Source organism: Bacillus sp. BC08, assembly GCF_054326875.1.
The window spans coordinates 230,347-288,017 of the sequence record NZ_JBTGPA010000027.1 but is presented as its reverse complement, the minus strand read 5'-3'; the positions used below and the strand labels follow the sequence as shown (position 1 = coordinate 288,017).

The following is a 57,671-nucleotide window of genomic DNA, read 5'->3' as shown; positions in this document are numbered from 1 at the left end:
ATACGGAAAATTAATAGGAAATGCTTCGAGTGATGTGGAAACGATAACAGCAGCTGCAAAGATTTTCAAACAATATAACGATAATTTTTCTACATTAGTAGACAATCTTTCAGCTGGAAATGCGATTTACGATATTATGCAAGGTGTTGATTACGACATTCAATCGTATTTGTACGATACGAGAAAAGCACCGAAAGATACAGTATGGTACAAAAAAATTGATAGCTATATTAATGAATTAAGTCGTTTTGCTTTAATTGGAACGGTGACAGAGAAGAATGGTTGGTTAATTAATAATGGTATTTATTATACAGGTAGACTTGGTACGTTCCATAGTACAGGAACGAAAGGATTGCAAGTTGTAACAGACGCGATGAAAATGTATCCGTATTTAGGGGAGCAATATTTCGTAGCGGCTGAGCAAATCGCGACGAATTATGGCGGGAAAGATGCAAATGGAAATGTTGTTAATTTAGATCAAATACGAGAAGATGGGAAGAAAAAGTATTTGCCGAAAACGTATACGTTTGATGATGGTGCAATTGTATTAAAAGCTGGAGATAAAGTGACAGAAGAAAAAGTAAAACGTCTATATTGGGCAGCAAAAGAAGTGAAGGCGCAATTCCATCGTACGGTTGAAAGTGATCAACCTTTAGAAAAAGGAAATCCTGATGATGTATTAACGATGGTTATTTATAATAGTCCAGCTGAGTATCAATTTAATCGTCAATTATACGGGTATGAAACGAATAACGGTGGTCTTTATATTGAAGGAACAGGTACGTTCTTTACTTATGAGCGTACGCCAGAAGAAAGTATTTATAGTTTAGAAGAATTGTTCCGACACGAGTTCACGCATTACTTGCAAGGTAGATATGAAGTACCAGGACTTTGGGGACAAGGTAAGATGTATGAGAATGAGAGATTATCTTGGTTTGAAGAAGGGAATGCGGAGTTTTTTGCAGGGGCAACGAGAACAGATAATGTTGTACCGAGAAAGAGTATTATAGGAGGGATATCTTCAAATCCAGCAGAACGTTATACGGCAGAGCGAACGTTAAATGCAAAGTATGGAACGTGGGATTTCTATAATTATTCCTTCGCTTTACAATCGTACATGTACAATAAGAGGTATGATATGTTTGACAAAATTCATGATCTTATTAGAAAAAATGATGTAACAGCATATGATGCATACCGCTCTGCCTTAAGTAAAGATGCGAATTTAAATAAAGAGTATCAAGATTATATGCAAATGTTAGTCGATAACCGTGAGAAATATAATGTTCCATTAGTATCGGATGATTATTTAGCAACGCACGCACCGAAACCAGTTTCAGATATTGCAGTAGAAATTACAGCAGAAGCAAAATTAAGTAATTTATCAGTTAAGAAAAATAAATCACAGTTCTTTAATACATTTACATTACAAGGAACGTATACAGGTACGACTGCAAAAGGGGAATATGAAGATTGGAAAACAATTACGCAAAACGTGAATGATACGTTAAAACGTTTAAGTGCGAAAGAATGGACAGGCTATAAAACAGTAACAGCGTACTTTGTGAATTATCGTGTAAATGCAGCAGGACAATTTGAATATGATGTTGTATTCCATGGAATTAATACGGAAGAAGGTGCTGTGAATAAAGCGCCAGTTGCGGTTATAAACGGTCCATATAGCGGAAATGTAAATGAAGCAATATCGTTTAAAAGCGATGGATCAAAAGATGAAGATGGAAAAATTGTTTCTTATAAATGGGAGTTTGGTGATGGTACTGTAAGTAATGAACAAAATCCGACCCATGTATACACAAAAGAAGGAACATATACGGCAAAATTAACAGTAACAGATGACAAAGGATTAACGAATACGACTACAACGAATGTAACGGTTCAAAAGAAAGAAGATAACAGTGTAGAAAAAGAACCAAATAACTCATTCCAGACGGCAAATAAACTGCAATTAAATCAAGTTTTACGTGCTAGTTTAGGAAATGGTGATACGAGTGATTTCTTTGAAATTAATATAGAAACGGCGAAAAACCTTCAAATTAATGTAACGAAGGAAAATAATATCGGAGTAAACTGGGTTCTTTATTCAGAAGCGGATTTAAATAATTATGTTACGTATGCACAGCAAGAAGGGAATAAGTTAGTAGGAAGTTACTACACGTATCCAGGAAAATATTATTTACATGTGTATCAGTATGGCGGGGGAACAGGGAATTATACGGTAGAAGTAAAGTAGAAAAAAGGCAATTGTTTTTTATGACTGGAAATCAATATTAGCTTATATTTAGTAATGCAGGTAATGATATCAGTTATAAAGATAAATACTGGAGTATCGTTATGAATATCAAAAAAACTTATACTTTAAATGAAAAAATAACTGTAAGTAATGTATCTAATGATAGTAAGAAATCAAGTATCACGAGACTTTATCTTGAAGTTAAGTGGACCTAATTAGGAAATGAGATACAATAGTTGATGAATTATGATTTCATAGAGAAGTGAGCAAAGTAATAAGGACTAGAGTTTATCGGCAAAAACGGATATACTCTGGTCCTTGTTACTTTTAATTTATTTAAGAAATGAAGATAATTAATGAATCAAGTAGTGGTATTTTTGAAATTTATTTAATAAGTTAAGTAGAAAGAATTTATCATTCTAATAATCAAGTCATATTAGCAGGGGATACTAATAGAAAAGCGTGTCCCCTTACCTAATTCACTCTCTATCTCTATATCACCATTTAACTCTTTAATAACACTATAAGCAATCATGGTACCAAGGCCAGTCCCTTTCTCTGTTGTTGAATAGAATGGCAAAGCAATCCGCTTTATTTGCTGAGAAGACATTCCAATCCCAGAATCAATAATATCAATTATAATATTCCCTTTTATTTTCTGTATATTTATTTGTAATACTCCACCATTTATCATGGCCTCAATTCCGTTTTGTATGATGTTGTTTAGACAGAGTCTGAATTTTTCAGGGTCTCCATTTATATAAAAGGAATCTGTATTATTTTGTTTTATTTCAACTTTGTATGATAGAGCTAGTGGTGAAATAGTGTCTTTCACTTGATTTAAAATATGATTAATATCTATTTTCTCTTTTAGGATGTTCTGTGGTTTTGTTAAAGACAAATAGTTATTAATAGTAGATTGTATTTGTTGCATTTCAATTAACATGATTTCTAAGTAATGATCCTGAGGTAGCTTAGAGGCATGTTTTTCATTTAACAATTGAGTGAATCCATGTACTGTAGTTAGTGGATTATGGATTTCGTGTGCAATGGACGCCGCTAGTTCGCTAGCTATATAAAATTTTTCAGCCCGTTGTAGCTTTTCTTTCATTTTATATTTCTCAATCATTCCCTCTATTAAATACACTGATAATAATACTGTGAAAATATTAATGATTATATAATTTAATAAAAATTCTATGAGAGTAGAGTCTATTTTACTACCTGTATGTATTTGAGTTACAATACCGCAGATAGAAAGTGAAGTTGTACATACTAAAATAAGAAGCAAGCTCAATAATATCTTCTTTTCTTTAACATATAGAGGTAATAAGTAATGGAAGAGCATTGTTATAACAGAAATAATAGTAAAGATAATAAATGATGGAAGAACGCCATTTCCGCCTAAGTAAAATCGATAAGAAAGATATAAAATTCCTATAAAAATAATATTTTTTGTATTTCCATAGAGAAAAACTAAAATGATAGGAATAAAACGTAAATCATAAATAAATCCAGCATGTAACTGAAAAGGAAAAGTCATGCAAAAAGTAATAGCAATGGAGGCAAGGATAGAAATCAATATATTATTACATGTTTTTTTTTCTTTAAATTCTAGCCAAAATACGTGGTAGCTAAGGATACAAATTATTATTATAAAGGTATTTAATAAAAGAGTAGATATTCCCATAGGTTTGCATCTCCGATAGTTTGTATATTGGATTATGTATGAGTTAAACTTAGATGTTTAGTTATTAATAGACTTTCTATCTAAAAAAGGAAGAGCGCTTGAAAAAGTACTATAATATTACTTTTATTAGAATTGATAAGGAAGTTAGGAAAAATAATAGATAAAAAATCTACTTAGATATTTATACATATGAAACTAGAAATAGACTTTTGTATAAGTAAAATTGGGATTGATTTACTAATAAAATAATAGGATTTTAAGTATGAATATTCTATGAAAAAATATATTTTGTGGATTCTATTTGTAGCCTTCGTTATATTAACATGGAATATACCAAATTATAAAGTGGAAATTTCGAAATTTTTCATTAGTATATTTTATCTAAAATGGAAACGCTATTTATTTGAGTGCATTATTACTTAATTGTATGGATTCTCGTTAAACAAATTTTGGAATTTACATGTTTTTTTATGAATCATAATACTGTAGCTTTATCAATGTAAGTTTTTCAGTAACTATTTTAAGATATAAAGTTAAAATATATAGGTTTAAAGATATGAATTATTACATAAAAACGTGCTTGAAAAAGGATGTATGATGGTAATAGATTACAAACATCAAGGGGGAGCTTAAAATGAAGTTAAATAAACTAGTGCTTAGTTGTGGAGTAATTTCAGCATTAACACTTGGTGTGTTAGGAAATAATACTTATGCTGAAGAAATACACAAAACAAATGATACCATTCATATAGTTGAACATGTTCCTGCAGACTTATTATTAACTCAAACAATGGATTATAGTGGAGAGGCTGTAACTTCTTTTGTATATAATGGGAGTGAAAATTTAAGCTTCTTTATGAAAAATAATGGTCAAAATACAATGGGATATAGTGTGAAAGGTCCAAATATGGAGCTAATTGTTGGTGGTTATATAAAACCTGGAGAACAACAAATTAATGTTACAAATGTACAGAACGCTTTATCTCCATTACCGAGCGGAACATATAAAATTTACGTTTCAAATGATGATGGTTCTAAGGGGCAATTCCAAGTTTCAGTAAGATCTATGAATTAAATTTAAAACGCTTTGTTTTAAGTGGATTTAATCTTTACTTATTGAAAAGAAACTAAATTGAATTAAGAATTACCGATCAAAATGAAAACGAGCACCTTATCTAATTTGAGAGGATGCTCGTTTTTTGCTATTAAACAAAAAACAATTACTTCCGACCGCTTATCAATACATTTTGATATTCCCATAGCTAATCTACTAGTTTGTGTCAACGAGAAAATGTCTACTATAAAATAACTTTTTTAAAATAAAATATAGTTTGGCTAAAAATTAGAGGACATCAATTCATTGGTACAGTAAAAATTGTTCATAGAATTGGTGTCTTTTTTGATTAAGAACGAGAATACATTTTCTCAACAGGATAAATGGTAAATATCTATAAGTACTACTTATAAGGATAATTGGAAAATAGAAATTAATAATAAAAGGGGAATGCGAAATGACAATATTAATATCTAATAGAGATCTAGCTAACATTCGAGAGGAAGACGTAGATGTATTAAAAGTAATGGCACATCCCGTTCGATTGAAAATTGTAAATGAATTAATGCACCATAAACTGTGTAATGTTACACAGTTGAGAGAAATATTAGGACTCCCGCAATCTACTGTTTCACAGCATCTATCAAAATTAAGGGGAACCGTGCTCCGTGCAGAAAGACGAGGGTTAGAGATGCATTATTATATCGATAATGTTAAGGCTCGCCAGATTGTAGGAATTCTAGGTTTGTAGCTAAAAAGAGTGCTTTTCAAAAGTGCTCTTATTAAGATATGCATTAGGACTTGAAGGAGGCAGGAGGCACCAATGCTAATTTAGAAGGAGTGTGCTTTGAATCAATCTTTGCTTAAAATAAGAGATAATTGTTTACATTGTTTAATAATTACTTAATATATTATTAAGTTTGTTACCTTACAAAACTGTAAGGTTATTTCAATTGACACTCGTATATATAAGTAACTATACTAGTTACACAATGTTGGTGAATATATTTAATAGTTTCAGTCTATAAGTGTATGTCTGGAGATTCTTTTCGGAATAATAGTTCGATTTATATTTATTCATTTGTAATATAGTGTTAGTGCCAACTTAATCTATTTTTGTATTCAAAGGAATATTATTTAAAGATTAACTATAAATGATATATTTACTAACTTGTAATAAATTTTTAGAGGTGCTAAATTTTGAAGAACAAATTAATTGCTACAGGAATTCTCGCTGGAAGTCTACTATCTTATTCTTCTAGTATTTTTGCAGATACTCACAAATTCCCAGATGTTCCTGCATGGGCTGACAAATCCATTACTTATTTAGTTGATAAGCAAGTATTGAGTGGTTATCCAGATGGAACTTTTGGTTCAAATGACACATTAGATAGAGCTTCTGCAGCAACCATTATGACAAAGGCTCTTGGTATACACATTGATTTAAATGCAAAACCATCTTTTAAAGATTCACAAAACCACTGGGGAACTCCTTATATTGCCGCAGCTGAAAAAGCAGGAATAATTAAAGGTGAAGGAAATGGAATTTTCAATCCTTCTGGAAAAGTTACTCGTGCTGCTATGGCTACTATGCTAGTGAATGCATATAAATTACAAAATGAAAGCAATAACAATGGGCAAAGTAAATTTGAAGATTTAAAGGGACATTGGGGTGAAAAGTTCGCAAATACCTTAATTGATTTAAAAATTTCAGTTGGTACAGATAATGGTTGGCAACCAAATAGATTCATAACACGCGCTGAAGCTGCACAACTAACCGCAAAAACAGATATGCTTCAATATAGTCAAAGTAATCCTTTAGAAAATAAAGCAATAATTATTGATCCCGGACATGGCGGCGAAGATCCTGGAAAAAACACAAAGGGATTACCTGAAAGTAAGATTGTACTAGACACTTCTTTACGTCTACAACAATTGCTTGAAAAACATACTCCCTTTACAGTTTTACTAACTCGTGAATCTGATACTAGACCTGGATATGATCAAAAAAGTTCTTTACAGGAACGTGTTAAGTTTGCTAAGCGAAATCAGGGTGATATCTTTATAAGCATACATGCAAATGCTTTTAACGGTAATGCAAAAGGGACAGAAACATACTATTATAAATCTTCCAAATCTGAAAAAACAAATTCTCATGTGGAAGAAAGTCGTGTTTTAGCTGAAAAAATTCAAACACGATTAGTAGACGCACTTCAAACACGCGATAGAGGTGTTAAACATGGAGATCTTCATGTTATAAGAGAAAATGACATGCCAGCTGTGTTAACGGAACTTGCTTTTATAGATAATGGTATCGATTACAGTAAATTATCTACAGAAAACGGAAGGCAGATTGCAGCAGAAGCCATTTATGAGGGGATTTTAGATTATTATGAATGGAAAGGGAATAATGTATCTGAATATAGGTTGCAATAAGTAAATGAAAATATAGTAATTCTCTAAATAAAGAATTCTATAATTTTTTTACACTTTCTTAAATAGTTATTTTAAATTTGTATTTAAAATTATTGTTTAAATTATTATTCTGTGTTTTAATGATATTGATAATAGTTATCAGTAAGTGAGAGGTGAAAATTAGCAAAATAAGTGTTGATAGTTATTGTCATAAAGATTAATAAATTTCTACACTGTAACGTTATGAATCTATTTCTAGTATGGAGAGATAAAAATAATACGTTTATATCTTTTAAATGTTTAAGAAGGAGTGGCTGTCTGTATGAAAAAAACAAATGGAATAGCTAAAAGTGTTGCGGTAGCGTCCGTTATTATGTCGGGATCACTTGGTTTACAAGCAACATCTGTATTTGCAGATTCTAAAGGAACTGTAGAAAATCTTCAAAATGGTGGAAAAGTCTATAATAGTTTTAAAACTACTTATGACATGAAGCAGAATATTAAAAATTCAATAAAGGTTTCTTTTATTGAGGATCCTTACGCAGATAAAAAGATTGCAATTGTTACTACTGATGGTAGTAATATAGATGCTAAATATACAATTAATGGCGGATACTATAACGCAGGTTTAAAGTGGCCATCGGCTTATCATACTGAAGCAGAAATAACAAGTGGTGATAGCGCTCAATTCCATAAAGCTGCCCCAGTTAATACAATGACTTCAGCAAAGGTTACTTCTGAAGTAGGGTATACACTTGGCGGAAGTGTTAAAGTTGGGGTAAATGATAAAGGTCCAAATGCTGATGCAAGTATTACAGGTAGCTTTGCTTGGAAAGAAAGTGTATCTTATGATCAAGTAGACTATAAAACGGTATTAGAGACTCACACAGATAAAAAATTAAATTGGAAAGTAGGATTCCAATCATTTAATTACCCAGAGTGGGGAATTTATAATCGTGATTCATTTAATACTTTCTACGGTAATCAACTATTTATGAAATCACGTAGTTATAATGAAGGAACGAATAATTTTGTTTCAAAAGATACATTACCAGCTTTAACAGGATATGGTTTTTCTCCTAATGTAGTAGCAGTTATTACTGCAGATAAAACAGAATCTACATCTGATTTAAAAATAACAAATCGTAGAATATCAGATCAGTACAATATCGAATGGGTAAGTTCGAAATGGTGGGGAACAAATAATAAAGATACATATAATGAGTTCTTTACAAACAACTATAAGTTAGACTGGAAAAACCATCAAGTTACTCTTGATAACCAAAAAGCCTTTGAAGAACAAATGAGTAGTATCAACGATGTGAATAACCAACTTAACAAAGGCAAAGGGAAATTATCTTTTTCAATGAATGGAAATCAGCTCAAAGCGACATCTAGCAATGCTGGTTATGGTATTAGTTACGAGGATAAAAATTGGGGTATCTTTGTGAATGGTGAAAAGATCTATACGTTTAATGAAAAAACAACTGTAGGTAATATTTCGAATGACATTAACAAATTAAACATCAAAGGACCTTATATTGAGATTAAACAAATCTAATTAGTAAATGAATTGTAATTGATAGATAATTATTTCATCAAGATATGAGTATAAAGATTTATGTTAAATCTGTATAAAGTAATGAGAGGGCCAGGGTTTATCTGTAAAGATAGATAAACTCTGGTCCTTATTATTTTTTTCATTCTTATACGCAATTAGAAAAGAGCGTGAGGTATTTGAAAGCTATTCATGCCATGTAGGGGGATATTATTTTAAGTATGGTGTTTATTTTTATTTCATTTTTAAATGAAGTCTTTGTATGATGACATAGGGTAGGAGATGTTCAGGAGATGTGTCTTTTTGAGGAGTATTTTGTGTGGCGAATAGTTTAAAGTAATCAAGTCTTCATCGGTTGTTAAGTTACTACTTTAAATATATAATTAAACTTCATCAAAAAAATACTCTATTCAAAGTCCTTATTGGATTTTTGAAGTGAAATATATATTATTTGAGGTGTGTGAAATGGGGAAATCTCGAGAGCAGACGATGGAAAATATTTTGAAGGCTGCTAAGAAGAAATTTGGAGAGCGTGGTTATGAAGGTACGAGCATACAAGAAATTGCAAAAGAAGCGAAAGTGAATGTTGCTATGGTTTCTTACTATTTTAACGGGAAAGAAAACCTATATTATGAGGTGTTTAAGAAATATGGTCTTGCTAATGAGTTACCTAATTTTCTTGAGAAGAATCAATTTAATTCTATTAATGCTCTAACAGAATATTTAACAGTCTTTATTACACATATAAAAGAAAATCCTGAAATTGGAACATTGGCATATGAGGAGATTATTAAGGAAAGTGCAAGATTAGAAAAGATTAAACCGTATTTTGTAGGTAGTTTTGAACAGTTAAAAGAAATATTGCAGGAGGGGGAGAAACAAGGAGTATTTCATTTCTTCTCTATAAATCATACAATACATTGGATCACTTCTATTGTTTTATTTCCAAAGTTTAAAAAGTTCATTGATTCTTTAGGACCAAATGAATCGAATGATACAAATTATGAATGGATGCCAGAAGATTTGGTGAGCAGAATTATTTCTGCTTTAACAGATAAGCCTAATATGTAAATTACTCATTGTTTATGAATCCTAATTTTCCTATTAAAAAGCCTAATTTCTCAATGGATTGTAGAGAAATTAGGCTTTTTTTGATACTTCATTCAAATACTTTATAGACTAATGGCTTGATTTATTAATGATTCGATTGAAGTTACATAGATATAGTTTTCGTTGCAATGGTTTGTTGAAATGCCTTATCATGCTCAACAATAATCATTGTGGGATTAAATTGTTGAATCAGCTCTTCAATTTGCATGCGTGAATAAATATCTATAAAGTTTAATGGTTCATCCCATATATACATATGGGCTTTTTCACATAAACTTTTAGCGATAAGCAGTTTTTTCTTTTGTCCACCAGAATAATGAAATATATCTTTCTCAAATTGAATTCGGTCAAAATCCATCTTTCGTAGGATGGATTTAAATAATGTCTCATCAATCTTGTGCTCTTCAATAAAATTTGATAACGACCCCTTCAAATGAGAAGTATCTTGTTGGACATAGGAAATGGTGAGTCCTGTACCTAATGTAACTAAACCTGTATGCTGTATCGGATACCCTAGAATTAGTTTTAGGATACTGCTTTTCCCACTCCCATTCTTGCCATCAAGCACAATTCGGTCACCTTGTTCAACTACGAAGTTAATTGGCTCATTCACGACTTGGTTATCGTACGTAACAGACACGTCAGCCAAAGTAACGAATTCATTTGACTTGAACTTCAACGCTTCTAATTTTAATGACTCAGTTTTCTCCACATTTTTTAGTAATTTTGACTTTTCTTCAATAGCTTTTTGTTGCCTTGATTCTAGGTTTTTTGCTCTTTTCATCATCTTGGCTGCTTTATGTCCTACAAATCCCTTATCCAACTTAGAACCTGAATTCCTTGTTCCATTTTTAGAAGCTTCTACATCATGAGACCAACTTGCTGAACGCTTGGAAGACTGTTTTAATCTTCCTATGTCTTTTTGTAGACGATCATTTGTAGCCTCTTCGTGCTCTTGCTGTCTATCGAAATTTAATTTCCAAGAAGAATAGTTCCCGCTTTGAACTTCAATATTTGCTCTATTTATAGATAAGATATGGTCAACGCATCCATCCAAAAAGATTCTGTCATGTGAAATTAAAATAAAACCTTTTTTCTTCCTTAGATAATCAGAGACTATTTTTCGTGCATCCGTGTCTAGGTGGTTTGTTGGTTCATCAATTAATAGGAATTGGCCCTCATTTAAAAACAGTGCAGCAAGCAACACCTTTGTTTGTTCTCCATTTGATAAAGTTTTAAACGGTCTGTACATGACCTCGGCATCAACATTTAAATAGGATATTTCACGTAGAAATTCCCAATCTTCTGCTTGGGGACAAATTTCCTCAAGGATTTCATGAGTAAATTTCTTCTTATCTGCAACAGTGTAGGGGAAGTAATTGAATTCTACAGAAGCAAGGATTTTTCCACTATACTCGTAATTTCCTAATAATAAATTAAAGAATGTCGTTTTACCTCGTCCGTTTCTACCGATAAATCCTAGTTTCCAATCCGTATCTATTTGAAAGTTTACACCTTCAAAAATATTATCAAAGCTACCTGGGTATGAAAAAGTTAAGTCTTGAACTTTTATCATTGACATAATAATTCCTCCTTTATATATCGAAACGTTTCATATAAAGTCGGAACATCCATCTGTTTTTTAATTTCTCTATATAAGTTTGATGGATATTAACGACTTATATAGAGCATTACATGTGTAACAATAGTATCTGAATTAGCCATTTTTTTCGCTCCTTTATTTGTTAGGTAAATTTAGCGATTAATAAATTTTAACTTACATAAAAGAGAATAAAAAAATCCCCCGATTTTTAATCGGAAGGATTAGTCTGTCGCTTAAGTAAGTACTTATTAATCATTTGAATCATGACAAATAAAGTATGAAATGAATTATAAAAATGGATAGACTAACCCTATATTTTGTAGTTTGAAGTTATAAAATTCAACTTAAAATATAAATTAGTTAATCATTATTCATCCATCATTCCTTTCAACATTCTATTTTTAGAGTAACATTCTTTTTGGGGAGATGCAATATCATCTTCATTTAATGCTAGATCATTTATATTTCTTTGGTTAGGTCGATATAACATTACATCTTTTTTATAAACATCGTATTTTTGTTCAAGATGTCACGTCTTTTGTCCATTAAAAGGGGAGGTATTTGAAATTGACATCATCTCTAGTTGTAACTATAATGATTACAGTTAGTTTGGTAATTTAATTCGAATTTCTAAGTTAATGATAGTATATTTTCCTTCTTTCTAAGTGTGACAATAAGCGACTAACTATGTTGTAATGGAAGGTTAGATTCTATCTCATATTTAAAGAACAGTTAAGTTGTATCATTCAAATTTATGATGAGTAAATAAGAATGCGGTATGTAGAAAGAAATCTTTTAAAAAAGGTCATAATATGGAATGGTAGGTAACACTCATTTTAATGAATACGAGCTGTGCCTTATCAAGTCATTTTTAATAAAAGTCTAGAAAAATCAAGAAGGTGGTCCATTGCGTAAACATTCACATGTACAATTTTATGTATTGATATTAGCTCTAATAGCTTATTTAAGCTTTTGCTTTATATTTTTATTTGTTTTTCCGAATCACTATTTTGTATCAGATTTTAATATACGACTATCATCCTTAGTTGTTGAAATTACAGTATTTATCTCATTACTTTACTCTATAGCATCAAGAAAAATTAAACTAGGAGTCTTTTGGGTTTGTATTACAATTGCAATAGGGTGTTTCTTGATAGGGAATTTTATATCTGCTTTTCAAGTACTTAATGTAGAATTACCAATAGAAAATTTTAATATCTCTGATGTATTTTTGTTGTTTTTCTTATTCTTCTTTCTCTTTGCTTTCTTTTATAAAATCATGATGGAATGTAATAAATGGGAAAAAGCATATTTGATTTGTGATTTATGTATTGTTGTTACTGCTATTTTTACCTTAGAGTGGTACCTATTTAATAAACCTTCTGCAAATATCTTATTCTTATCAATTGGAGATGTTTTTCTTTCATTTATTTTCCCAATTATAGATCTATTGCTTCTTTTACTAGGAGTTAGCCTTATCTTCCGACCAGCAATTTTTAATGCGAAAAGTAAATTATTTATTTTTATTTTAGTATTAACAGGATTGTCCATTACAGACTACTTATATTTCTATTTACAAGATGGTTTATCATATCGTTCACTCATATTATTAAGGTGTTTGTATAGAGTTTTTCTGTTATTTATTGCTATTTCAGCTACTATCCCAAGGAGTGCAACTTCTAGAAGAAATTATTTTATTATTAATCCGACATCTGGAAAGAAACTTCTTGTCATATTCCCTTATCTTGCAGTTGCAATCTTAATTGGTTTTACTTTGAAAGAGCAAACTTCTTCATCTACACTGATTACGGGAAATTGTATTGCCTTTGTATTTGTACTGATTCGTCATACAATTGTACGCATGCAAAACAAAGATTTAACCGAAATATTAAAAGTGTTTAATAATCAATTAGAGCAAAAAGTATCTCAAAGAACAGCAGATTTAATAAAAAAATCTAATGATTTGGTAAAAAATCAAGAGAGGTTTAAGTCCTTATATGAGTATCATCCAGATCCTATATTAACAATTGATCCAAATGGTATCGTATTAAATATAAACAAGTCTGGAAGTATATTATTAGGAAAAGATAGTGGTGCATTAATAGGAAAAGAGTGCTTCTCTATTTTTTTAGATGAAGATAAACTTGAATTGGAAGCAGCTCTAAAGAAGGGGAAACGATGTAGTTCGTCTTCATTACAGTTACGTGTGAAAAATAATAATGAGAAGGATGTACATTTTTGGTATGTCACCATTGTTCCTATTATGATAGAAGGACAAACTTTTGGGAGTTATGTAATGGTAAAAGACATAACAAGGATGAAGCAACAACAGGATGAGATAAACTATCTAGCATTTCATGATACGGTGACGGAGATTAGGAATCGAATATTCTTCCAACAAGAATTAGACAGATCCATTGAACGTGTACAAAAAACACAGGATAAGTTTGGACTCCTGTACATAGATTTAAACCGCTTTAAGACCATTAATGATACACTGGGTCATGCAATTGGTGACAGTGTTTTAAAAGAAGTTGCCAAACGTTTTAGGACATGTCTGTCACCAACTATTCCTTTAGCAAGAATAGGGGGAGATGAGTTTGCAATCATTGTCCATAACAAAACAGAGCAACAGCTATTAGATTTGAGCGGAATACTATTTCGTATAACTGAAAAACCATTTGTAGTAAATCAACATAGCTTTTACTTATCTCTTAGTATAGGAATAGCGTTGTATCCATTTGGAGGAACAAATGCCAAAACACTTTTACAACATGCTGATATCGCCATGTATAGTGCAAAGGAAAAAGGTAGCAATGCTGTTTGTGTGTACGACGAGACATTATCTCAAAAAATAACAAGACGATTACGATTAGAGCAGGATTTACCAAATGCAATTGAGAATAATGAATTGTTTTTATTGTATCAACCTCAAATTGATAGTAGGGCAGGTAAGGTTATTGGCGCAGAGGCATTAATACGTTGGCAACATCCAGAGCTGGGGCTAATTTCACCTTTTGAGTTTATACCTATCGCGGAAGAAACATCGCAAATTATTTCAATTGGAAAATGGACGCTACAGCAAGCGTGTCTACAACTGAAAGAATGGCATTCTGCAGGTTATACAAATCTAAAAATGGGGATAAATTTATCAGCTATAGAGTTTGAACAGAAAGATTTTGTTCAAACGATTATATCTATCATAGAAGAAATAGGAGTACCAGCTAATTTGATTGATTTGGAATTAACAGAGCGAATTGCCATGGTAGATGAAAAAGAAACTTTATCGAAGTTAAAAGCATTAAAATCATATGGTGTACATTTATCAATTGATGACTTTGGTACAGGATATTCTTCATTAGCGTATCTACCTTTATATCCAATTGATACTTTGAAAATTCCAAGAGAATTTGTGAATAGGATTGGAACTTCAAATGATGGAGATGAAATTATACAAACTATTATTTCGCTAGCCCATACTTTAAATATGAAAGTGATTGCGGAAGGAGTAGAAACGAAGAAACAATTAACAGTGTTACAACAAAATGCATGCTATTTAATTCAAGGCTATTATTACAGTAAACCTGTAAATGAAGATGAGTTTCTCGAGTTTTTAAGCAAGGAATAAGTGAGAACTATGTACATGTGAAGTAAAGGGAAAAGAAGTTCTACCTATATTAAGTAGAACTTCTTTTTGAGTTAACTAGCAGTTAGGTTTCCAAAATATTTTGCATTAAGATGTATCATTACTCAAGCTGTTATCTTGTTCTTTAGTGATTCCTTTTTCATGACTTGTCTTCTCGTCAAGAAATTTGGAGGAATCGTATTACAGTTGTAGGTCATACTATCTAAAGTTATTTTATTATTTATCGTTTATTACATTTGAAATGACTTTTAATGTGTATATAAGCAAGTGATAAGTAAATTAAATAAACAAAAGGCCCTGTAAAAATACAGGGCCGGATACAGGGTTAAGGGAACGCATAGTTTCTTAGTAACATATTAGCATAAAATTTTCATGTAGCTACATAAGAGTTTTGACAAATTTAAGAATAAAATAGAGTGTTTTTAAGAATAAATACAGTACTGAAAATCAGAATTGTGATTTAAATTAGTCTGGTTATAATGTTAAAAAACAGATGAGTATTTTAATCATAATAACTTTTAGGAATGTATATGTAAGAAATATTTTTTGATTAGATTAAAAGTGAACTCTGACAATTTATTATGTGTTATACCCAAATAACTTTAAGTTTTCTCCAGAGTCTGAAATTATCTTTTCGAACTGCAATCCTACTTTTTCTAAAAGTTTTCCTGAATTGATGTTATCAAGAGTAGTAATTGCTACAATTCGTTTCATACCTAGGTTCTGTACACCGTAGTCTATTACAGCAGAAGCGGATTCAAAGCCATACCCCTTTGAACGGAATTTCTCTAAAAAGGCAAAGCCGATATCGACATCTTCTAATGAATCTCTTTTAATAAGACCGCACATACCAAGCGGAGTGAGATCTTCTTTTCGCTCTACTAAGTAAAGACCAAATCCCATTTTATTATACATATCAACTGGTCCGTTTAAGATGTATTTTTTTGCATCGTCTAAGTTTTTAATCCTTTTATCACCAATAAACTGGATCCATGCAGGATCGTTTACTAATTCTAGAATAAATGGAGCGTCTTTTATATCAAACCAGCGAAGAACGAGTCGTTCAGTTTCAAGAACTATCAATCTATTGCACCACCTTTAATAGTTATAACAATTAGTATGGGTTGCGAAATACAAAAGTGCAACATATTTTCATTATGATCTACTTGTTCACATAAAGTTCGTTTGTTTTGTATAGAGGGATATTTTATAATTAGGATTGATTGTAAAGAGTGAGATACTTATACAATGACTCCTAGGTAACTAGGAGTTTTTACTATATAACTATCATTATTACTAAATATGACACACTACTCATTCTACTTAAGGAGGTACATAATGAAGAAATTATATAATGCATCGTTTACGTATTTGATTATCGGCTTATTATCAGGGATTTTCGCTAGGGAGTATGGAAAGTATAAGGGGATTGTAGGATCTACTTTGTTAAATCTTTTGCATACACATACACTTGTACTCGGCTTTTTCTTCTTTTTAATTGCTTTAGGATTAGCAAAAGTATTCGCGTTTCATGAAGCGAAAAGTTTTAATAAGTGGTTTGTTGTACATAATATAGCATTAACTTTAATGTTAGGTTCGCTAGCGGCGAGAGGGTTTCTTCAGCTAAATGGAGCGGATTTTAAAGGGTTAACTTATATTGTAGGGTTTTCCCATTCGTTAATGGCAGTTACTTTAATTTGGTTTATGTTGTTAATAAAGAAGTCGTTTAAAATGTAGTTTTATCCCGCTATTCGCCGGGCAGTAAGACCCTCACCTCAAAATTCAACGAAAGCAAAGAAGTTAGGTAGGGGATCAACTGCCTGTAAAAGCCCGATTGGTTCAACTAATAATCAGTGGGGGGGATGAATCCCCCCCCACTGATTAAAGTTTCACTTTATAGAAAAGAACTTGCAGCAGTTGTTGCAAGTTCTTTTTGTTTCTTCGATAGTATGAAACGAATTTCATATGTATAAAACTTGAATTATTTAATTTTTCGGATTATTATGTATAAAATAGTTAACATATTTTGTAATTCGAATTTATAGTAGGTAGGAGAGTGTATGATGGAAATAACGGTAGAGCGTTTAGTAAATGAATTAAAGGGTGTACTTCCCGAGGATCGAGTAGTTGTAAATACGACAGTAAGAGAGTTACATAGTAAAGATGAATCTTATCATACTAGTAGTTTACCTGATGTAGTAGTTTTTCCGAAAACGACTGAAGAGGTTAGTAGAATAATGAAAGTAGCGGGTGAGCATAAAAAACCTGTCGTCCCTTTCGGCGTAGGTTCTAGTTTAGAAGGGCATGTAATTCCATATGAAAAAGGAATTACAATGGACTTTTCGCTCATGAATAAAATACTCGAAATAAGAGAGAAAGATTTTCTAGTGAAAGTACAGCCGGGAGTGACTCGCTCTCAGCTTAATAAAGAATTGAAAAAGTATGGATTATTTTTTAGTGTAGACCCAGGAGCAGATGCAACGTTAGGTGGAATGGCTGCCACAAATGCGAGCGGAACGACAGCAGTTAAATACGGGGTAATGCGTGATCAAGTTCGTGATTTAGAAGTCGTTCTTGCTGATGGGGAAGTAATACATACTGGAAATTTAGCAGCGAAGTCATCATCAGGTTACCATTTAAATGGTGTTTTCGTAGGGTCAGAAGGTACTCTTGGGTGCTTTACAGAGTTAACGTTAAAAGTATACGGCATACCAGAACATGTTATGGCTGCGAGAGCATCGTTTCCAACTATCAATGATGCAGTAGAAGCTGTTATTAATATACTACAGGCCGGTATTCCAATTGCAAGAATTGAACTTGTAGATGAATTATCTATGAAACAAGTAAATCATTATAATGAAACAAGTTACAGAGAAGAGCCTACGCTATTTTTAGAGTTTCACGGTAATGAAGCAGGACTTAAGCAAGATATTGAATTTACGAAGGAAATTGTTTTTGATCATAAATGTAAAGAAGTTGCTTTTGAAACGGAAACTGCAGCGAGAAATAAATTATGGGATGCACGGCATAATCTAGCGTACTCTTACGTTCATAGCTATCCTGGTAAAAAGCTTATGAGTACAGACGTATGTGTACCAATTTCAGAATTAGCTGGCGCAATCCAACATGCGAAAGAGACGTTAGATAAAGTAGGTCTTGTTGGTGGTATTCTTGGCCATGTAGGAGACGGGAATTTCCATGTACTCTTAATGGTTGATCCAAACGATAAAGAAGAAGTGGAAAAGGCGGACGAAATAAATGAAAGTATCGTTTTATATGCTCTTAAACGAGGTGGAACGTGTACGGGAGAACATGGCGTTGGAATCGGAAAGCGGAAGTATCAAGAAGAAGAACATGGAGCGGCATTATTCGTAATGGAAAAAATAAAGAAAGCTCTTGACCCACAAAATATTTTGAATCCGAATAAAGTTTTTCAGCTGAAGGATAGGGGATGATTGGGTGAAAGTACTAGAAGCGATAAGTAATATAGCTGGAAAATATTTTGCATTTTGGGTTATTTGTATTGCAGCAATTGCATATTTCATTCCTGGACCATTTCTCGGGTTAACTAGTTACATAACAATTTTACTCGGGGTTGTTATGTTTGGGATGGGATTAACATTAAAGGCTGTTGATTTTAAAATCATTGCTACAAAACCATTGCCAGTTATTATTGGTGTATGTGCTCAGTTTATTATTATGCCACTTGTCGCATACGTACTAGCCTACGTTATGAATCTGCCAGCTGAGTTAGCAGCTGGATTAGTGCTACTCGGTTCAGTACCGGGTGGCACTGCATCAAATGTTATGGTTTATTTAGCAAAAGGGAACTTGGCGTTGTCTATTGCAATGACATCATTATCAACGTTACTAGCACCAATTGCTACACCTCTTATATTATTATTACTTGCAGGACAATGGATGCCAGTGAATCCTATGTCTATGTTTCTTTCTATCGTACAAGTCATTATCATACCTATTATTTTAGGATTAGTAGTGAAGAAGTTTTTCCCTAAAACTGTTACGAAAGGAATGACTGTTATTCCTTTCATATCAGTTGTAGCAATTATCATTATAGTTTCAGCGGTGGTTTCAGCAAATGTAAGTAGCATTACTTCTTCAGGCCTGCTTATCTTTATTGCAGTTATGCTCCATAATGCATTTGGTTTTTTACTCGGATATATAACAGCGTTCGTACTTGGACTAGACGAAGGGACAAGAAGAGCTATTTCAATAGAAGTAGGAATGCAAAACTCAGGCTTAGGAGTTGCGTTGGCAACAGCACATTTTGGACCAGCGGCTGCACTTCCAAGTGTATTAGCGGCAGTATGGCATAACATTGCAGGACCGATTTTAGCAACCATTTGGTCAAAAAATGCAAAGAATACTTTTAGTGATGAAAATTTATCGGTAAATATAGAAAACTAGGAATGGTAAAGAATGCAAAAACGTATTGTACATTTTGAAGGTCTAGTTGTTTTCGTAGCCACGATTTATGCGTATTCAATATATGAATTTAGTTGGATTATATTTTTGGTATTCCTTTTAGCTCCGGATTTATCAATGTTAGCGTACGGTATAAATAATCAAATTGGTGCTAAAATTTATAATGTTTTTCACACGTATATTATATCAATAGTAATAGCTATCATAGGTGTCTATTTTAAAATAGACACAATTATAATGATTGGCTTAATATGGACAGCACATATTGGAATGGATCGAATGTTTGGATATGGATTGAAATATGAGACGGATTTTAAAGATAATCATATTCAAAGGTTATAATTGCTTTTGAGGAGAGGGACACATTGAAACAGAGAATTACTATCGAAGAATATAACATCAAATGGGAAAGTGAATTCTATAGACTACAATCGCTCATTAATAATGTAATAAAAGAATTTGTTTTGTCCATTGAGCATGTGGGGAGTACATCTGTTAAAGGGCTTGTAGCAAAACCAATATTAGATATTGATATAGTAATAGAAGAGTACGGAATTTTTCCTGAAGTAGTAAAAAGGCTTGAAACGATAGGGTATTACCATCAAGCAGACTGGAGCTTCAAAGGAAGAGAGACGTTTGGTAGAAAGGATGCTTTCGTTCCGTGGAGTGAAGAAAATACAGTTTGGATGGAACATCATTTATATGTGTGTGACAAAAATAGTGAAGAGTTAAGAAGACATATAGTGTTTCGGGATTACCTTCGGGAACATGAAGATGTTGCTGTTGAATATGGACGTTTAAAGGAAGAGTTAGCAAAAGAATCGAAAAATCGATCCAGTTATAGTGAAGGTAAGACGGCATTTATTACAAATATACTGGAGGAAATAAACTAAGGTCGCATTGAGTACATGCGGCCTATTCTTTTTAAATTGGAAGCTGCCATTATAAAATAATGACAAACTGTCCCTGTTGATTGATACGACTACTAAATATAATAGGAAATAAAAAAGAAAAGACCGGAAAAGAGGGAGCTTATGTACATACCAAAATATTTCACAATACAAGATGAAGAGATGAAGTACGAAATAATAGAACAAAATAGCTTTGCGACATTATTTTCTCAACATAACGGGGAACCATATGCAACGCACTTACCGTTGTTATTAAATAGGAAGACTCTAACTTTACATGGGCATTTCGCACGTCCGAATGAACAGTGGAAAGATAGTGGGAATCAACACGTACTTGCTATATTCCAAGGGCCACACAGTTACATATCGCCGTCATGGTATGAAACAAAAGATGCAGTACCAACATGGAATTATGTAGCAGTGCATGTATACGGTGAATTAGAAATTATTGAAGATGAACAGGAATTAAGAGGTTCTCTTCAAGAGTTAGTACATAAATATGAAAATCCACAGAGTACGTACTCACTTAATGATGTAGACCCCAATTATATGGCAGGATTAAGTAAAGGGATAGTTGGTTTTAAAATTAGGATTAGTAAAATAGAAGGAAAAGCAAAGTTAAGCCAGAATCATTCTGTGGAAAGAAGAAAATTAGTTGTGGAGGAACTTGAGAAAGTTGGTAGTGAGGGGAGTAGGGGGATTGCGGAGTTGATGAGAAAATAAAGTTTACTTGAAAGGGAAATATTCTAAATAAGCATATTTAAAAAAGACCTTCTAAATTGAAGGTCTTTCGTTTTTTAAAGTGCTTTTTCAGCTGTTGTTGAGCTGTAGTCTTTACTTATGTCAACAGATTGAACAAAGTCAGGTCTTTGTGGTGCGGGAAGATCGGCGTGACTTGCTTTGTATGTAAATGAACTATTTATCCCAATAGACACAATTCCAATAACAGATAATCCTAATAAGATAGAACTAAATTTTTTTATCATTTTAATGCCCCTTTCTCAAAAGTTTTTTCTTTTGCTTGTAATGCTTTATGAAAATACTCACTTGCTTTTATGTGATTATTTTCATCGTAAAGTTTAATCGCTAATTTTTCTGAATATTCTTGAGTGTAGTTATATAAAGATTCTTTGTCGAAATACGTAATTCCTTCAAGAATAATATTTTCTAGATCTTCAGTTGTATCATTATTGTTAAGAGAATTTAAAATTTTAAAATGAAGTATATATTCATCATTATTTAGTTCTGTACAAACTTCCAAACCTCTTTTGATAAGTTTTTCAGCAATGTTTATTTCACCAAGTTTAGAATGCTCTCTGGCTTGTAAAAAGAGCGCCTTAAAGTGTGTAGGTATTTTGGTTGACACCTCTGATAAATGTCGAATCGCTAGAGAAGACAGGTTTTGACTTGCATAGAGCCAACCTAGATTATTACGAACGCTTAAAACTAAATCATTTTCGTTTAGTTTTTGTAAAATGGAAAGAGCAGAATTGAACTTTTCTTCTGCTTGTTCATATTGCTTTAAAAATACACATGAGGAACCAATTATATTGTCGCAAAGTGCTAATTTTATCTCGAACCCGTTTTCAGTCATGAAAATATTTCTGGCTTTTGTTGCTCGCTGAATTGCTTCAATAGGTTTATAAAAATGTTGATTAAAGATAGCGAATCGGTAATTAAATTCTGCTTCCTCTAGTTTATCTGAAACATTTCCTAGTAGCTTTTCAGCATTTTCGTAATGTTCGCTAGCTAAGTTGTAATTTGTTGTTAAAGTAGCATGAATTGCTTTAAAAAAATGATAGTAGTAAGAAAGTTGGTGATTAGCTGGAATCGAGTAAGAATCTATCTTATTGAAACTGTCTTTTGTAATACTTAAACCATCAGTTAAAACTTTGAAACGAAAATTTAATAGAGAATAGTATAATGCTAAGTTCTCATCTTCCTCAAAGTTTAGTTCCTTTTCCTCAATTTCATGCTTTAAGTTTGTCGCCTGAGACACATCTTGTTTAATCATAGCTAAATACCAATCATTAAATAATTTCGTAATTTGTTCATTACCTTGTAGTTGAACGTTCATGAAATCCCCTCGCTTTTTGAATATTCTTATAAAATATAGTATCAAAAATAACAATATTTAGAAATGGTGTTTTATATTTCTCAACATTTGTATAGTAGAGTTGTGATTAAGCTCATTGAAATAGAGTGGATTATGTTTTTGGTTAAAGAAATAGCAGAGGCGAGGGTATAAAAAAGGTGTGTTCACACAATTTGTATGAACACACCTTTTTATATATTAAACAATCAAGTCCCACAAAAAGTACGATAAGGACGATTCGTCGGCGCAGGTGGAACACAGTATTCTTCTTGATCTGCAGCATACGCATAAGGATTAGATAGCGCTTCAAGAAGTTTCTCCATTACGCTATAGTCGTCATTTTTGACAGCTGCTTCTAGTGCTTCTTCTACGCGGTGGTTTCTTGGGATGATGGATGGGTTATTATTTTTCATCATTTCGTAGGCGTTTTCTTTCGATTCTTCTTGTCTTTCTAATCGAGATTGCCATAGTTTGTACCATTCTTTAAATTCAGGACTTTCAAATAGAGCTGTATTTTCGATCGTATTAAGAGTTAATGAACGGAATGCATTTGTGTAATCTGCTTTAAATTTCTCCATCATTTTTAAAAGTTGCTCAATAAGCGAGTGATCTTGTTCCTCGTTGCTAAATAGTCCTAATTTCTTTTTCATTCCAAGGAACCACTGGTTTTCATACTGTACGCTAAATTTTGAAATTTCATCTTGAGCAATCTTTAATGCTTCCTCTTCATCTTCATGTAGGATCGGTATTAAAGATTCTGCTAATCGCGCCAGGTCCCATGCGGCCATATATGGCTGATTCCCATATGCGTAGCGACCTTGTGTATCAATAGAGCTAAATACAGTTCCTTGGTCGTAATTGTCCATAAATGCACAAGGGCCGTAATCAATCGTTTCTCCACTAATTGTTATATTGTCAGTGTTCATTACGCCATGGATAAATCCAACAAGTTGCCATTTAGCGATGAGACTTGCTTGTTTCTTTATGACTTCTTGTAGTAATGCAGTATATCGGTTTTCATGAGCCTCAATTTCTGGATAATGCCTTTTTATCGTATAGTCAGCTAGTGATTGAAGATCCTCGATAGAACCGCGAGCTGCAGCATATTGAAATGTGCCAACACGTATATGACTGCTAGCGACTCTAGTTAAAATTGCTCCAGGTAACTTTGTCTCACGGTATGTTGGCTCGCCAGTTGTGACAACTGCTAAACTGCGGGTAGTTGGAATATCAAGAGCGTACATTGCTTCACTAATAATATACTCGCGTAGCATCGGACCGAGTGCAGCGCGACCATCACCACGTCGTGAATACGGAGTAGGGCCAGAACCTTTTAGCTGAATGTCAAAACGTTTACCTGAAGGAGTAATTTGTTCACCTATTAAAAGCGCACGACCGTCGCCTAACATATTAAAATGTCCGAATTGATGACCGGCATATGCTTGTGCTAATGGGTGAGCTCCTTCTGGGAGTGCATTGCCAGCAAAAACAGCAATTTCAATTTCTTTTTTCAATTCTTCAGGATTAAAGCCAAGAGATATTGCGAGTGAATGATTTAGTTTAACTAGCTCCGGTGAACTTACGGGAGTAGGGGGGATTTCTGTATAAAATGATTGTGGTAAAGTCGTATAACTATTATTTAAATTCCAACCAGCTTCATTATTTTTAGTCATTTTATCTCCTCCTTGTTTATTTTTTATTATGTATTTGTACGTATATATTCTTTGTAAAATTAGCTAAAAGTATAATATGATATTTCCCCTTGCAATCTATTGTAAGGACTTCACTGCACTATGTCTATTTAACAGTAAATATAAAGACCCCATTTTAAGAAAATGGAGTCTTTGTTATTATTTTATTTTTACAATTATTTTTCCTTTTGCTCTTCCAGCCTCCGAATATTCCATTGCTTTTTGAGCATCTTCAAAAAGGAAAACTCGATCGATTACCGGTTTGATTTCACCAGCTTCAATATATTTTGCGATAGTACGTAATTGATCGCCGCTTGGCTTCATAAATAAAAATGAATATTGCGCATTATAATTCTTTTCAAGTGCAGTAAGTTTTCTACTTGCTAATGAAAATAAGAATGTTTTAAAAAATCCGGAACCAAATTCTTTACCGAAACGAGCATTTGGCATTCCTGAAACGGAAACGATGTTGCCGCCGCTTTTTATAATATTGAATGATTTTTCGAGTGTTGTCCCGCCGATTGTATCAAATACTGCATCATAATCTTTTAGTATTTCTTCAAATTTTTCTGTTTTGTAATTAATAATTTCATCTGCGCCAAGAGACTTTACTAAATCGGCACCAGCTTCACTAGCAGTTGTTGTAACGGTAGCACCCATTATTTTTGCTAACTGAATTGCGAAAGTACCAACACCACCAGATCCAGCGTGAATTAATATCTTTTGTCCTTTTTGTAAGTGCATGATGTCATGTAGTGCTTGATAGGATGTTAAGCCAACGAGAGGAATTGCCGCCGCTTCCTCAAAACTTAAATTCACTGGTTTTAAAGCTATATCATCCTCATGAATGGCTATATATTCCGCGAAAGTACCAATCTTATTCTTTCTTGGACGTGCATATATTTCATCGCCGACTTTAAAACGAGTCACTTTTGATCCAACCTTTACGATGACACCGGAAAAGTCATTCCCAAGGATTAGGGGCATTTCATATTTAAGTAACATCTTCACTTTTCCATCGCGTATTTTAAAATCAATCGGGTTAATACTAGCTGCATGAATTTCTGCGAGCACTTCATACTCATTTATTTCAGGAGTAGGTACCTCTGCCATACGCATTGGAATTTTTCCGTATTTATCAATTATCATTGCTTTCATTTCTTATACCTCCAAACTTCAATAAAAGTTGTGCAATAGCTTTTCAATATCTAATACAAGTTTTTTTAATAAGCCTAATTTTGTACGTATATCAATATAATAAAAGTTTTTTGTACCTTCTTTTCGCATTAAAATAATACCGGCTTCTCGTAAAATCCTTAGGTGATGTGATACCGCTGGTCGAGAAAGGTGTGTTTTTTTCGTAATTTCTCCTACACGTAATCCGGTTTGACATTCCGTTTCCATGAGAACGAACAAAATAGCTTGACGTGTTTCATCGCCAATCGCCAATAATACTTTTTGAGAATCAATAAAATCTTTTTTTATAACATTTAATTGTTCTTGTTTATTCATTTCAATCACTTTACCTCCAAAAAATTAGTCGAAAGGTTTAAGATGATGGACCATTACATCGATACGGTAATGCTACATGATTGTTGTATGAGCTGCAATATTGGGAAAGAAAATCGAGACGAATGAAATTTTATGTGTTGAAAATGAGAGGGAATAGAAAAGGATTTCATAATATGTTGTTTACAGAGGATAAAGGATAAGGTTTTTTTAAAAAAATAAGCGGTCGTAACCCTATAAGTTATACAGGGTTACGACCGCTTATCATGTTTTTATTCTTTTAGTGTCTAATAAAGTGAGTTCTTTCGTTTTACTCTTTCATACATGCATAATTCAATCAGATTATAGATGTATGAAAAAGTAAAAGTAATTTGGGGCGTAATCTATCTATATGATAATTTAAAATGAAATATAAGTCTATATCTTTGTTGTTTTTTTGATTATATTTATATCACTGAGCTCAGAACAATGATGTGGAGGGTAAATTTATGAAATCGAATTACGTACCAGTTTTAATTGTTGGAGGAGGATTATCAGGATTAGCATCTGCGCTATTCCTTGCAAAACATAACATTAATTATTTACTGCTTGAAAGGCATCAGTCTACTGCAATTCACCCGAAAGCAGGTGGAATCACTTTTCGTACGATGGAGTTATTTCGAGAATTGGGTTTAGAACAAAGAATTAAATTGGCGGGTAAAGCGTTAGAAAATTGCCGAGGAAGAATAGCAGTTCATACAATAGCAGAGGCCGATAAGGAAGAATTGGCACAAATGAGGGCGACTCAGTATGGAAACGATGAAAAGTTACTTCAAAAAATAGAAGAGATTAGTCCATCAAAACAAATGGCTTGTTATCAAATTATTTTAGAAGAGATGATGTTACAAAAAGCGAGAACATTAGGCGGAGACTTATCTTTTTATCATGAATTGGTTTCTTATGAACAAAATGAGCACGAAGTAATAGCGACGATTCGGAATCGTGAAACGGAAGAAGAAAGTATTATTCATTGTGACTATGTAATTGCAGCGGACGGGGCAAAAAGTAAAATACGTGAGCAGCTAGGGATACGTACCGAGGGAAGAGGTACAATCGGTGGTTATTATATGAATATTTATTTTGAAGCGGATTTAAGTGAGTTTATACAGGGAGATGCATTTGGTTTTACTATGGTACTTCATTCGGAAGTTCTTGGTGCACTTATTCCAGTTGATAACGAAAGAAGATGGATTTACCATGTATCCTACGATCCGTTAAAAGGAGAGCGACCAGAGGATTTCACTATAGAACGTTGTAAACAAATCATTCAAACAGCAATTGGAAGTACAAAAATCGAGTCAGAAATAGTAAGTGTTTTACCGTGGGAAGCGACCGAAAGTACAGCCGTGAAATTTCAAGATAATCGAATCTTTTTAGTTGGTGATTCAGCACATATTATGCCGCCAACAGGAGGATTTGGTTCAAATACAGGCATACAAGATGCACATAACTTAGCTTGGAAATTAGCGGCTGTTATAAAAGGGAAAGCAAACCCAAAATTGTTAGAAACATATTATGAAGAGAGATATCCTGTTGCAAAATTAACGACGGAGTATGCGAGTAGTTTATTGTTCCGTGCTGCGAATAGAGAAGAAGGCAGTTTGAATAATATGGATGGTTTAGCTGTAACTGTTGGGTATCAGTATTGTTCAAAAGCAATAATAGATGACTCATCCAATCCACATAGAATGGATATCATAAATTTGAACGGAAGACCTGGAACGCGAGCACCTCATTTTTTTGGAATGTATGAAGGGGGGAAAGTTTCTATATTAGACTTATTCGATAACAATTTTGTATTACTTACTGAAGTAGAAAATAGTACTTGGGCTGAAGCTGTATTTGATGTTTCATCTAAATTAGGAATAAATATAAAAGTTTACAGCGTTGGTTTAAGAGGAGACTTTATTACTCAAGAAAATGTTTTTCGTGAATTATATGGGATAGAGAATGAAGGAGTTGTACTAATTAGACCAGATGGCTTTATTGGATGGCGTTCGGAAAAAGCAGTGGTAAATCCAGATGTAATATTGGGGGAGGTAATGAGTAATTTATTATGTGGTTTTTAAATAATTACGGAAGCATTGTCTTATATGCTTCACTTTACTGAAAAAATAATATTCACAAATTTTAATAGGTTTGGTATGATTAATTTCGACAAGTTAATCGAGGCCGGAGATATTTGAGATAAGCCATAAATTTATTTAGGGATACAGAAGTGTCCTCTAAATAATTTATGGCTTTTTTTATTGATGAACTGTAATCAATAAGGAGTTACATGTGAATAGGAGGGATATGGAAAATAAATAGTATAGTAAAATTATAGGGGAATTGTATTTGTAAGATTGGAATTTTAATATAAGCTTATAAAAATAATGAAAGTATATCTTCTATTTCGTGTAAATCTCATTAACTTGTTGAAATTTGCAACGTAGGAAGGGTTAGAAGGATGAGAAAAATTATTAGCGTGTTAGTTATTTTCTTTATGACGGGAAGTATCTTTGCTGGGGGAGCAGTTCATGCGAAAGTAGAAGGGAAGCATGAATGGAATACGAATAAGTTTTTAAACATTGCACATCGCGGAGCAAGTGGACATGCACCGGAGCATACTTTTGCTTCTTATGATCTTGTGAAAAAAATGAAAGCGGATTATTTGGAGTTAGATATTCAGTTAACTAAGGACGGCCAGTTGATTGCAATGCATGATACAGCAGTTGATCGTACTACAAATGGAACAGGGGAAGTACGAGATAAAACATTAAGTGAAATAAAGAGCTTAGATGCAGGATCTTGGTTCAATAAAGCTTATCCAGAAAAGGCTAAGAGAGAGTATGTTGGTCAAAAAGTTCCGACTCTTGAAGAAATCTTCCAAAAGTACGGAAGAAGCATGAAGTATTACATTGAAACAAAATCACCAGATGTGTATCCAGGAATGGAAGAGAAATTATTAGCTTTATTAAATAAATATAATTTAGTAGGTCAAAACATGTCTTCTAGCCGTGTTATGATTCAATCATTTAGTAAAGATAGTTTAACAAAGATTCATAGTATGAATAAAAATATTCCGTTAGTTCAACTGCTTTGGTATTATCCAAATGAAAATAATGAGATTGTTGAATGGTCTGGTATTACACATGAACCGAAAAGTGTAACGAATGAAGATTTTCAAGAAATTAAAAAGTATGCAGTTGGTATTGGGCCAAACTTACGTAATGATAACGGAGATTTAATTATCAATGAGTCATATATGAAAATGGCTAGGAAAAATGGACTGTTAATACATCCTTATACAATTAATGAGAAACCAGATATGAGATTGTTAATTAAATGGGGTGCTACAGGAATGTTTACAAATTATCCTGATCGATTACATAGTGTGTTAAAAGAAAAATAAATAGGTGAAAAGGTATACCATTGTTTTAGGTATACCTTTTTTATTATGCTAGGTGATAGAAGTAAAGTACCCCTTTTAAGTTAATTCTCCAATAAACCAAATCTCTTTTTCATCGATTGTATCCTCATCATAAATGATTTCTTGAAAGTGCAATGTTTGTAAGGGAGGAGAAATTGAAATTTCCCATGTCTCCCAAAAATCAATCTTATTTGAAAGTGGAATCCATTTTTGAAATTCACTATTTCTATTAAAGAAATTATGAAAGTACCCCTCATTTTTAAATATAATGATTTGAGAATCCCACAACCTTTCTATAGAAATCAAAACAACAACTCGATATGTATGTGTATCGCTCGGTTTTATTTATATTAAATGGTTTGTTTGATTTAATAGAGTTTGTATACATAATCGTTTTACTTTTCTAGGTGTTTTACACGAATCGATAAAGGCTTGGGAAACTGGTAAGGGCATATACCAATATTCATCGTTATAGAAAGCAGAAGGGAACGTTTTTGTATGTTCTTCAATTCGCTTTATCATCGTGTTTGTTTTACGCTTCATCCCACGTATTTTCTTTTCACGCATTGTTAAATCATCTCCATAAATTTTTGTAATGCAGCTGAGTGATATATATCTTTTCTAGTAACAAAAGTAGTAGGAACTTTTTTGAATCTATTAGGTAAAGGATTAAATGATAAGTTATGTGCATGACCATTTAATATAGATTTCATCATAATTGCTACGCCCATATTTGATTTTACACAGGCGAGTATTGCTTCAATTGTTCCAAACTCTAATACTCGTTTAGGCGAGATGCCTTTTTCTTGAAGCCAGTCTTCTAATAAACTTCTATAATAGCAACCGTGACTAAAAGCGAGTAAATTCATATCTTCTATATTTTTAAGAGAGGATAAGGTTTTTTTACTAATGAGAACTAATTCTTCTTCACGAAATACTTTTGTATGAAGTTCAGTATGCTGAGTAGATCCTGCTATAAACGCTCCGTCTAGTTTTCGTTCTAACACAAGCCTAATTAGTTGTTCGGTCGTATTTGTTTCTAAAATCAATTCGACTTCTCGGTATTTCTCATAATAGGCCGTTAATATAGATGGTAGCCTTACCGCGGTTGTAGATTCTGTACACCCGATTTTCAAAGTGCCTTTAGGATCAGTTCCATTACTTTGAACCGCTTTTATAGATTGATCCATTAAGTGGATAATTTGTTTGGCGTATGTTAATAAAATCTCACCGTTAGAAGTCAAAGTTACACCTTTTCCGTTACGATAAAATAAAGGTACACCTAATTCATTTTCTAGTTGTTTCATACGCATTGTTACGCCTGATTGTACATAGTTCAAATTTTTCGCTGCATGAGAAATATTACTTTCCTTTGCAACTTCGTAAAATACAGTTAAATCTTTTATGTCCACGCATCATCCCTCCGAAAAGGTATCAATTTTTTTGATGGATTATATGATGAATCTTTATTTTATATGATATCAGAACTTTCATACAATGAAAGAGGGGAGGGATTATTTTGTTAATCGAAGAGAGGATGAATAGTACTTATAAATGGATGATGTTAATTGTTGCGACGATTGCTCAAACAACCGCGACGCTTATAACATATGGTGTCGGAGCTTTCGCTTTATTTTGGAAAGAAAAATATGGGCTTACGAATATGGAGAGTGGATTGTTAGTAAGTGTTGTAAATATTGGACCGTTATTTTGTATGCTTTTTGTCGGTCGGTTACTTGATCAATATAATGAAAAATTATTAATTTCTATCAGTTCATTTTTGCTAGGAGGTTCGTTTTTACTAACTAATATAGTAAATGGATTTAAGGGTCTGTTATTTGTACTTTTATTAGTAGGAATGTTTTATAGTGTTTCCCAGCCAGGAGGAAGTAAAGTAATAATAAAATGGTTCCCAAAAGAAAATCGAGGATTAGCAATGGGAATAAGGCAAGCCGGTATACCGATTGGTGGTGCGTTAGCGGGAGTGTTAATACCTTTTCTTACGATACAATATAATGTGACTTACGCGATAAATAGTATGGCCTGCATTTGTATAATGGGAGGATTATTATTTTTTATGTTTTATAAAGAGCCATATGTTCAAGAGGAAGTAGGGAAAGAACATATTAAAATTTCTTTTTGGACGGAGCTAAAAGTAGTGATATGTAAAAGAGAGTTGTATTCAATTTATATCACAGGTATTTGCATGATTTCATTACAAATGGTGTTAGTTGGACACTTCATGAAATTTATAGTAAGGGAACAATCCATTACATCTATTGTAGCTGGAACAGTATTTTCAGTGATGTTCTTTTCTGGAATGATTGGCCGTGTTGTATTAGCAGCTATTAGTGATTTGTTTTATAAGGGGAATCGGCATACGCCTTTACTTATAGCTGTCTGTGCTTCTATCGGTTTGATTCTATTGTTAGTCATGAGCATACATACAGTAACGAGTGGAGTATTGTATGGTGTAAGCGCATTGTTAGGCTTCTTTTCAATTGGTTGGTTTAGTCTTTTTATAGCCGAAGTTGCTGAATTGGCAAGTGAAGAATCTGTTGGAATAACAGTTAGTTTGGCACTTACATTCAATCAAGTTGCAATTATTGTTGCACCTGTTTTATTTGGTTATATTGTCGATGAGAAAGGGTATACGTATGCGTGGTTGTGTATAGTGATATTATTAAGTATCTCGGCAGTGAGTTTATATCGTAAAAACAAAAAATAAAAGAAAGTTAGCAATGTAAATTTTTTATGAAGAAAGTCTAAAGAAATGCCGAATGAGCGACATTTCTTTTTTTATATGTTGTATAATCAAAATACAAATGAGATTCGTTTTCATTGGTGTTCATTGCCTCTTTTGAAATTGCCTGTAACTTTAGCCATAATGAGTTGTTTTTCTGTATCGTTATGTGCATGATTTATTTTGTTTAAAAATTTTTCAGCAGCATTTCCTTTTAATATTATAATTTGTTTTCCGTAATATTCAATTAAAACTATATTATTTTTTGTTACCCTATAATGAAACATCATATCATCTAAACGATTGCGTTTATCAGTATTTTTCATGTTTATAGCTCCTTTTTGATAATGTGTAACAAATGTTACATAAGATATTGAAATTATAGTAGGGTGTATCCGATTGTAAGGTGGAAATTTTGCAAGAAAGAAATACAATAGAGAGTAGTCAAAAACTGAATATGAGAAAAAGGAATCTAGTTCACTTAGGTGAATAATAGATAGATAATAATATAAAGTATTTGAAAATTAACAGATATAGAATAGAATGGATGCGCGTTAAGTGAAACTAGATAAAAGAGGGTTCCTATTATGCTTAAGAAATGGTTAATTGTTTTCTTTATTTTTGCTATTTTTTGTGGGAGTGTCGTTGCACTAATACATGCAAATAAAGGTAAGAAATATGATATAAAGGTATTTTCTAATGTAAATAGTAAGCAAAAGGGCGATATGCAGGAAGTCGATGCAAATGAGAAAAAGCGCTATGAAGTTGCAGCTGGAAAACTAGATCAATATTTAAAAGATAAAGGATTTAATGGGAGTGTTCTTGTAGCTAGTAAAGGTCATGTGATTTTACGAAAAGGTTATGGGTATGCGAATGTGAAAGATAAAGTAGTAACAACACCAAGAACGAAATATCGCATTGGTTCAATTACGAAAACAGTCGTTGCAATATCTATTATGCAGCTAAAGGAAAAAGGGAAATTAAATATTGAAGACAATGTAAATAAGTATATTCCATCGTTTCCAGCAGATAAAAACATTACGTTACGAAATTTGTTAACACACACGTCCGGGTTACCAGATCAGGGACAAGGTAGGGTGAATGCGGCGTCACGATTAAAGTTAGTAACGTGGATTGGAACGCAAAAATTGCAATTTCCTGCAGGGACAGGATGGAAATATACAGACTATAATTATATGGTACTTGCGTATATTGTAGAAAAGATAGCAAATAAACCACTCGCTGAATATGTGAAAGAAAATATTTTGACTCCTGCTGAAATGCATGAATCTGGAATGGGTGCAACTCTCCCTGAAGATATTTTTTTAGCAGAAGGTTATACGAGAAAAGATAATGAGTTAATAGTTGCACCCCGTTTAAAAATGAACTGGTTGTATGGGTGTGGTGAAATGTATACGACTGTTGACGATATGAAAAGATTAGATGAGGCTATTATGGATGGAAAACTGCTATCTAAACAAAGTGTATTAGATATGTTTACTGCATCACCTGCAAGAAAATATGGATTTAGTTTCTATACGTATCCAGATTATTATCATAACCACGGCGTATTAGCAGGTTGGAATACATTTAATAATTTTAACTGGGATAAAAAAACGTTCGTCATATTATTTTCTAACGTCCAAAATGGTATGAATGACTCATTTAATCAAGAGTTTAGGAAAATGGCGAATGATTTAATTGAAGGAAAAGAATAATTTTAAAATCGGTATTGATATGTAATTATCAATACCGATTTTTTTATTTCGTAAAGTTCAGTGTGCTAAATAAGTAGGTAAGGAAGGTAGTTGAATAAATATATATAGTTAGTTAAATGATAGGAATGCAAAGAAGAATTGGTAATTTTTACATTGGAGAAAAAGCTTGAGCTTCACACTATGTGAAGCTTTACATTATTGGAGATAAGAACTGGAGGTTGAAAAATGAAACAAGTAGTAAAGTTTTGCTTAATAGTTACATTATCCACTGCGATTTTTAGTGGTTGTTCTTTTGAAGGTGGTAATGAAAATGTAAAAGGGAAAGAGAATGGAAAAGTAGAGGTACAGAAAAAAGTTGGAAAATATACGATGCCAGATGAAAAAGATAAACATGAAGGTACATGGCTGCAATGGCCTCATGAATACACATATGGTCAAGAATATAAGCAGGAAGTTGAACCGATTTGGGTTAAGATGGCAAGTGCTTTAACCGAGGGTGAAAAAGTCCATATTGTTGCATACGATGAGGAAGAGAAAGAGCGCATCAATAATCTTTTAATAGATAAAGGACTGAATATGGATAAAATTGATTTCTTTGTCGCTCCTACTGATGATGTATGGGCAAGAGATAGTGGGCCGATTTTTGTTTATGACAATAATAAAAATCTCAAAGTATTAGATCCGGAATTTAATGGTTGGGGAAAGAAAACTCCTTATAAAAATGATGCCCGTATACGTGAAAATGTTAGTAAACAATTAGGGATTGAGAGGATTGATTGGGGGGGATTTGTCCTTGAAGGCGGTGCGATTGAATTAGACAGTAATGGGACTGCTTTATTAACTCGAAGTGCAGTAACAAATAAAAATAGAAATCCGGATTTAACAGAAAAGGAAATTGAAAAATATATAAGTGACCTAGGAGTATCAAACTTTATTTGGTTAGATGGAGTACCTAATTTAGATATTACTGACTTCCATATCGATGGATTTGCTAAATTCCATGGTAAATCTACCATTATAACGATGAAAGAAGATGACTTAGCCGAATGGGGGTTATCGAACAAAGATATGGACACATTGTTAGAGGCAAAAAATGCGTCAGGACAGAAATATAAGTATGAATACTTACCTCTTAGTAAAGAGAAAGTTATTTTAGAAAATGGAAAAGCTCTCGATTATAAGGGATCGTATATTAATTATTATATTGGGAACGCAGTGGTGTTGGTGCCTAATTATAATGATCCGAATGATAAAATCGCAAACGATACGATTCAGAAGTTATATCCAAATCGTAAAGTAGTTGGTATTGATGTGAGAGAGCTTTATAAAAATGGTGGCATGATTCATTGTGTGACACAGCAACAACCGATTCAATTGAAGTAATCGATTGAAATTCAGCAACCTTCCGACAAAATAGGTACATTGTTACTTTTATCTATTTTGTCATGTTTTATTTTTCGCAAAAAGGAACAAGGACATTGAAGGGAATAATATTAACTAGTTTCATAATGATAGGACTTATGATTCTATTATTAAATTTCATACTTTCATATGAATTTTTATTATTGTATTTTAAAACCCTGTCAAGAGTCAATTTTTCGCTCAACCACAGCTTTATATTTTTTATATAAATATATAATATTTCTCCGTGCTATAATCCATTCATGAAATGTGCACGTTTCGAAAATTGTTATGAAAAGGGAAGTAGTTGGCATAGTGAAATTAGTTATTCAACCATTATTAAAAAGCGAGGTAAATAATATGGAACAAAAACAAAATGGAATTATTTTTACTGCAATACCAGATAAATCAAATGAATATTATCGTCCATTTTATGAAGATCTGATTTATTTTAATAAATACTTAAATGAAAATAAATCATTTACTGATCAACTTGTTTCTTTATCTGTTGAAGAGCGAGACTTTCATACAAGCTTTTTTGAGTATGACGATATTTGGCTAAGAGATGTTGCACCAGTTGTCACAAATCATTTAGTTAAATTCAAATATCAACCAAATTACTTACCGAAAGATCAATGGCGATATTTAGATCAACAATTTAATAAATGGCTGAAAAAGAATGACTTTGAATATGTGAAATCTCCATTGATATTAGACGGTGGAAATCTTATTTGGAATAAAAAAGATTCTGTTATAGTAACGGAACGCATATTTGATGATAATTATGATTGGACGGAAGAAGAAATTATAGAGCAACTGGAATGGGATTTGGATGTGAGCCGAGTTATTATTATTCCTGCTGAAGAAGGGGACGTACTTGCACATGCAGACGGAATGGTTAAATTTATTGATGAACACACAATGTTTATTAGTGATTTTTTAGGGGATCATGAATTTAGATATAATGTTCAAGAGATTATTCGAGAGCAAATGCCAGAAGCTGAATTTATAGTTGTGCCATCGTCATATACAGAGAAAGGGCAATATGATCAAGAAATAGCGTCGGCAAAAGGGTTGTATATAAATATGTTAGAAACATGTGATACGATTTACGTTCCTAAGTTTGGATTAGCTAAAGATAGGGAAGTGTTACGATATATCCAACAGCATACGGAGAAACAAGCTATTCAAATTCATGTAGGAGAAATATCAACAATGGGAGGCGCAATAAATTGTTTAACGTGGTATTGTCCTCATCATTTATTACCTTCAAAAATGAAAAGATTGAACAATCAGAATGAAGAATTTTCAGTTAGGAAGATTTTTGATTGGTTTTAAAATAAGCGTATAAGAAAATGTATTCAAGGGGTAAGTATATGTATACAATTACTGAGTTTTCGCGGATTTGTAAAATGAGTACACGGATGCTAAGGCATTATGACAAAGAAGATATATTAAAACCAGCATATGTAAACCCGGAAAATGGGTATAGATATTATGAGCAAGGGCAGTTAGAAATAGCGTTGAAAATAAAAAAGTTAAGGGAGTATAAGTTCCCTCTACCGAAAATTAAAATCATTCTTCAGTCGTCAGATCAAGATTCATTTATTAAACATATGCAAGCACAAATTATAGAGTTATCTCATGAAGTAAAACAAAATTTACAGGTTATTTCAGAAATGAATGAAATGGTAAATATGAATTATGCTTTAAATACTGCTTGCCATAGAAATTACGATATATTAATTGGGAAGAGAAATGAAATAACAGTAATTTCTCAAAGGCTACAAATAAATATAGATGATATGGATGATTATTTTTATGACTTATATGAAAAAGTACACAAGAATAACTTCCAAATAGTCGGCTCGCCTTCTACAGTTTTTTATGATGAAGAGTATATTCCAAATGAAAGTGATGTTGAATTTAGGATTCCGGTCATGCATGGGAACAATAAAGATGTAGTACAAGAATATGAAATAAAAAAATTAAATCCACATCAAATCGTTACTACTATGCATTATGGAAGTTATGACTATATAGGCTACGCTTATATTGCGTTAGAAAAATGGATTGAAAGAAATGGTTATGTAATAGATGATTCACCATATGAGGTTTACATTAAGGGATCTGAATGTGATTGTTTAGTAGAAGAGTATGTGACACAAATTTGTTTTTTAGTGATGAAAATAAACTGAGAATAAGGATTGACATTAACATTATGTCAATCCTTATTCTATTTATGTAAGTAATTCATCATAATAAAAAGGAGAAAGAATATGAAAAAAACAATCATGATTATTTGCCTGATTCTAAGTATGACATGGGTTTCAGCATGTACTCCTGGAGGAGGAGGTGAGAATGGTAGCTTTGTTCTACCTAAGGAATTGCCCAAAAATGTAGTGTTTAAAAATGGTACAATCTATACTTCAAATGGCAAGCAAGACATTGTAGAGGCTGTAGCCGTTAAAGAAGGGAAAATTACATTTGTTGGTTCAAACAAAGATGTAGAAGAATTTATAAATGAAGATACGAAAGTGGTGGATTTACAAGGACGTTTTATTCTTCCTGGTTTTGTGGACAATCATAATCATATATTTGAGGCGAAATCACCAGCAGCAGGGAATTGTAGTGTCTCACCAGATGCTTCGCTGCAAGAACAACGCTCGTATTTAAAGGCTTGTAAAAAAGATGTGAAAGATGGCGAATGGGTAAGTGGAACAGGATTTAGTTTGGAAGAGCTGTTAAAAGATATGGACGAAAAATCAGAACAGCAAACGCCATTACAAGTTCTTGATGAGTTATTTCCTAATAACCCTGTATTAATTATGGAAAGAACTTCTCATTCTGTATGGGTTAACTCAAAAGCATTGGAAGTAGCGGGAATAAATAAAGAGACGAAAGATCCGCAAGGCGGAAGAATCATCCGGGATCCAGAAACAGGAGAACCTTTCGGGCTACTGTATGATACAGCAGGGGATATCGTAATGGAAAAAGCATGGAATTCTCAGCCTAAACTCTTTGAAAAAAATTATGAAGGTTTGTTAGACGGTTTAGATGAAGTTGCGAAGAATGGTATTACTACAGTCGGCGATGGACGTCTCTATTGGAAACGAGGCTGGTTAGATGTTTGGAATAAAGTTAACGATGAGAAAAAGTTAACGTCACGAGTAGTACTGCGTCTGTGGGTATATCCAAACTTAAATGAAGCAGAACAAATTGAGTATTTCAAAAAAATTAAGCGTGATGATGTATCATCTCGAATGCTTATTAATCAAGTGAAGATGTATAGTGATGGAATTAGCATTAACAGTACAGCTAAAATACTAGAAAAATATAAATTTGAGTGGTTTAAAGGAACACCGTACGGTTTGAACTATATTCCAGAAGAAAAAATGAAATGGTGGTTGACGGAACTGAATAAACTTGGTTACGGTGCGCTCATTCATACGATTGGAGATGGCGGGGTAAGAGAGAGTTTAAATGCAATTGAAGCAGCGAAAAAAGAAGGGGCGAATCAGCCTTATACGCTTACGCATGTTGAAATGGTAGAAGATAGTGATATAAATCGTTTTGAAAAATTAGGAATTAGTGCTGATTTCCAAGTAGGTCATGATTTTGCAGAAGATCCTAAACAAAGCTGGGCAAGTGCGTATTTTACAAATCAACAGATGGAACGAATTATGCCATTAGGACGCATTTGGAAAACAGGAGCAAACGTATCACTTAGTAGTGATTGGGATGTAAATGAACTAAATCCACTTGTGACGATTTCAAATGCACTAAGTATTGAAGAGAAAGGTTTATCTGATATATATGCAGCTATTGATGCTTATACGATTAAGCCCGCCAAAGCATTAGGCCTTGATAATATTACTGGTTCAATTGAAGTAGGTAAATCAGCCGATATGATATTACTAAATGAAGATATTACTCAAATGGGTGTCGATAAGATTCCAGATGCGAAAGTTTTAGTGACGGTTTTACAAGGAGAAGTAGTGTATCACAAGGAGAAATAAAGAGACACCTTATAAAGTAGTTGCAAGTACATGAATATATTTCTGTTGACCTTAACACGATGTCAAAGTTTAGACTGAACTTACATTCGGAGAAGGGGTGAACACGTATGAGAAATATAGAAAATAGTTTGTTTTATATGCCAGCTGAGTGGGAAAAGCATGAGGGGACATGGCTCCAATGGCCTCATGATAAAGCTCATAGAGGTGAAGGTTACAGAGCTAAGCTAGATGATATTTGGGTAACGATGGCAAAGGAGCTTCATTACGGAGAAATTGTGCATATTGTTGTATATGATGAGGAAGAAAAAGTACATGTCCAAACGAAGTTAACGGAAGCGAAAGTGGATATGAATAAAATTGATTTTTTAATTGAAGAAACGGATGATATTTGGATAAGAGATAATGGACCAATTTTTGTGAAAGATAAGGAAGGCAATCTCTGCTTAACACACTGGATTTTTAATGGGTGGGGTGAGAAATATCCGTATGAAAATGATGCTGTTATTCCAGCAAAAATAAGTGAAACGTATAGCATTCCAAAAGTTAATGCTAGTGTCTGTCTAGAGGGAGGGGGAATAGAGATAAACGGAAATGGAACCTTAATGGCGGCAAAAACTTCTATTATAAATGAAAATCGAAATCCTACACTAAGTCAGGAAGAGATTGAAATAGGGTTAACGAAGCATTTAGGGGTAACGAATTTTATATGGATAACGGGCATTCGCGGTGAAGATAATTATGATGAAGATACGGATTATCATATTGATGGGGCAGCACGTTTTGTAAATGAAAATACAATTCTTTATGAATATGATCCTTTTGGGGAAAGTGAATCCTACCTTTTGGAGGCGTACGAAAAGCATTATCAAGAATTGCGACAAGCAAGAAATATAGATGGAAAACCATTTCAACTCATACCAGTACCGGTGACGAGAAAAATGGTAAAAGAAGCAGACTGTAAGGGCTCATATTTGAACTTTTATATTGGAAATGAAGTTGTATTAGTTCCTATATATGGCGATGAACATGACAAGTTAGGGCTTCAAATCATTGAAGGGCAGTTTCCAGGAAGAAGAATTGTCGGTATTTATGTAAATGAACTGTTTGCCTATGGTGGCATGATTCACTGTGTGACGCAGCAACATTTGGCATAAAGTAACTGAAATGAAAAAAGCATGCAGAGTATATACTCTGCATGCTTTTTATAATGCTGAAAATTCTTCAACAAGTGAGTTGAAACGATTTAGTGTACTTTCAATCGGTTCGGGCGTAGTTAAATCAACACCAGCTTTTTTCAATAGATTTAATGGATAGTCCGAACTTCCACCTTTAAGGAATTCAATATAATATTTTTGAGCATTTGGATCGCCGCTCAATAACTTATCTGCAATTTGGATTGCAGAAGCGAATCCAGTTGCATATTTGTATACGTAAAATGGACGATAGAAATGCGGTATTCTAGCCCAGCCGTATTTTACTTCTTCGTCAAATACGAGAGAGTCGCCATTATACTCTCTAAACAAGTTTTCATAAACTTCGCTAAAGACTTGGGCATTTAATGGTTTACCTTGCTCAGCCATTGAATGTGTGATTTTTTCAAACTCAGCGAACATGATTTGTGTAAAGAAAGTACCTTTAAATTTATCGATGAAATGGTTTACTAAATGATTACGTACAGCAGCATCTTTGGCTTCTTTTAATAAATGATGAATTAATAGCACTTCATTTACTGTAGAAGCGACTTCTGCGACAAAAATAGTATAGTGTGCAGAAATTCTTGGTTGGTATCCGTGTGAGTAATGTGTATGCATGCCGTGTCCACACTCATGAGTAAGAGTGAAAAGGCTATTTAAATCATCGTGATGATTTAAAAGAATGAAAGGATGAACACCATATACACCAAAGTTATAAGCGCCGGAACGTTTTCCTGGTGTTTCCCTTACGTCGATATAGCGTTTATCTTTAAAGCTTTTTAATGTTTCAATATATTCTTCACCTAATGGAGCTAGTGATTCGATCATCATGTCAAATGCTTTGTCATATGGAATGTCTTGTTTTACACCAGCTACTAAATCAACGCCTAAGTCGTATTGACGTAGTTCATCTACATTTAATTTTTCTTTTCGAAGTTCATTATAAGTATGTAGTGATTGAATATTTTTTTTCGTCGTCTCAATTAAATTTTCATAAACTTCTTTCGGAACCATGTCGCCAAATAATGACTTTTCTAAAGCTGATGGATATTTTCTTAGCTTTGAAACAGTAACATTATTTTTAATAGCAGCAGATAAAGTAGAAGCGATAGAATTCTTTAATTGAACGTATGGTTTGTAATAAGCTTTATAGGCTTCTTTACGTTTCTCGCGATTTTCATCTTCTATTAACTTTGCATACATTCCGCGTGTTAGAGTAACTTTTTCTCCTTCATCAGTAGTCACTTCACCAAATAGTATATCTGCATTATTTAACATGCCGTATGTATGCTGAGGAGAGGAAAGTGCTTCGCCCATTTGTGATAAAATCTCTTCTTGGTCCTTATTCAATACGTGTTTTTTATAACGGTATAATTCAAATAAGTCTTCTTTATAATATTGTAAACCTTCTGCTTCTTCTATGTAAGAATGTAATGTGTTTTCATCTACGCTAAGTAAGAACGGGGAAAAGAACGATTTAGCCGCACTTACTTTCACATGTAACTGTGATACTTTATCGACAAGAGATTGAGCGTCAGTATCGCGCGTATCAAGGTCAGATTGTAATCGTGCATAAGCGAACATTAAAGATATTATGCTAGAAATTTCTTCACTCTTTGTTAAATAGGCTAATAAACTATTGCCATCATGAATGTTTCCATTAAACTCATGTAATTCTTTCGTTAATACTTCAATTTTATGGAAATCGCTTTCCCAATCTTCAATTGTATGATAAATATCCGTTAAATCCCATTTCTCTTTATCATCTACTTGTAGTCGATCTTTAAGTTCAGTCATAATCATTTCCTTTCTAAATATGTAGTTATATTCCTATATAACTATGAAATACAACAAATTGCAAAAAATCCCTGCTGGAAAATGAAAAGCCTTGCTAAAATGGCAAGGCTTAAAAAATTATAATGTAATTCCGAATTTTGAATGTAAAAGATTTTTATATTGTACATCTGTAACGCTTTCTTTCGTTTTTTTACCGTTTTTCGCTATTGTCAGACTATCCTTTGTTAAAGATGCATGCCCATCTTCAGTTAGTTTTACAATAAGAGGTACTTTGTTAAATGGTGAGCCCTCATGTTCAACGATAATTTTTTGTGCTGCATTTGCTTTTTCTTCATCTACTTCTTCTATATAAAATGCATAGCCTAACGTCCAATCATCAGCAGAAGATTGATCCAAAAACTCATTGCTTTTACGCATCTCTAACATGTAGTTTCCCTTTTCAGTCATTTCTTTACGAATACGATAATCTCCTGTGACGGAGTGAATGACTTCACCTGAGAAAGGGACAGGTGCTAGAGGTAAGTATGATCCGAACCCTACTTCAATTAAATAAAGTTCATTATGGTGTGTTAAAACGGTTGCAATATGGCCAGAATCAACAGCCCATGTAGAATTTGCTGCATTGTACACTGTTCCTGAAACGAGATGAACATCAAATCCAGCGTCTTTAAGGAAGTAGTACATAGTAGGATTGAGTTCATAACAAAGACCGCCGCGGTTGTTTACTAAAATTTTTTCTTTTAGATTTTCTTTTGATACTTCTGTAAAGTTTTTTTCGATAATATTTAAGTTTTCAAAAGGAACAGTTTGTGCCATCGCGTACATAATGTTAGGTAAATCTCCAAATGAAACGTTGTGTTTTTCTTCTATATGTAATCTTGAAAAAAATTGTTTTTGAAAGTCGGTCATAGAAATCCCTCCATCATGCTTTTATAGATAAATTGTAAACAATCTTGAATAAGATGTGAAATGAAAACTACTTTGAAGTATTTGTTGAATATGTGAAGTTAGACTAAAAAATAATGTGGGAGAGTGAGAGATTGCTACTTTACTAATTGTAGAACGAATATTATAATAATTCCGATAAACTATGCAAACGTTTTCTTGGAAGGGGATGGTGTAAATATGTTAAAAAGAATAATAGTAGTTGGCTTGTCGGTTGTTTTGTTTTTACCTAGTATATATGGGAGGAGTAAAGTGTATGCAGATACGGTTAACAATGGAACATTAATGCAGTATTTTGAGTGGTATGCTCCGAACGATGGGAATCATTGGAATCGTTTGCGTTCGGATGCTGGAAATTTAGCTCAGAAAGGAATTACATCTGTCTGGCTACCGCCTGCATACAAAGGAACTACGCAAAATGACGTAGGATATGGAGCGTATGATTTATATGATTTAGGAGAATTCAATCAAAAAGGAACGGTGCGGACAAAATATGGGACAAAAGCACAGTTGAAATCTGCAATTGAAGCTTTACATAAGCAAAACATCGATGTATATGGCGATGTAGTTATGAATCATAAAGGTGGAGCAGATTATACTGAAACTGTAACAGCTGTTGAGGTAGACCGTAACAATCGAAATATTGAAGTATCAGGTGATTATGAAATTAATGCATGGACGGGATTTAACTTTCCAGGGCGTGGAGATGCTTATTCTAATTTCAAATGGAAATGGTATCATTTTGACGGAACGGATTGGGATGAAGGAAGGAAATTAAATCGAATTTATAAATTTAGGGGGATAGGTAAAGCATGGGACTGGGAAGTGTCTAGCGAGAATGGAAATTATGATTATTTGATGTATGCAGATCTTGATTTTGATCATCCAGATGTTGCGAATGAGATGAAAAATTGGGGAACGTGGTATGCGAATGAATTAAATTTAGATGGCTTTCGTTTAGATGCTGTTAAGCATATTGATCATGAATATTTACGCGATTGGGTAAATCATGTCAGACAACAAACAGGAAAAGAAATGTTTACGGTGGCTGAATATTGGCAAAATGATATCCAGACTTTAAATAATTATTTAGCTAAAGTAAATTATAATCAATCTGTATTTGATGCACCACTGCATTACAATTTTCATTATGCTTCAAAAGGAAATGGGAATTATGATATGAGAAATATTTTAAATGGAACAGTAATGAAAAATCACCCCGCACTTGCAGTTACTCTCGTTGAGAATCATGATTCTCAGCCTGGACAATCATTGGAATCTGTAGTAAGTCCATGGTTTAAACCGTTGGCATATGCATTTATTTTAACTCGTGCAGAGGGCTATCCTTCAGTTTTCTATGGTGATTACTATGGGACAAGCGGAAATAGTAGTTATGAAATTCCAGCGTTAAAAGATAAAATTGATCCGATTTTGACGGCACGAAAAAACTTTGCATATGGTACGCAGCGTGATTATTTAGACCATCCAGATGTAATTGGATGGACAAGAGAAGGTGATGGTGTACATGCGGATTCCGGTCTAGCAACATTAATCTCAGATGGGCCAGGAGGATCAAAGTGGATGGAAGTTGGAAAGAATAACGCAGGGGAAGTATGGTACGATATGACGGGTAATCAAACAAATACTGTAACAATTAATAAGGACGGATGGGGACAGTTCCATGTAAGTGGAGGATCAGTTTCCATATATGTTCAGCAGTGAATTGGTGATAAAAAAGAAGAGGAAGACTGAAATATAAGTCTTCCTCTTCTTTTTATATTGTCATCATTCCTAAATTTTTATTTTCATTAATTAATTAGTCGACTTTTAAAACAACGAGAGATGCATTGGAATAAATAATATCACCTGTAGCTTCTCTTATTCGTACTCGAAGAACGTCTCCTTGGGTTAAAGGTAATAGATCAGTTCTGGCGGATGTAGCTCTTACCCCAGAACCACCACCAACTCGTGTTTCAATCGCGAATTGAATCGAATCGTTTATTGTAAGATTTAATATGCTAGATGAAATAGCTTGTATCGCAAATACGATTGAAAAGGATACAGCGTATACACCAGTGGTATTAATTGTAATGGAGTTGTCTACTGGATTTAGAGTAGTTCCACTAACAGATCCTGGAATGGTAAAGTTAACATTTGTATTAACTACTGCTGAAAAACCGATACCTATTTCAGAAGTTATTCTTCCAAATACGGGGAGTATCCCTAAACCGGTTGCTCCAGTGGGACCAGTTATTCCAATTCCAGTAGGTCCTGTAACCCCAGTGGGACCAGTTATTCCAATTCCAGTAAAACCTGTTGCACCGGTAGGTCCTGTGATTCCAGTAGGTCCGGTCGGGAATGTAAATGGTGGAATTGGTGGTAGTGTGGGGCCAATTAAATTCGGTTCAAGAGCAGGTCCATGTAAAATGATGTATTGTTCGCTCATATAGTAACCTCCTATGATTGCTTGTCATAATTATTAAATGTATTAGGGAAAGTAAATGACATTTGCAATAGCGGAGGAGCTTATTTAATTTCGATACAATAAAAAACAGTATTGTGATTGCTATAGAACTAAATATTAGTATGTTTTCAACGTGATTTTCATAGATATTATATTTGTTTTACGGTAAAATGAATATAGTGTAAAATTACACTATAAGTGTAAAATGATAATAAATGGATGTTTTTTACACTGGTAGTTATTAAAAGAAGTTCTTTATCCCGCTTTAATGGGCAGTAAGCCCCCCACCTCAAAATTCAGCGAAAGCAAAGAAGTTAGGCGGGGGATCAACTGCCTATAAAAGTCCGATTGGTTCAACTAATAATCAGTGGGGGATGAAAAAAACCACTGATTAAAGTTTCACTTTATATAAATCGTAATTTAAAAACGATAAGGACATTTCTGTATAGGAAGTAGTAGCAAAAGGAGAGGCAATATGAAAAGAACAATAATGAAATATAGCATAATGTTTAGTTTATTACTATTAACATCATGTGATATATCGGATGAAGAAATTGAACAAAAAGCAGAAAGTTATACAAAATCGGAGCATGGTATTTCTGTAAAACTAGATCGAATTGAAATCGCTGACCAAGGTAAGGATTTTTTAGGCCCAAACAGACGAATAGCTTATGTACAGCAAGTAGATGAACCATATTTGCAATTTCAAATATGGTTCGATGGACGAACCTCTCCAAAGGTAGGGAATGATAACTATAAAGTAAAAAAAGGAGCGAACGATTTACGAGAAAGGTTCAATACATATTATGAAGAAAAAAGGAATAATACTATACTTACTTTCGATCGAATGCAGACAGGAGATATTATTTTCGGCAAGGATGAAGAGAAAAAAATAGCGAAGAAGCATCCGAAGCAGTATGTTACGGCGGTTTTCAGAAGTAATATTTTTTTAGATGTAAACAATTCTGCACATATGGAAACATTAGCGGAGCTTGCAAGAAGTATTCAGGAATTTAATAAAACGATTGAAGATAGTAAGAGTAGTGTGGATGATATAACGATTCAGTTGCCAAATGTTGATAATGGTGTATTACAACATATTGCAGTAGATTATATAGTAACGGCTGAAGATGCGAAAAAGACCCTTGAGAAAAAGGTAGATTATATGAAAGCTTTACAATCTGCAAGGGAATAGCCTGACACCTTTACTTCTCACAAAACATATAGTATGATGATTTCAGTAAATTAGATTTCAATGACTATAATATAAATTAATGAGAGGTGCTTTTTTGTGAGTGCGGTAGGTACTAAATAGGAAAAATTTAATGAAATAAATCGGATAAGACCAGGGGATTTTTATGTATAGCATACCCCTAACTTTGTCATGGATTTATTTCGATACCTATGAAGATACCTACAATACTTTATAAAGCGTGTAATAATGGGATTGCCAACTTTTTTTTGGTGGCTTATTTCCTCATATGTTATTACTCATGCCTTGTAAATGTAAAAGCTGCGGTATCCCCGCAGCTTTTTTGTATATATTTTTAATGTATAAAAATGGTAATTGAATCGTGTAGGGCTCATTGGAATCTAATGGGTAGGTATCTTCATTTATGATAAAAATCAATCATAGTGAGGAGAAACAAAATGAATACGATGACTTTTGAAAAGTTACAATATAACGAATTAAAGGATATAGTGAAATCTTATTGTGTAAGTGGATTAGGTAAGGAATTATTAAATAAATTAGAGCCGAGTACGAGTATAAAAGTAGTGAGGAATCGCTTGAATGAAACGACGGAAGCACGAGCTATAGTAGATGCAGAAGGGCATGTTCCTTTCTTCGGTATTTCAAATATTGCTAGTACAATTCAAAAATTAGAAAAAGGTATGATTTTAGATCCTGAAGAGTTAGTAAGTGTTTCAGATTTTTTACGTGGCTGTAGAAAGATTAAAAAGTTTATGTTAGATAAAGAATTTTTTGCGCCAGTATTAGCTTCTTATGCAAATTCAATGACTGAATTTAAAAGTATTGAAGAGGAAATTAATTTTTCCATTAAAGGAAATAGCATTGATGCAGCTGCGAGTAAAGAGTTAAAAAGAATTCGAAATAACATTGATTCGGTAGATGGAAAAATAAAAGAACGTTTAACGAAGTTTTTAAATAGTAGTGCAAATAAGAAGTATATTCAAGAATTCTTTATTAGTAAGAAAGATGATAGGTATACGATTCCAATTAAATCTTCTTATAAAAATCAAGTTGCGGGAAGTATAGTTGAAGCGTCCGCTAAAGGTTCTACTGTATTTATAGAACCGCATACGGTTACAAAGTTAAATGCGGAACTTGCAAGTTTGAAAGCAGAAGAAGCGATGGAAGAGTATCAAATTTTAGCGACTTTATCAGGGATGGTAGTAGAAAATATTTATCATATAAAAATTAATATGGAATTAATTAGTCAGTATGATATGGTATTTGCGAAAGCGAAGTTTAGTAAATCAATCGATGGAATAGAGCCGAAATTAAATGACCATGGCTACATTCATTTAGTAAATTGTAAACATCCGCTTTTAAGTGGAAAAGTAGTACCGTTACACTTTGAAATCGGTCAAAACTACCGTAGTTTAATTATTACCGGACCAAATGCAGGCGGGAAGACAATTGTATTAAAGACAATTGGGCTACTAACATTAGCGACAATGTCAGGCTTGCATATTGCTGGAGATAAAGAAACAGAAATTGCTATTTTCGAAAATGTATTTGTAGATATTGGTGATAATCAAAGTATCGAAAACGCACTAAGTACATTTTCATCTCATATGAAAAATTTATCTGAGATTATGAGGATGTCAAATAATAATACGTTGCTACTATTTGATGAAATAGGAAGTGGGACTGAACCGAATGAAGGGGCAGCACTTGCAATTTCTATTTTAGAGGAGTTTTATCTCGCAGGATGTATTACAGTTGCGAGCACGCATTACGGTGAAATTAAACGATTCTCAGAAATGCACGATGATTTTATGAACGCAGCAATGCAATTTAATAGTGAGACACTAGAACCACTTTATAAATTAGTAATCGGTAAATCAGGTGAAAGTAATGCGCTTTGGATTGCGAATAAAATGAACGTAAGAGAGCGTGTACTACAAAGAGCGAAAGAGTACATGGAAAATAAAGAATATGCTTTAGAAAAACTGAATGAAAGTAAAATTAGAAAACCAAAATTTGTGCAGGAAAAAAGAGAAAACCATTACGAGTACAAAATCGGCGATCGTGTAAATTTATTAGATTATGATGATTTTGGTATCATTTATAAGGAAATAGATAATTTCTATAACGTCGTTGTATATTATAACGGTGAATTCGTTGAAGTAAACGTAAAACGTATTACTTTAGAGGTAGCGGCAAAGGAATTATACCCAGAGGGATACGATTTAAATACACTATTTGTCGATTATAAAGAAAGAAAAATGCAACATGATATAGAGCGCGGATCGAAAAAAGCGCTTCGTAAAATCCAAAAAGAAATAAGAAAGAATAGAGGATAAGTTAGAATGGTAACGATTAGACAAGAGCAACAAAACGATTATAGAAAAACAGAAGAAGTGGTACAACAAGCATTTTTAAATGAAGAATTTAGTGATAAAACAGAACATGAACTTGTAAAACGTATTAGAGAATGTGAAGCATTTGTTCCAGAATTATCAATCGTTGCAGTAGAAGAGGAAATCGTTGGTCACATTCTGTTATCCAAAATTACGATAGAGCAGGATGGAACTTCTGTAGAATCATTAGCACTTGCACCGGTTTCAGTTGCTAGGGGCCATCAGAAAAAAGGAATTGGTGGAAAACTTATTGGAGCTGCGTTAGAAAAAGCGAAAGAACTTGGATATGGGTCGGTTGTAGTGTTAGGACATCCAGAGTATTATCCGAAATTTGGTTTTAAGAAAGCAAGTGAGTGGAATATAAAAGCACCATTTGAAGTGCCTGAAGAGGTGTTTATGGTGGTGGAATTAAGGGAGAATGCTCTTGAAGGTGTAGAAGGAGTTGTTCAGTACTCGAGTGCATTTGCTGAGTAGGAATATCAGTTAAGAAATGTAATCATAAAAGATGCTATCTTTTTGTAGAGATATACAGAAAGATAGCTTTTTTTTATTAAGCAAATTCACTTGCGTATATTTTGCTCAATGAATAATTAAGATGGTAAAATTGATATAGAAATGTAAAGGGAGAGAAAAGGATGAAGAATCGAGAAACAGATAGCAATGAGAATGTAGTTACGTTATATGTTACAAGACACGGTAAAACAATATTAAATACGAATCATCGCGCGCAAGGTTGGGCAGACTCTCCATTAGTAGAAAAAGGTGTGGAAGTTGCCTCTAATTTAGGAACAGGATTAAAAGATGTTCATTTTGCGAATGTGTATAGTAGTGATAGTGGCCGAGCGATTGAAACTGCTAATTTAGTATTAAAATATAGTGAGCAATCAAAATTGAAACTAGAGCAAAGAAAAAATTTACGAGAATTAAATTTTGGTATTTTTGAAGGTGAAAAACTTGAAAATATGTGGGATGTGGTTGGGAAAGCTGCGGGCGTTTCATCACCAGAAGAACTTATGAAGTTTTCTATTCAAGAAGTGATTAATCTGATTAGAGCAGCGGATCCTACGAAACAGGCGGAAGATTGGGAATTATTTTCTACTCGTATAAAAGTAGAGATTGATAAAATTAGTGAAGAAGCTGCTGCAAATGGAGGTGGCAACGTTTTAGTTGTTGTTCATGGACTTTTGATTACTGCATTAATTGAACTGCTAGACAGTAGTAAAACAAAACTTGGAGTAGAGAATGCAAGTGTAACGAAAATTTTATATAAAGATGGGGAATATATCGTCGAGTCTGTTGGAGATATGAGTTATGTTGCAAAAGGAAAAGAAAGTGTGGAAATATAAAAAAATCATATAGAAATAAGAAAAGGAAGGTAGAGAAATCTAGCTTCCTTTTCTTATTTCTATTTATAAAATTAGGTTGGGATATTTTGGCGGAAATATCCATTATGTAGAGTGTTTCTTTGTTCAACAATTGGATCATTTCATTGAATAAGGGTGTAACCTTTTTGAATAGGGCCATTTTGTTGAAAAGGATATCTCCAATTTTTAACGAATACAGGGTTATAAATAAGAAAAAGTGGTGAGATAAATAGGAAGAGAATTTAATTTCTTTTTGGAAAATAAAACGGAAAAATGTATCATTAACAGGCTTCAGAGCGCGGGGTGTGTTTTCGCAGAAGATGAGACCCGGTTACTTATGTCAGAGGCACAAACACCAGAGGACCTAAAGAAAATGGTGGAAATGCGGGCCCATGGTTTACCACTTGAATATGTTGTTGGATACGCAGAATTCTGTGGGTTGCGGATAGAAGTGGACCGAGGGGTTTTCGTACCTCGTCAACGTACAGAGTTTCTTGTTCACCAGGCAAAAGCTCTGTCATGTTTTGATGATATCGTCGTGGATCTATGTTGCGGATCAGGGGCTGTGGGTGTAGCTCTGGTGGAGGCTTTAGGACGAGTTGAATTGTATTCTGTTGATATTGATCCTGTCGCAGTACGATGTGCAAGCCGCAACGTAACAAATTTCGGTGGTCATGTTTTTGAAGGTGACTTGTATAATGCCTTACCTCATTCACTTAAAGGTCGTGTGAATACCTTAGTTGCAAACGTACCATATGTTCCTACCAAGGCAATAAAGCTGCTCCCACAGGAAGCGCGCCTACATGAACCAAAGATAGCGCTTGACGGGGGAGAGGATGGACTTCACATTCAGCGAAGAGTAGCAAAAGAAGCATTTCTCTGGCTAGCACCGGGAGGAAATCTTTTAATAGAGACGAGCGAAATGCAGGCAACACATACCTTTGAAATTTTTGCTGCTGCTGGGCTTATCCCGAGGGTGGCTAGAGACGAGGAGCTAGACGCTACTGTTGTTATAGGAGTGAATTCTCATTTTTAGCATAAATCAGTACGTAGTCTTATCTACTAATAAAAAATCCATAGTCACTTAAAGATCGTTTTAAGTGAGCAATGAACACAAAATTTATTCCAAAGTTACACGTGCCCGTTATTTGAAGAAGAAAGGACATAACATATGTTATGTCCTTTCATTTATTAACTGATTTCAATTTAGGTCTTGATAAAATCGAATCTAGCTTCTTTTTCATTTTGTGACTTATGGAATTAATAAAATCTTCCCAGTACTTTTTCTGCTCTCTAATAATTTATGTGCAAGAGCACCATCTTGTAAGGCGAATGTAGTAGGGCTCGCGATGTTTAATTTACTAGTAGCGATCCAATCAAATAATTGAGTAGATCGCTTTTTACGTTCTTCATACGTAGTAAGCACGTTCCAAAGGTCTCCGCCAGTTAAAGTTTTCGAAGTATCCATAAGCATACGCGGATCGATGGGCGCAGGATTACCGCCGGCCATTCCGTAAAATACGACAGTACCACCAGTTTTAGTTGTGCTAAAACTTTCCTCTAACGTAGAACCTACTGATTCATATACAACATTTACTCCATCACCGTTTGTTGTTTCAAGTACTTCCGCCGGCCATGCTTCCGTATATAAAAATACGTGATCAGCACCAGCTAACGTAGCTATCTTTGCTTTTTCTTTTGACGACGTTAGGCCGATTACTTTTCCGCCTAGTAGTTTAATGATTTGAATAAGAAGTTGTCCAACACCACCGGCTGCGGCATGTACTAAAGCTATATCATCTTGTTTTATTTGATAACTATCTTTCGTTAAATAATGTGCTGTTAGACCTTGCAATAAGACAGAAGCGGCTGTTTCAAAAGAAATAGAATCTGGAAGCTTAATTGCTTTCTCAGACGGAACAGCAACTAGCTCTGCATTTGCAAATGGAACATCAGCAAATGCAATGCGGTCTCCGGGACTGATCGTAGTAACGTCAGCTCCGACTTTTTCAACAATACCAGCTCCTTCATAGCCTAATATATAAGGTGGGTTACCAGCGAGATGATAATCGCCGCGGCGTCTATAAATATCAGCAAAATTTAAACCGATTGCTTTCGTACGGATAAGAATTTCATTTGGATTTATGATTGGATCATGTATTTCTTTATATTGTAGTACATCTGGACTTCCAAATTGTTCGAAACAAAGTGCCTTCATATGGAATACCTCCATTTTTATTGTTTGTCGATGCTCTTTATCATACAATACAAATATCAATAGACAAAGAGGATTATTTCGATGAAATCAATCGGAAATATCGATTGAAAAGAGGGACGATAAATGGAGATAAAACAATTAATTACATTTAAAGTAGCGGCAGACACTTTGAACTTTACCCAAACTGCGAAGAAATTAAACTTTGCTCAATCGAGCGTAACGGCGCAAATTAAAACGTTAGAAGCTGAGTTAGGTACGCCGTTATTTGAAAGGTTAGGAAAACGTCTTTTTTTAACTGAAGCAGGCAGAAGGTTTCAATTATATGCCGACAAGATGATTGCACTCAGTAATGAAGCGAAAATGGCTGTGAAAGATGATGAGGAAATAGCAGGTACGTTAATAATCGGTGCGCAAGAGAGTCAATGTACGTATAGGCTCCCATCTATATTAAAGAGGTTTAAAGCACAATTTCCTCAAATAAAGCTTATATTTAAACCAGCACATTCCAATAAAGATGCGAAGGAACAATTGATGGAGGGAAAAGTCGATCTTGCCTTTATTTTGGACGAATGTAAAACAGAAGATGCTTTACATGTGGAGCCGCTTATGAAAGAAGAATTAAGGGTAGTAGCTGCTTCAGGGCATCATTTACTCGAGCAAACTTCCGTTTCTATAAAAGATTTAGAAAGGGAAACACTTTTGTTAACAGAACTCGGTTGCTCGTATCGAACTCTATTTGAAGAGCTATTTCGTACAGAAGATGTGTATCCAGCAAATAAAATTGAGTTCGTTAGTGTCGAGGCAATTAAACAATGTGTTATTGCAGATTTAGGAATAGCCGTTTTACCAGCGATAGTAGTAGAAAAAGATATACGAGAGGGGACGATAAAAGAGTTACATGTAGAAAATGCAATTTCACCGATTTATACACAAATTGCTTGGCATAAAGATAAATGGATGACAGCGCCACTGCAGCAATTTATTGATGTGACGAGGGAGTTTTTTATGACGGATTAAGTGGAGAAATATTTATTTTATATAATAGTAAAAATGGCAATTTTGTATAAAGAACCGATGCTTGCATGAAACGAGTATCGGTTCTTTTATGTTTTAAATAAAGAATGCTAAAACATGTGTATTTCTCAACTTTTTTTCTTAGACGGATACGTAAATGTCTTCGTATATTCCAATAATCATAAGGGAATTTACAACGTTTAGTCGTTTCTGTAAGATGCCTCTAGGAAGCATGAAAGGAGGGGCGTACATAGGGGGAGATTGTCTTTATTATACGTACTTATTTTGAGGGAGGAAATTGAAAATGTTTAAAAGGTTAATGAAAGTATGTGTATTAAGTGTAGCGAGTGTAGGGCTATTATTTAGTTTCCAAGGAAGTACATTTGCAGCTACTGATTTAAGTAGTTACTATGACGGGAAAAATCCAGCAACAACGAAAGTATACGGAGGTAGTACAACGTGTGATGCAGATGGATATAATGCAAAATCTACAGCGGTGTACGAAGGTAGTAAAAAAGTAGGGACAGTGTATTTACGTTACAGTAATAAATGTCATGCAGCTTGGTCTAAGTTTGTTTTAGATCAACCAGCACCAGCTGTTTCTGGAGGAGTGTATGCGTACGCTGTTGTGAATAAATACAAAAATGGTGTATTCCAAAAATCAGTCACTTCTAATCAGGGAAACGGCACAATAAAAACAGGCCAAACGAGTACTTATACAGGAATGGTATTTGATTTAACTGCTGATTTCGGATACACAGCAGATGCTGAAGCGGTTACGTTTAATAATGGTTATGGAAAAACAGGACGCTATTAAAAAGGAGTGGAATACTTTGAAACTTTTAAAAAAGCTAAGTTCATGTTTTTGTCTATCATTGCTCGTTTTAACTAGTGTGTTTAGTACGACGAATAATGATAAAGCATATGCAGAAGATCATTCGTATGATGGGAAAAGTCCGTATTACAATAGCTGTGATCAATCGGCAGTAACGAAAGAAAAGAAATGGATTGATTCCAATTCTTATGTGGAATTAAAATTTAGCACAACGTGTAAGACAGCATGGGCAAAAGTTACTGTAACTCGTCCAGCAGTTTATAATAACGAAGCTGATGCAAGAATTGTAAGAAAAACAGATGGAAAGGCATATACTTGCGGGAGTGCTGGAGGAAACGGTGTAGTGAATAAAGGGCAAACATCATGTTATACGCCAATGGTATATGATTTAGATCCAAGAAAGGCGCAAGCGCAAGGGAAACATGCCATTCCGAATAGTGATGCATATAATTATGCTGAGACTATTTGGTATTGATATAATACATGAGTTAAGAGTTGTTATTTGATATGAAAATGAAAGAGCCTTACTGCATTTTATTGTGGTAAGGTTCTTTCAAGTTGTTAATAGTTTAAGAACAGTTATTTACAATGACATATCTTTATAATCACTTTTAAGTATCGCCATAATAATTTCATCTGAGAATGTATTGTTATAAAATAAAGATTGACGTAAGGTTCCTTCTTTTACAAACCCAACCTTTTCATAAGCTCTAATTCCGCGTAAATTATGGTTAAATACTTCTAACTGTAACCGATTTAAATATAGTTGTTCAAAAACAAATTTTAAAACAATTGTAATAGCTTCAGTTCCATATCCTTGTCCTGTGAGTGCTATGGAAAGCATTGATATTCTGAATCCTGCTCTTTTGTTCTCCTCATCGATATCTAAAACCGACAACTCTCCAATCATTTCGTCAGTGCTTTTTAAACAAATAGCGAAATCATAGCGACTTGAATCATTATTGATATGATCTATATGTGCTTTAATTTGCTCCAATGAAAAAGTAGACTTGGTTCCAGTCATATATCTTATTTCATCATCCATTGTACTTTCTAATATAATAGGCGCATCTAGCTGACAAAGAGGTCTTAAATAAATTCTTTCACTCCCTAATCTCATTATAAATTTCTCCTTAAGGTTGGTGATACAGTATCTAAATATTTTTGATAAAAATTGTATTGTTTGAAAAGTATGAGTCTTACTTTAATATTACGTGAATTTTATAATGATATGGTATACCTAAAACAAATGATAAAAGTTTTATACACAACAAAATATATCAACAAGTCTTTTAATAATTGCATTAACTAAGATCTGTATCAGGAGGAGTATACCCAAGGTGACGAGCCATTGATACAATTTGTCCTTTATGATGAAATTCATGTGTCTCTGTATGAGTTAAAAGCCATAGCGGTGTCGTGCTCCAAGGCTCTTTTTGCCATTTTACTTCATTTGCTATATTTTCGAGCCAGCGGTCATTGTATTCATCTAAAAAACGTTGTACAGTCTCATCTACTAACTTAAATCTAGCACGGACTTTCTCCACATCTGCATGCTCAATTTCATAATCACTAGCAAATGAAAAATCTGCCCGTTTTTGCTTGAATGCAAATGATCCAAGCCAGTATCGATAGCAATCAGCTACATGAATATGCGTCTTTATAATGCTACCATTCCCGAAATTCGGAACAGTGCTATGTAATTTTTCTAGTGGGATTTCTTCCAAAAATGAAAATAGAGTTTCTCTTGTAGAGCTAATAAGATTATATTGCTGTTTTAAAACATGTAACATGTGATTAACACTCCTCTTTTAGTTACTAAACTATTTGTGTAGTAACTAATTCTATATGTACGAGAGGTGAACCTTTTTATTATTTTTACTAAGCATATTTGATGTATTTCTTCATTGTTTCTGATAGATTAAACAAGGTGAAACTTTAATAAGTTGAACATTTTTAGTTCATAATAAATGGTACATGAAGAAGGAGAACGATAAAATGAACAGACTAGTTGGCTTAAAACAATTTGAAATAACACGCGGGGAATTGCTAAAATTAATGGAGACGCTAGACGATAAAACTGTAGATACACAGCCAGAGGGTTTTAACAATACAATTCGCTGGCATATCGGTCATGTGTTAACGGCAGCAGAAGTTTTCATGTTTGGAAAAGAATTCAAACAATTACCAACTGAATATCCAGGTATGTTTGGGTATGGATCAAGACCGTCTAAATGGAAAACAGAGGGGCCGTCATTGGAAGTGTTAGCGGCTCAATTAAAAGAACAAGCGAAACGTATTAACGAAATTCCAGCAGAAGCGTTTGAAAATAAACTGCCAGAGCCATTCCTAGGATTGGAAACAGTAGGGGAGCTATACGGTATGATGCTTTATCATGAAGCGGATCATATTGGGCAAATGAAGGCGATGGAGCGTATTATTAAAGCTCTGTAGTTCTAATTGTATTTAAAAAACGAAAGTACAGATGTTTTGTCAAAATTGAGGTGTAAGACGTTACAACCTTATTTTTCACAATACAGGTGTAATGTGAAATAATATATAAACAAAAAGGGTAGATAATTTATTATCTACTTTTTTTGTTGTTGAACTTCTTGAAAGATTATGAGCGCTTACCATAGTAAGAATAGTTATTACTTTTTGGTTTACATAATAGAAAAATATTGAAGAAAATACAGAAATAAGGTTGCGAAATCTATATGAAATATAAGTATAATAGTAGAGAAGAACTAGAAATAGGGGTGAATATTATGATTACATTAGAACAAAAGTTGGAGCAATATACACATACATATGGACAGTTAAAGGGAGAGCTAAAATGGAAAACGAGTGATTCTAGAACAGGTATGATGATTGCTGCTATGTATACAGGTAGTGATAAATTGTTTGATCTTGGACGTTTT

General features: G+C 33.5%; 49 protein-coding genes and 1 pseudogene (2 of these 50 only partly in view). 33 read left to right on the top strand and 17 right to left on the bottom strand.

Going from position 1 to position 57,671, the window contains the following annotated elements:
* Positions 1-2,251: the 3' portion of a collagenase ColA gene (gene colA / locus ACXVYO_RS07710; protein ID WP_458466548.1), read on the top strand. The gene continues 665 nt to the left of window position 1, outside the view; only the last 2,251 of its 2,916 coding nucleotides appear in the window; its start codon lies beyond the left edge, outside the window; the stop codon is at positions 2,249-2,251.
* Positions 2,252-2,687: 436 nt separating this feature from the next.
* On the opposite strand, the gene ACXVYO_RS07705 is transcribed toward colA, so the two are convergent.
* Positions 2,688-3,941 carry an ATP-binding protein gene (locus ACXVYO_RS07705; protein WP_458466547.1) on the bottom strand — a complete coding sequence of 418 codons (1,254 nt, stop codon included), beginning with the start codon at positions 3,939-3,941 and terminating at the stop codon, positions 2,688-2,690.
* Between the two features lie 634 nt (positions 3,942-4,575).
* Between ACXVYO_RS07705 and ACXVYO_RS07700 the strand changes: the two genes are divergently transcribed.
* The 5 genes from ACXVYO_RS07700 to hlyIIR all read left to right on the top strand — a co-directional run bounded on the left by ACXVYO_RS07700 (position 4,576) and on the right by hlyIIR (position 10,039).
* A complete protein-coding gene (locus ACXVYO_RS07700) occupies positions 4,576-5,016 on the top strand; it encodes a hypothetical protein (RefSeq protein ID WP_098346095.1) in 441 nt (146 codons plus the stop codon).
* A gap of 436 nt (positions 5,017-5,452) precedes the next feature.
* Positions 5,453-5,746 (top strand): ArsR/SmtB family transcription factor, encoded by a 294-nt coding sequence (locus tag ACXVYO_RS07695; protein WP_458466546.1) that lies wholly within the window; start codon positions 5,453-5,455, stop codon positions 5,744-5,746.
* A gap of 449 nt (positions 5,747-6,195) precedes the next feature.
* The gene (locus tag ACXVYO_RS07690; RefSeq protein WP_458466545.1) at positions 6,196-7,431 is read left to right on the top strand and encodes an N-acetylmuramoyl-L-alanine amidase; all 1,236 of its coding nucleotides are present in this window, start codon (positions 6,196-6,198) and stop codon (positions 7,429-7,431) included.
* A 301-nt stretch (positions 7,432-7,732) separates the two neighbouring features.
* Positions 7,733-8,971 carry a hemolysin II HlyII gene (gene hlyII / locus ACXVYO_RS07685; RefSeq protein ID WP_458466711.1) on the top strand — a complete coding sequence of 413 codons (1,239 nt, stop codon included), beginning with the start codon at positions 7,733-7,735 and terminating at the stop codon, positions 8,969-8,971.
* Positions 8,972-9,433: 462 nt separating this feature from the next.
* A complete protein-coding gene (gene hlyIIR / locus ACXVYO_RS07680; protein ID WP_458466544.1) occupies positions 9,434-10,039 on the top strand; it encodes a hemolysin II regulator HlyIIR in 606 nt (201 codons plus the stop codon).
* 142 nt (positions 10,040-10,181) lie between these two features.
* On the opposite strand, the gene ACXVYO_RS07675 is transcribed toward hlyIIR, so the two are convergent.
* Positions 10,182-11,660: an Lsa family ABC-F type ribosomal protection protein gene (locus ACXVYO_RS07675; RefSeq protein ID WP_458466543.1), complete on the bottom strand. Its 1,479-nt coding sequence runs from the start codon at positions 11,658-11,660 to the stop codon at positions 10,182-10,184.
* A 928-nt stretch (positions 11,661-12,588) separates the two neighbouring features.
* Here ACXVYO_RS07675 and ACXVYO_RS07670 point away from each other — a divergent pair.
* On the top strand, positions 12,589-15,309 hold the full coding sequence (locus ACXVYO_RS07670) for an EAL domain-containing protein (RefSeq protein WP_458466542.1): 2,721 nt from the start codon (positions 12,589-12,591) through the stop codon (positions 15,307-15,309).
* Between the two features lie 597 nt (positions 15,310-15,906).
* Here ACXVYO_RS07670 and ACXVYO_RS07665 read toward each other — a convergent pair.
* The gene (locus tag ACXVYO_RS07665) at positions 15,907-16,410 is read right to left on the bottom strand and encodes a GNAT family N-acetyltransferase (RefSeq protein ID WP_458466541.1); all 504 of its coding nucleotides are present in this window, start codon (positions 16,408-16,410) and stop codon (positions 15,907-15,909) included.
* Positions 16,411-16,665: 255 nt separating this feature from the next.
* Here ACXVYO_RS07665 and ACXVYO_RS07660 point away from each other — a divergent pair, with 255 nt between their 5' ends.
* The 6 genes from ACXVYO_RS07660 (at position 16,666) to ACXVYO_RS07635 (ending at position 21,407) form a co-directional block, all read left to right on the top strand.
* Complete coding sequence (locus tag ACXVYO_RS07660) at positions 16,666-17,064, top strand: DUF2871 family protein (protein ID WP_458466540.1); 399 nt, start codon at positions 16,666-16,668, stop codon at positions 17,062-17,064.
* 326 nt (positions 17,065-17,390) lie between these two features.
* Positions 17,391-18,782, top strand: a complete 1,392-nt coding sequence (locus ACXVYO_RS07655) for an FAD-binding oxidoreductase (protein WP_458466539.1) — start codon at positions 17,391-17,393, stop codon at positions 18,780-18,782.
* A gap of 4 nt (positions 18,783-18,786) precedes the next feature.
* Positions 18,787-19,755: a bile acid:sodium symporter family protein gene (locus tag ACXVYO_RS07650; RefSeq protein WP_458466538.1), complete on the top strand. Its 969-nt coding sequence runs from the start codon at positions 18,787-18,789 to the stop codon at positions 19,753-19,755.
* A gap of 12 nt (positions 19,756-19,767) precedes the next feature.
* Entirely contained in the window at positions 19,768-20,115 is a 348-nt protein-coding gene (locus ACXVYO_RS07645) for a DUF4260 domain-containing protein (protein WP_458466537.1), read from the top strand.
* A gap of 23 nt (positions 20,116-20,138) precedes the next feature.
* Positions 20,139-20,666: a GrpB family protein gene (locus tag ACXVYO_RS07640; RefSeq protein ID WP_458466536.1), complete on the top strand. Its 528-nt coding sequence runs from the start codon at positions 20,139-20,141 to the stop codon at positions 20,664-20,666.
* A gap of 141 nt (positions 20,667-20,807) precedes the next feature.
* A complete protein-coding gene (locus ACXVYO_RS07635; protein WP_458466535.1) occupies positions 20,808-21,407 on the top strand; it encodes an FMN-binding negative transcriptional regulator in 600 nt (199 codons plus the stop codon).
* Between the two features lie 74 nt (positions 21,408-21,481).
* On the opposite strand, the gene ACXVYO_RS07630 is transcribed toward ACXVYO_RS07635, so the two are convergent.
* The 5 genes from ACXVYO_RS07630 to ACXVYO_RS07610 all read right to left on the bottom strand — a co-directional run bounded on the left by ACXVYO_RS07630 (position 21,482) and on the right by ACXVYO_RS07610 (position 25,991).
* Entirely contained in the window at positions 21,482-21,670 is a 189-nt protein-coding gene (locus ACXVYO_RS07630) for a Phr family secreted Rap phosphatase inhibitor (protein WP_458466534.1), read from the bottom strand.
* The gene (locus tag ACXVYO_RS07625) at positions 21,667-22,761 is read right to left on the bottom strand and encodes a response regulator aspartate phosphatase (protein WP_458466533.1); all 1,095 of its coding nucleotides are present in this window, start codon (positions 22,759-22,761) and stop codon (positions 21,667-21,669) included. Before ACXVYO_RS07625 ends, ACXVYO_RS07630 begins: the two co-directional genes overlap by 4 nt.
* Positions 22,762-22,985: 224 nt before the next feature.
* Entirely contained in the window at positions 22,986-24,452 is a 1,467-nt protein-coding gene (locus ACXVYO_RS07620) for a protein adenylyltransferase SelO (RefSeq protein ID WP_458466532.1), read from the bottom strand.
* 177 nt (positions 24,453-24,629) lie between these two features.
* The gene (locus ACXVYO_RS07615) at positions 24,630-25,628 is read right to left on the bottom strand and encodes an NADP-dependent oxidoreductase (RefSeq protein WP_458466531.1); all 999 of its coding nucleotides are present in this window, start codon (positions 25,626-25,628) and stop codon (positions 24,630-24,632) included.
* 18 nt (positions 25,629-25,646) lie between these two features.
* Complete coding sequence (locus ACXVYO_RS07610; protein WP_073515812.1) at positions 25,647-25,991, bottom strand: ArsR/SmtB family transcription factor; 345 nt, start codon at positions 25,989-25,991, stop codon at positions 25,647-25,649.
* 476 nt (positions 25,992-26,467) lie between these two features.
* Here ACXVYO_RS07610 and ACXVYO_RS07605 point away from each other — a divergent pair, with 476 nt between their 5' ends.
* Both ACXVYO_RS07605 and ACXVYO_RS07600 read left to right on the top strand, forming a co-directional pair.
* Positions 26,468-28,087 (top strand): FAD-dependent oxidoreductase, encoded by a 1,620-nt coding sequence (locus tag ACXVYO_RS07605; RefSeq protein ID WP_458466530.1) that lies wholly within the window; start codon positions 26,468-26,470, stop codon positions 28,085-28,087.
* Between the two features lie 380 nt (positions 28,088-28,467).
* On the top strand, positions 28,468-29,412 hold the full coding sequence (locus ACXVYO_RS07600; protein WP_458466529.1) for a glycerophosphodiester phosphodiesterase: 945 nt from the start codon (positions 28,468-28,470) through the stop codon (positions 29,410-29,412).
* Between the two features lie 75 nt (positions 29,413-29,487).
* Here ACXVYO_RS07600 and ACXVYO_RS07595 read toward each other — a convergent pair.
* Together ACXVYO_RS07595 and ACXVYO_RS07590 are read right to left on the bottom strand one after the other, a co-directional pair.
* Positions 29,488-29,997 (bottom strand): annotated as a pseudogene (locus ACXVYO_RS07595) (DUF3916 domain-containing protein).
* Positions 29,998-29,999: 2 nt separating this feature from the next.
* A complete protein-coding gene (locus ACXVYO_RS07590) occupies positions 30,000-30,842 on the bottom strand; it encodes a LysR family transcriptional regulator (protein ID WP_458466528.1) in 843 nt (280 codons plus the stop codon).
* Between the two features lie 125 nt (positions 30,843-30,967).
* Here ACXVYO_RS07590 and ACXVYO_RS07585 point away from each other — a divergent pair, with 125 nt between their 5' ends.
* Entirely contained in the window at positions 30,968-32,158 is a 1,191-nt protein-coding gene (locus ACXVYO_RS07585) for an MFS transporter (protein ID WP_458466710.1), read from the top strand.
* Positions 32,159-32,268: 110 nt separating this feature from the next.
* On the opposite strand, the gene ACXVYO_RS07580 is transcribed toward ACXVYO_RS07585, so the two are convergent.
* The gene (locus tag ACXVYO_RS07580) at positions 32,269-32,499 is read right to left on the bottom strand and encodes a hypothetical protein (protein ID WP_458466527.1); all 231 of its coding nucleotides are present in this window, start codon (positions 32,497-32,499) and stop codon (positions 32,269-32,271) included.
* Between the two features lie 261 nt (positions 32,500-32,760).
* Between ACXVYO_RS07580 and ACXVYO_RS07575 the strand changes: the two genes are divergently transcribed.
* The 6 genes from ACXVYO_RS07575 (at position 32,761) to ACXVYO_RS07550 (ending at position 40,465) form a co-directional block, all read left to right on the top strand.
* The gene (locus ACXVYO_RS07575; RefSeq protein WP_458466526.1) at positions 32,761-33,891 is read left to right on the top strand and encodes a serine hydrolase domain-containing protein; all 1,131 of its coding nucleotides are present in this window, start codon (positions 32,761-32,763) and stop codon (positions 33,889-33,891) included.
* 225 nt (positions 33,892-34,116) lie between these two features.
* Complete coding sequence (locus ACXVYO_RS07570; protein WP_458466525.1) at positions 34,117-35,274, top strand: agmatine deiminase family protein; 1,158 nt, start codon at positions 34,117-34,119, stop codon at positions 35,272-35,274.
* A gap of 378 nt (positions 35,275-35,652) precedes the next feature.
* On the top strand, positions 35,653-36,630 hold the full coding sequence (locus ACXVYO_RS07565) for an agmatine deiminase family protein (protein ID WP_458466524.1): 978 nt from the start codon (positions 35,653-35,655) through the stop codon (positions 36,628-36,630).
* 38 nt (positions 36,631-36,668) lie between these two features.
* Positions 36,669-37,490, top strand: coding sequence for a MerR family transcriptional regulator (locus ACXVYO_RS07560; protein ID WP_458466523.1), 822 nt, complete (start codon positions 36,669-36,671; stop codon positions 37,488-37,490).
* A gap of 81 nt (positions 37,491-37,571) precedes the next feature.
* Entirely contained in the window at positions 37,572-39,311 is a 1,740-nt protein-coding gene (locus ACXVYO_RS07555) for an amidohydrolase (RefSeq protein WP_458466522.1), read from the top strand.
* Between the two features lie 107 nt (positions 39,312-39,418).
* Positions 39,419-40,465, top strand: coding sequence for an agmatine deiminase family protein (locus ACXVYO_RS07550; RefSeq protein ID WP_458466521.1), 1,047 nt, complete (start codon positions 39,419-39,421; stop codon positions 40,463-40,465).
* A 48-nt stretch (positions 40,466-40,513) separates the two neighbouring features.
* On the opposite strand, the gene pepF is transcribed toward ACXVYO_RS07550, so the two are convergent.
* Together pepF and ACXVYO_RS07540 are read right to left on the bottom strand one after the other, a co-directional pair.
* The gene (gene pepF / locus ACXVYO_RS07545) at positions 40,514-42,301 is read right to left on the bottom strand and encodes an oligoendopeptidase F (protein WP_458466520.1); all 1,788 of its coding nucleotides are present in this window, start codon (positions 42,299-42,301) and stop codon (positions 40,514-40,516) included.
* A gap of 117 nt (positions 42,302-42,418) precedes the next feature.
* A complete protein-coding gene (locus tag ACXVYO_RS07540) occupies positions 42,419-43,210 on the bottom strand; it encodes an arylamine N-acetyltransferase family protein (RefSeq protein ID WP_458466519.1) in 792 nt (263 codons plus the stop codon).
* A 216-nt stretch (positions 43,211-43,426) separates the two neighbouring features.
* Between ACXVYO_RS07540 and amyS the strand changes: the two genes are divergently transcribed.
* On the top strand, positions 43,427-44,968 hold the full coding sequence (gene amyS, locus ACXVYO_RS07535) for an alpha-amylase (protein WP_458466518.1): 1,542 nt from the start codon (positions 43,427-43,429) through the stop codon (positions 44,966-44,968).
* Positions 44,969-45,062: 94 nt separating this feature from the next.
* Here amyS and betA read toward each other — a convergent pair whose 3' ends face one another.
* Positions 45,063-45,692: a collagen-like exosporium glycoprotein BetA gene (gene betA, locus ACXVYO_RS07530; protein ID WP_458466517.1), complete on the bottom strand. Its 630-nt coding sequence runs from the start codon at positions 45,690-45,692 to the stop codon at positions 45,063-45,065.
* Between the two features lie 493 nt (positions 45,693-46,185).
* Here betA and ACXVYO_RS07525 point away from each other — a divergent pair, with 493 nt between their 5' ends.
* The 5 genes from ACXVYO_RS07525 (at position 46,186) to ACXVYO_RS07505 (ending at position 51,719) form a co-directional block, all read left to right on the top strand.
* Complete coding sequence (locus ACXVYO_RS07525) at positions 46,186-46,905, top strand: hypothetical protein (protein WP_458466516.1); 720 nt, start codon at positions 46,186-46,188, stop codon at positions 46,903-46,905.
* A 455-nt stretch (positions 46,906-47,360) separates the two neighbouring features.
* A complete protein-coding gene (locus ACXVYO_RS07520; RefSeq protein WP_458466515.1) occupies positions 47,361-49,262 on the top strand; it encodes an endonuclease MutS2 in 1,902 nt (633 codons plus the stop codon).
* 6 nt (positions 49,263-49,268) lie between these two features.
* Positions 49,269-49,793 (top strand): GNAT family N-acetyltransferase, encoded by a 525-nt coding sequence (locus tag ACXVYO_RS07515; protein WP_458466514.1) that lies wholly within the window; start codon positions 49,269-49,271, stop codon positions 49,791-49,793.
* A gap of 161 nt (positions 49,794-49,954) precedes the next feature.
* Positions 49,955-50,665, top strand: a complete 711-nt coding sequence (locus ACXVYO_RS07510) for a histidine phosphatase family protein (protein WP_458466513.1) — start codon at positions 49,955-49,957, stop codon at positions 50,663-50,665.
* Between the two features lie 271 nt (positions 50,666-50,936).
* Positions 50,937-51,719, top strand: a complete 783-nt coding sequence (locus ACXVYO_RS07505; RefSeq protein ID WP_458466512.1) for a putative protein N(5)-glutamine methyltransferase — start codon at positions 50,937-50,939, stop codon at positions 51,717-51,719.
* A gap of 216 nt (positions 51,720-51,935) precedes the next feature.
* Here the strand turns inward: ACXVYO_RS07505 and ACXVYO_RS07500 are convergent, their stop codons facing one another.
* A complete protein-coding gene (locus tag ACXVYO_RS07500; RefSeq protein ID WP_458466511.1) occupies positions 51,936-52,901 on the bottom strand; it encodes a quinone oxidoreductase family protein in 966 nt (321 codons plus the stop codon).
* Between the two features lie 123 nt (positions 52,902-53,024).
* Here ACXVYO_RS07500 and ACXVYO_RS07495 point away from each other — a divergent pair, with 123 nt between their 5' ends.
* The 3 genes from ACXVYO_RS07495 to ACXVYO_RS07485 all read left to right on the top strand — a co-directional run bounded on the left by ACXVYO_RS07495 (position 53,025) and on the right by ACXVYO_RS07485 (position 55,225).
* Positions 53,025-53,918, top strand: a complete 894-nt coding sequence (locus ACXVYO_RS07495; RefSeq protein ID WP_458466510.1) for a LysR family transcriptional regulator — start codon at positions 53,025-53,027, stop codon at positions 53,916-53,918.
* A 301-nt stretch (positions 53,919-54,219) separates the two neighbouring features.
* Positions 54,220-54,732: a DUF2690 domain-containing protein gene (locus ACXVYO_RS07490; protein WP_458466509.1), complete on the top strand. Its 513-nt coding sequence runs from the start codon at positions 54,220-54,222 to the stop codon at positions 54,730-54,732.
* 16 nt (positions 54,733-54,748) lie between these two features.
* Complete coding sequence (locus ACXVYO_RS07485; RefSeq protein WP_458466508.1) at positions 54,749-55,225, top strand: DUF2690 domain-containing protein; 477 nt, start codon at positions 54,749-54,751, stop codon at positions 55,223-55,225.
* Between the two features lie 108 nt (positions 55,226-55,333).
* Here ACXVYO_RS07485 and ACXVYO_RS07480 read toward each other — a convergent pair whose 3' ends face one another.
* Both ACXVYO_RS07480 and ACXVYO_RS07475 read right to left on the bottom strand, forming a co-directional pair.
* Positions 55,334-55,870 (bottom strand): GNAT family N-acetyltransferase, encoded by a 537-nt coding sequence (locus tag ACXVYO_RS07480; protein ID WP_458466507.1) that lies wholly within the window; start codon positions 55,868-55,870, stop codon positions 55,334-55,336.
* A 184-nt stretch (positions 55,871-56,054) separates the two neighbouring features.
* Complete coding sequence (locus ACXVYO_RS07475; protein WP_458466506.1) at positions 56,055-56,543, bottom strand: DinB family protein; 489 nt, start codon at positions 56,541-56,543, stop codon at positions 56,055-56,057.
* 184 nt (positions 56,544-56,727) lie between these two features.
* Here ACXVYO_RS07475 and ACXVYO_RS07470 point away from each other — a divergent pair, with 184 nt between their 5' ends.
* Both ACXVYO_RS07470 and ACXVYO_RS07465 read left to right on the top strand, forming a co-directional pair.
* A complete protein-coding gene (locus ACXVYO_RS07470; protein ID WP_458466505.1) occupies positions 56,728-57,204 on the top strand; it encodes a DinB family protein in 477 nt (158 codons plus the stop codon).
* Between the two features lie 263 nt (positions 57,205-57,467).
* A protein-coding gene (locus ACXVYO_RS07465; protein ID WP_458466504.1) for a DUF4003 domain-containing protein crosses the window boundary here: on the top strand, positions 57,468-57,671 show its start. It continues 834 nt past the right edge of the window; only the first 204 of its 1,038 coding nucleotides appear in the window; its start codon is at positions 57,468-57,470; its stop codon lies off the right edge, out of view.

Coding starts and splice junctions, on each gene's coding strand:
- ACXVYO_RS07705 (WP_458466547.1), bottom strand. CDS start 3,941: ATGGGAATATCTACTCTTTTATTAAATACCTTTATAATAATAATTTGT.
- ACXVYO_RS07700 (WP_098346095.1), top strand. CDS start 4,576: ATGAAGTTAAATAAACTAGTGCTTAGTTGTGGAGTAATTTCAGCATTA.
- ACXVYO_RS07695 (WP_458466546.1), top strand. CDS start 5,453: ATGACAATATTAATATCTAATAGAGATCTAGCTAACATTCGAGAGGAA.
- hlyII (WP_458466711.1), top strand. CDS start 7,733: ATGAAAAAAACAAATGGAATAGCTAAAAGTGTTGCGGTAGCGTCCGTT.
- hlyIIR (WP_458466544.1), top strand. CDS start 9,434: ATGGGGAAATCTCGAGAGCAGACGATGGAAAATATTTTGAAGGCTGCT.
- ACXVYO_RS07675 (WP_458466543.1), bottom strand. CDS start 11,660: ATGTCAATGATAAAAGTTCAAGACTTAACTTTTTCATACCCAGGTAGC.
- ACXVYO_RS07660 (WP_458466540.1), top strand. CDS start 16,666: ATGAAGAAATTATATAATGCATCGTTTACGTATTTGATTATCGGCTTA.
- ACXVYO_RS07655 (WP_458466539.1), top strand. CDS start 17,391: ATGGAAATAACGGTAGAGCGTTTAGTAAATGAATTAAAGGGTGTACTT.
- ACXVYO_RS07645 (WP_458466537.1), top strand. CDS start 19,768: ATGCAAAAACGTATTGTACATTTTGAAGGTCTAGTTGTTTTCGTAGCC.
- ACXVYO_RS07635 (WP_458466535.1), top strand. CDS start 20,808: ATGTACATACCAAAATATTTCACAATACAAGATGAAGAGATGAAGTAC.
- ACXVYO_RS07630 (WP_458466534.1), bottom strand. CDS start 21,670: ATGATAAAAAAATTTAGTTCTATCTTATTAGGATTATCTGTTATTGGA.
- ACXVYO_RS07625 (WP_458466533.1), bottom strand. CDS start 22,761: ATGAACGTTCAACTACAAGGTAATGAACAAATTACGAAATTATTTAAT.
- ACXVYO_RS07620 (WP_458466532.1), bottom strand. CDS start 24,452: ATGACTAAAAATAATGAAGCTGGTTGGAATTTAAATAATAGTTATACG.
- ACXVYO_RS07615 (WP_458466531.1), bottom strand. CDS start 25,628: ATGAAAGCAATGATAATTGATAAATACGGAAAAATTCCAATGCGTATG.
- ACXVYO_RS07605 (WP_458466530.1), top strand. CDS start 26,468: ATGAAATCGAATTACGTACCAGTTTTAATTGTTGGAGGAGGATTATCA.
- ACXVYO_RS07600 (WP_458466529.1), top strand. CDS start 28,468: ATGAGAAAAATTATTAGCGTGTTAGTTATTTTCTTTATGACGGGAAGT.
- ACXVYO_RS07585 (WP_458466710.1), top strand. CDS start 30,968: ATGAATAGTACTTATAAATGGATGATGTTAATTGTTGCGACGATTGCT.
- ACXVYO_RS07580 (WP_458466527.1), bottom strand. CDS start 32,499: ATGAAAAATACTGATAAACGCAATCGTTTAGATGATATGATGTTTCAT.
- ACXVYO_RS07575 (WP_458466526.1), top strand. CDS start 32,761: ATGCTTAAGAAATGGTTAATTGTTTTCTTTATTTTTGCTATTTTTTGT.
- ACXVYO_RS07570 (WP_458466525.1), top strand. CDS start 34,117: ATGAAACAAGTAGTAAAGTTTTGCTTAATAGTTACATTATCCACTGCG.
- ACXVYO_RS07565 (WP_458466524.1), top strand. CDS start 35,653: ATGGAACAAAAACAAAATGGAATTATTTTTACTGCAATACCAGATAAA.
- ACXVYO_RS07560 (WP_458466523.1), top strand. CDS start 36,669: ATGTATACAATTACTGAGTTTTCGCGGATTTGTAAAATGAGTACACGG.
- ACXVYO_RS07555 (WP_458466522.1), top strand. CDS start 37,572: ATGAAAAAAACAATCATGATTATTTGCCTGATTCTAAGTATGACATGG.
- ACXVYO_RS07550 (WP_458466521.1), top strand. CDS start 39,419: ATGAGAAATATAGAAAATAGTTTGTTTTATATGCCAGCTGAGTGGGAA.
- pepF (WP_458466520.1), bottom strand. CDS start 42,301: ATGACTGAACTTAAAGATCGACTACAAGTAGATGATAAAGAGAAATGG.
- ACXVYO_RS07540 (WP_458466519.1), bottom strand. CDS start 43,210: ATGACCGACTTTCAAAAACAATTTTTTTCAAGATTACATATAGAAGAA.
- amyS (WP_458466518.1), top strand. CDS start 43,427: ATGTTAAAAAGAATAATAGTAGTTGGCTTGTCGGTTGTTTTGTTTTTA.
- betA (WP_458466517.1), bottom strand. CDS start 45,692: ATGAGCGAACAATACATCATTTTACATGGACCTGCTCTTGAACCGAAT.
- ACXVYO_RS07525 (WP_458466516.1), top strand. CDS start 46,186: ATGAAAAGAACAATAATGAAATATAGCATAATGTTTAGTTTATTACTA.
- ACXVYO_RS07520 (WP_458466515.1), top strand. CDS start 47,361: ATGAATACGATGACTTTTGAAAAGTTACAATATAACGAATTAAAGGAT.
- ACXVYO_RS07515 (WP_458466514.1), top strand. CDS start 49,269: ATGGTAACGATTAGACAAGAGCAACAAAACGATTATAGAAAAACAGAA.
- ACXVYO_RS07510 (WP_458466513.1), top strand. CDS start 49,955: ATGAAGAATCGAGAAACAGATAGCAATGAGAATGTAGTTACGTTATAT.
- ACXVYO_RS07500 (WP_458466511.1), bottom strand. CDS start 52,901: ATGAAGGCACTTTGTTTCGAACAATTTGGAAGTCCAGATGTACTACAA.
- ACXVYO_RS07495 (WP_458466510.1), top strand. CDS start 53,025: ATGGAGATAAAACAATTAATTACATTTAAAGTAGCGGCAGACACTTTG.
- ACXVYO_RS07490 (WP_458466509.1), top strand. CDS start 54,220: ATGTTTAAAAGGTTAATGAAAGTATGTGTATTAAGTGTAGCGAGTGTA.
- ACXVYO_RS07480 (WP_458466507.1), bottom strand. CDS start 55,870: ATGAGATTAGGGAGTGAAAGAATTTATTTAAGACCTCTTTGTCAGCTA.
- ACXVYO_RS07475 (WP_458466506.1), bottom strand. CDS start 56,543: ATGTTACATGTTTTAAAACAGCAATATAATCTTATTAGCTCTACAAGA.
- ACXVYO_RS07470 (WP_458466505.1), top strand. CDS start 56,728: ATGAAGAAGGAGAACGATAAAATGAACAGACTAGTTGGCTTAAAACAA.